Annotated in this window: 31 protein-coding genes; 16 read left to right on the top strand and 15 right to left on the bottom strand. The window is 73.0% G+C overall.

What is annotated here, in order from left to right:
• The first annotated feature begins 224 nt into the window (after positions 1-224).
• Entirely contained in the window at positions 225-2282 is a 2058-nt protein-coding gene (locus ACFWUQ_RS20500) for a primosomal protein N' (RefSeq protein ID WP_384539803.1), read from the top strand.
• Positions 2283-2483: 201 nt separating this feature from the next.
• Here ACFWUQ_RS20500 and ACFWUQ_RS20495 read toward each other — a convergent pair whose 3' ends face one another.
• The gene (locus ACFWUQ_RS20495; protein ID WP_384539789.1) at positions 2484-3008 is read right to left on the bottom strand and encodes a hypothetical protein; all 525 of its coding nucleotides are present in this window, start codon (positions 3006-3008) and stop codon (positions 2484-2486) included.
• 295 nt (positions 3009-3303) lie between these two features.
• Between ACFWUQ_RS20495 and fmt the strand changes: the two genes are divergently transcribed.
• The 8 genes from fmt to ACFWUQ_RS20455 all read left to right on the top strand — a co-directional run bounded on the left by fmt (position 3304) and on the right by ACFWUQ_RS20455 (position 10735).
• Positions 3304-4248 (top strand): methionyl-tRNA formyltransferase, encoded by a 945-nt coding sequence (gene fmt / locus ACFWUQ_RS20490; RefSeq protein ID WP_384539787.1) that lies wholly within the window; start codon positions 3304-3306, stop codon positions 4246-4248.
• Positions 4249-4387: 139 nt separating this feature from the next.
• Positions 4388-5866 (top strand): RsmB/NOP family class I SAM-dependent RNA methyltransferase, encoded by a 1479-nt coding sequence (locus ACFWUQ_RS20485; RefSeq protein WP_384539784.1) that lies wholly within the window; start codon positions 4388-4390, stop codon positions 5864-5866.
• Between the two features lie 169 nt (positions 5867-6035).
• Positions 6036-6722: a ribulose-phosphate 3-epimerase gene (gene rpe, locus ACFWUQ_RS20480; RefSeq protein ID WP_384539781.1), complete on the top strand. Its 687-nt coding sequence runs from the start codon at positions 6036-6038 to the stop codon at positions 6720-6722.
• Between the two features lie 91 nt (positions 6723-6813).
• Positions 6814-7860, top strand: coding sequence for a sugar-binding transcriptional regulator (locus ACFWUQ_RS20475; protein WP_384539779.1), 1047 nt, complete (start codon positions 6814-6816; stop codon positions 7858-7860).
• Positions 7861-7975: 115 nt separating this feature from the next.
• On the top strand, positions 7976-8197 hold the full coding sequence (locus ACFWUQ_RS20470; protein WP_384539777.1) for a CarD family transcriptional regulator: 222 nt from the start codon (positions 7976-7978) through the stop codon (positions 8195-8197).
• A gap of 50 nt (positions 8198-8247) precedes the next feature.
• Positions 8248-8733, top strand: coding sequence for a ribonuclease domain-containing protein (locus tag ACFWUQ_RS20465; RefSeq protein WP_384539774.1), 486 nt, complete (start codon positions 8248-8250; stop codon positions 8731-8733).
• Positions 8730-9146 carry a barstar family protein gene (locus tag ACFWUQ_RS20460; RefSeq protein WP_384539771.1) on the top strand — a complete coding sequence of 139 codons (417 nt, stop codon included), beginning with the start codon at positions 8730-8732 and terminating at the stop codon, positions 9144-9146. Before ACFWUQ_RS20465 ends, ACFWUQ_RS20460 begins: the two co-directional genes overlap by 4 nt.
• A 125-nt stretch (positions 9147-9271) precedes the next feature.
• Positions 9272-10735, top strand: a complete 1464-nt coding sequence (locus tag ACFWUQ_RS20455) for a GuaB1 family IMP dehydrogenase-related protein (RefSeq protein ID WP_384539801.1) — start codon at positions 9272-9274, stop codon at positions 10733-10735.
• Positions 10736-10848: 113 nt separating this feature from the next.
• Here the strand turns inward: ACFWUQ_RS20455 and ACFWUQ_RS20450 are convergent, their stop codons facing one another.
• From ACFWUQ_RS20450 to ACFWUQ_RS20425, 6 genes are all read right to left on the bottom strand, one after another.
• Positions 10849-12072: a sensor histidine kinase gene (locus tag ACFWUQ_RS20450; protein ID WP_384539798.1), complete on the bottom strand. Its 1224-nt coding sequence runs from the start codon at positions 12070-12072 to the stop codon at positions 10849-10851.
• 17 nt (positions 12073-12089) lie between these two features.
• The gene (locus tag ACFWUQ_RS20445) at positions 12090-13820 is read right to left on the bottom strand and encodes a cation acetate symporter (RefSeq protein WP_384539768.1); all 1731 of its coding nucleotides are present in this window, start codon (positions 13818-13820) and stop codon (positions 12090-12092) included.
• A gap of 157 nt (positions 13821-13977) precedes the next feature.
• Positions 13978-14253, bottom strand: a complete 276-nt coding sequence (locus ACFWUQ_RS20440) for a hypothetical protein (RefSeq protein WP_384539767.1) — start codon at positions 14251-14253, stop codon at positions 13978-13980.
• Between the two features lie 260 nt (positions 14254-14513).
• A complete protein-coding gene (locus tag ACFWUQ_RS20435) occupies positions 14514-15395 on the bottom strand; it encodes a LytTR family transcriptional regulator DNA-binding domain-containing protein (protein WP_384539764.1) in 882 nt (293 codons plus the stop codon).
• Positions 15396-15595: 200 nt separating this feature from the next.
• Positions 15596-16585 (bottom strand): SCO0930 family lipoprotein, encoded by a 990-nt coding sequence (locus ACFWUQ_RS20430; protein WP_384539795.1) that lies wholly within the window; start codon positions 16583-16585, stop codon positions 15596-15598.
• Positions 16586-16702: 117 nt separating this feature from the next.
• Entirely contained in the window at positions 16703-17713 is a 1011-nt protein-coding gene (locus tag ACFWUQ_RS20425; RefSeq protein ID WP_384539762.1) for a GDSL-type esterase/lipase family protein, read from the bottom strand.
• A gap of 434 nt (positions 17714-18147) precedes the next feature.
• Here ACFWUQ_RS20425 and ACFWUQ_RS20420 point away from each other — a divergent pair, with 434 nt between their 5' ends.
• Positions 18148-19632: an amino acid permease gene (locus ACFWUQ_RS20420; RefSeq protein WP_384539759.1), complete on the top strand. Its 1485-nt coding sequence runs from the start codon at positions 18148-18150 to the stop codon at positions 19630-19632.
• A gap of 16 nt (positions 19633-19648) precedes the next feature.
• On the top strand, positions 19649-20104 hold the full coding sequence (locus ACFWUQ_RS20415; protein WP_030027017.1) for an Lrp/AsnC family transcriptional regulator: 456 nt from the start codon (positions 19649-19651) through the stop codon (positions 20102-20104).
• Between the two features lie 69 nt (positions 20105-20173).
• On the opposite strand, the gene ACFWUQ_RS20410 is transcribed toward ACFWUQ_RS20415, so the two are convergent.
• Both ACFWUQ_RS20410 and ACFWUQ_RS20405 read right to left on the bottom strand, forming a co-directional pair.
• A complete protein-coding gene (locus ACFWUQ_RS20410; protein WP_384539756.1) occupies positions 20174-20473 on the bottom strand; it encodes a WhiB family transcriptional regulator in 300 nt (99 codons plus the stop codon).
• 135 nt (positions 20474-20608) lie between these two features.
• Positions 20609-21421, bottom strand: a complete 813-nt coding sequence (locus ACFWUQ_RS20405) for a GNAT family N-acetyltransferase (protein ID WP_384539754.1) — start codon at positions 21419-21421, stop codon at positions 20609-20611.
• Between the two features lie 337 nt (positions 21422-21758).
• Here ACFWUQ_RS20405 and ACFWUQ_RS20400 point away from each other — a divergent pair, with 337 nt between their 5' ends.
• The 3 genes from ACFWUQ_RS20400 (at position 21759) to ACFWUQ_RS20390 (ending at position 24948) form a co-directional block, all read left to right on the top strand.
• On the top strand, positions 21759-22151 hold the full coding sequence (locus ACFWUQ_RS20400) for a hypothetical protein (RefSeq protein WP_384539752.1): 393 nt from the start codon (positions 21759-21761) through the stop codon (positions 22149-22151).
• A gap of 234 nt (positions 22152-22385) precedes the next feature.
• Positions 22386-23186: a carbon-nitrogen hydrolase family protein gene (locus ACFWUQ_RS20395; protein WP_384539749.1), complete on the top strand. Its 801-nt coding sequence runs from the start codon at positions 22386-22388 to the stop codon at positions 23184-23186.
• 49 nt (positions 23187-23235) lie between these two features.
• A complete protein-coding gene (locus ACFWUQ_RS20390) occupies positions 23236-24948 on the top strand; it encodes a flavin monoamine oxidase family protein (protein ID WP_384539746.1) in 1713 nt (570 codons plus the stop codon).
• Positions 24949-25098: 150 nt separating this feature from the next.
• On the opposite strand, the gene ACFWUQ_RS20385 is transcribed toward ACFWUQ_RS20390, so the two are convergent.
• The 3 genes from ACFWUQ_RS20385 to ACFWUQ_RS20375 form a co-directional block, all read right to left on the bottom strand.
• Entirely contained in the window at positions 25099-25287 is a 189-nt protein-coding gene (locus tag ACFWUQ_RS20385) for a hypothetical protein (RefSeq protein ID WP_384539745.1), read from the bottom strand.
• Between the two features lie 125 nt (positions 25288-25412).
• Positions 25413-25829 carry a hypothetical protein gene (locus ACFWUQ_RS20380; RefSeq protein ID WP_384539743.1) on the bottom strand — a complete coding sequence of 139 codons (417 nt, stop codon included), beginning with the start codon at positions 25827-25829 and terminating at the stop codon, positions 25413-25415.
• A 164-nt stretch (positions 25830-25993) separates the two neighbouring features.
• On the bottom strand, positions 25994-32677 hold the full coding sequence (locus ACFWUQ_RS20375) for an RHS repeat-associated core domain-containing protein (protein ID WP_384539741.1): 6684 nt from the start codon (positions 32675-32677) through the stop codon (positions 25994-25996).
• A 553-nt stretch (positions 32678-33230) separates the two neighbouring features.
• Between ACFWUQ_RS20375 and ACFWUQ_RS20370 the strand changes: the two genes are divergently transcribed.
• Entirely contained in the window at positions 33231-36113 is a 2883-nt protein-coding gene (locus ACFWUQ_RS20370) for a DNRLRE domain-containing protein (RefSeq protein ID WP_384539792.1), read from the top strand.
• Positions 36114-36209: 96 nt separating this feature from the next.
• Here the strand turns inward: ACFWUQ_RS20370 and ACFWUQ_RS20365 are convergent, their stop codons facing one another.
• The 3 genes from ACFWUQ_RS20365 to ACFWUQ_RS20355 all read right to left on the bottom strand — a co-directional run bounded on the left by ACFWUQ_RS20365 (position 36210) and on the right by ACFWUQ_RS20355 (position 39713).
• Positions 36210-36926 (bottom strand): DUF5995 family protein, encoded by a 717-nt coding sequence (locus tag ACFWUQ_RS20365; RefSeq protein WP_384539739.1) that lies wholly within the window; start codon positions 36924-36926, stop codon positions 36210-36212.
• 76 nt (positions 36927-37002) lie between these two features.
• Positions 37003-38397, bottom strand: coding sequence for a uracil-xanthine permease family protein (locus ACFWUQ_RS20360; protein ID WP_384539736.1), 1395 nt, complete (start codon positions 38395-38397; stop codon positions 37003-37005).
• A 77-nt stretch (positions 38398-38474) separates the two neighbouring features.
• Entirely contained in the window at positions 38475-39713 is a 1239-nt protein-coding gene (locus ACFWUQ_RS20355; protein ID WP_384539734.1) for an MFS transporter, read from the bottom strand.
• 55 nt (positions 39714-39768) lie between these two features.
• Between ACFWUQ_RS20355 and ACFWUQ_RS20350 the strand changes: the two genes are divergently transcribed.
• On the top strand, positions 39769-40938 hold the full coding sequence (locus ACFWUQ_RS20350) for an ROK family transcriptional regulator (RefSeq protein ID WP_384539731.1): 1170 nt from the start codon (positions 39769-39771) through the stop codon (positions 40936-40938).
• Positions 40939-41196 lie beyond the last annotated feature (258 nt).

Below are 41196 nucleotides of genomic sequence, written 5' to 3'. Positions count from 1 at the left end.
CGCGCCCCCCCCGGGTGGCCGCGCTGGGCGCGGCCGCCGTTCTCTCAGCCCTCTCGCTGAGTGCGTCTTCGGGTGGTGTGTCGTGGACGGCCCCGCCCCCTGTGGTCCGGGGCCGTCCGCTGTCGGTGGGGTTTGGTAAGAATGCTGCTGTGAGCAGCACGAACGATTCCGGTGAGCGGGCCGCGGGCGAGAGCCCCGGCGGTCCGCCGGAGCAGCTCGCGCTGATGCGGGAGATGGTGGCCGAGGCGAAGGCCAAGGCACCCAAGGCGAAACCGCGCACCTGGCGCGGCGCCGCGCTGGCCGAGGAGCTGCCGGTCGCGCGGATCCTCGTCAACAAGGGCGTGCTCCACCTCGACCAGCTCTGGGACTACGCCGTCCCCGAGGAGCTCTCCGCGGCCGCGCAGCCGGGCGTCCGCGTCCGGGTCCGCTTCGGCGCGGGCTCCCACCAGGTGCACGGCGGCCGCCGCGAGGGCGGCGGGCTCATCGACGGCTTCATCGTGGAGCGCCGCGCCGAGTCGGACTACGACGGCGCCCTCGCCGCCCTCGCGCACGTCGTCTCGCCCGAGGTGGTCCTCGGCCCGGGCATGCTGGCCCTCGCCCGGGCCGTCGCCGACCGGTACGCCGGCAGCCTGGCCGACGTACTCCAGCTGGCCCTGCCGCCGCGCAACGCCCGTGCCGAGGCCAAGCCCTCGCCCGAGCCGCTGCCCCCGCCCCCCGCGCCGGAGCCGGCCGGCTGGGAGCAGTACGGCGCGGGGCCGGCCTTCCTGCGGGCCCTCGCCGCCGGCGGCGCCCCGCGGGCCGTGTGGACGGCATTGCCCGGCCCCGGCTGGGCCGACGAGCTCGCCCGGGCCATGGCCGCGACCCTCGCCTCCGGCCGGGGCGCCCTCGCCGTACTGCCCGACGGACGCACCGCCGCCCGGGTGGACGCCGCCCTGACCGCCCTGCTCGGCGAGGGCCGCCACGCGCTGCTGACCGCCGAGTCCGGGCCCGAGAAGCGCTACCGCCAGTGGCTCGCCGTCCACCGGGGCTCGGTGCGCGCCGTCATCGGCACCCGCGCCGCGATGTTCGCGCCCGTACGGGACCTCGGGCTGGTGGCGATCTGGGACGACGGCGACTCCAGCCACAGCGACGACCACGCGCCCTTCCCGCACGTGCGGGAGGTGCTGGAGCTGCGCGCCGTCACCGACGGCTGCGGATTCCTGGCGGGCAGTACGAGCTGCACGGTCGAGGCCGCCCAGCTGGTGGAGTCCGGCTGGGCCCGGCCGCTGGTCGCCGACCGCGCGACGGTACGGGCCAGGGCGCCCCGGATCCGGACGGTCGGGGACGAGCTGCTGGCCCGGGACGGCGCGGCGCGGGCCGCGCGGCTGCCCAGCCTGGCGTGGGAGACCGTCCGCGAGGGGCTGCGGACCGGGCCCGTCCTGGTCCAGGTGCCGCGCCGGGGCTACGTGCCCCGGCTGGCCTGCGAGCGGTGCCGGACACCGGCCCGTTGCACCGCCTGCGCGGGGCCCCTGGAGGCCCCGGACGAGCGGGACCTGCGGTGCGGCTGGTGCGGGCGGGCGGAGCCGTCCTGGCACTGCGAGGAGTGCGGCTCGTTCCGGCTGCGGGCCCAGGTGGTGGGGGCGCGGCGGACCGCCGAGGAACTGGGGCGCGCCTTCCCGGCCGTGCCCGTTCGGACCTCGGGGCGCGACCACGTGCTGGACGAGGTACCGGACGGGCCCGCGCTCGTGGTGAGCACCCCGGGGGCCGAGCCGGTCGCCGCCGGCGCCGGGTACGCGGCCGCGCTGCTGCTGGACGGCTGGGCGATGCTGACCCGGCCCGACCTGCGGGCCGGCGAGGACGCGCTGCGGCGGTGGATCGGAGCCGCCTCGCTGGTGCGGGGCGACGGGCAGGTGGTCGTGGTCGCGGAGCCGACCCTGCGGCCCGTGCAGGCGCTGGTGCGGTGGGATCCGGTCGGCCACGCCGTACGGGAGCTCGCGGAACGGGCCGAGCTCGGCTTCCCGCCCGTGTCCCGGATGGCGGCGGTGGCGGGCCGGGGGGAGGCCGTGGAGGCCTTCCTGGCCGCTGCCGGGCTGCCGCCGGACGCGGAGGTCCTGGGCCCCGTCCCGCTGCCCGGCCGGCGCGGGGAGCCGTCCCCGGGGGAGCGGGCGCTGGTCCGGGTCCCCCCGGGTAGCGGAGCGGCCCTGGCGGCCGCCCTCAAGGCGGCGCAGGCGGCCCGGCTGGCGCGCGGGGTCCCGGCGGCGGAGGCGGTGCGGGTCCGCATCGACCCGCTGGACATCGGCTGACGCCGGCGGAGCGCCCGCCGGCCGCCGGTGGGGGCGGGGCGCGAAGGTACGGGGCACGCAGTACGGCGGCGCAGGGGTGCGGACGCGGGGCGCCCCCGGCGGGGCGACCGTGGGGGTCGTCCCGACGGGGGCGGGTCGGTGCGGCGCGGGCGGGGCGGTCCGGGGCCGTCGGGGGTCGGCGACCCGGCGGCGACGGGCGGATCAGCCGTTGCGCGGTCCGGGGAAGGCCGACGCGCGGGCGGCGGCGCCCGCCACGGCCTGGGATTCCTCGCGCACCGGCTGCGGGGGCACCGAGCGGGCGGCCGGGACGGTGGGGAGGGGGCCCAGGGTGCGGGTGGTCGTGCCCTCGGCCGGCGGCTCGGCGGACTCGGCGGCCTGCGCCCGGCGGGCACCGTAGCGCCGGTGCACGGCCTGCTTGGTGACGCCGAGCGCCGAACCGACGGCGTCCCACGAGAAACCGAGCGAGCGGTCGAAGTCCACCGCCGCGGTGACCAGCGTCTCGACGCTGTCCCGCAGCTCCTGCGCGAGGCGGACGGTGGGCGCCGGCGCCCGGCCGTAGACGACGAAGCCCGTGGAGGGGCCGGAGCGGCGGGGGCGGTACACGTTGCCGAGCTGGGCGGTGAGCGTACGCAGAGCATCCACCTGACGGCGAACCCGCTCGATGTCCCGCACCAGCAGGTGCAGGCTGGCCCGGGCTTGGGCGTCGTGGGTGGCGTGGTCGGCCATGAAGAAGCCTCTCGAACCGGTTCTGAAGGGCGGATCGGGCCGCAGGCACCGTTCAACGGGCGGCCCGTCTTGGTCAATCTCCTTTGACCAACGCGCCACCTGGCGCCCAGGTCACGCTGTGGGGGCGTGTCGGCATATGCGAGAGGCGCGTGTGTGTGCGTACGCCCCCTCGGTCCGCTGGTGGGCGCGGTGACAGGGTGCCCGTCGGCCAGGCTGGAGCGACTCTGTGCCCCCCGGCGCGCACGCCCCATAGACTGGTGCGCTGCTGACAGCCGAGATAGCGAGGTAGGACCCAGTGAAGCTCGTCTTCGCAGGCACCCCCGAGGTCGCCGTGCCCGCCCTGGACGCCCTCATCGCCTCCGGGCGGCACGAGGTCGCGGCCGTCGTCACCCGGCCCGACGCCCCGGCCGGCCGGGGCCGCCGGCTCGTCGCGAGCCCGGTCGCCGAGCGCGCCGAGGAGGCCGGGATCGAGGTCCTCAAGCCCACCCGGCCGCGCGACCCCGACTTCCAGGCCCGGCTGCGGGAGATCGACCCGGACTGCTGCCCGGTCGTCGCCTACGGGGCGCTGATCCCCAAGAGCGCCATCGAGATCCCCCGGCACGGCTGGGTGAACCTGCACTTCTCGCTCCTGCCCGCGTGGCGCGGGGCCGCGCCCGTCCAGCACTCGATCATGGCGGGCGACGAGGTCACCGGCGCCTCCACCTTCCGGATCGAGGAGGGCCTGGACTCCGGGCCCGTCTTCGGCATCCTGACCGAGGAGATCCGGCCCACCGACACCAGTGGCGACCTGCTCACCAGGCTCGCCTTCGCCGGCGCCGGCCTGCTGTCCGCCACCATGGACGGCATCGAGGACGGCACGCTGCGCGCCGTGGAGCAGCCCGTCGACGGGATCTCGCTGGCCCCCAAGATCACCGTGGAGGACGCCCGGATCGACTGGGCGGCCCCCGCGATGCGCGTCGACCGCGTGGTGCGCGGCTGCACTCCCGCCCCGGGCGCGTGGACGGTCTTCCGCGGCGAGCGGCTCAAGCTGATCTCGGTGGGGGCGGTGCCCGACCGCACCGAGCTGGAGCCCGGCACACTCGCCCCGGCCAAGAACAACGTGTACGTCGGGACCGGCTCGCACGCCGTGGAGCTGCTGTGGGTGCAGCCGCAGGGCAAGAAGCCGATGCGCGGCGCCGACTGGGCGCGCGGCGTGCGCATCGCTCCGGGCGAGCGGCTCGGCGGCACCGACGTAGGCTGACCGTACGGTCGGGCGCGCCGCACGCCGCGCCCACCGGCGGCCGTCCCACCCGCCGCCCGCGCACCTCAGCACTCGCACCTCTCAGCACTCGCGCCACCCTCAGCACTCGCACCACTCGTAACCCCGGAGCACCTTTCACGTGAGCGAACAGCCCCGTCAGCCCCGCCGCGGTCCCGCCGCGGCCGGTGGCGGCAAGAACCGCCCGGCCAAGCCCTACCGCCGGCCCCAGAAGGATCCCGTGCGGATGCTGGCCTTCGAGGTGCTGCGGGCGGTGGACGAGCGCGACGCCTACGCGAACCTCGTGCTGCCCCCGCTGCTGCGCAAGGCCCGCCAGGACGAGAGCTTCCAGGCGCGGGACGCGGCGCTGGCCACGGAGCTGGTCTACGGGACGCTCCGCCGCCAGGGCACCTACGACGCGGTCATCAAGGCGTGCGTCGACCGCCCGCTGCGGGAGGTGGACCCGCCGGTGCTGGACGTGCTCTCGCTCGGCGCGCACCAGCTGCTCGGTACCCGCATCCCCACGCACGCGGCCGTGTCGGCGACCGTCGAGCTGGCCCGGGTGGTGCTCGGCGACGGGCGCGCCAAGTTCGTCAACGCCGTGCTGCGCAAGATCGCCGCGCACGACCTGGAGGGCTGGCTGGAGCGGGTCGCGCCGCCGTACGAGGACGACGCCGAGGCGCACCTGTCGATCTACCACTCGCACCCGCGCTGGGTCGTCAGCGCGCTGTGGGATTCCCTGGGCGGAGGCCGGGCCGGGATCGAGGACCTGCTGGAGGCCGACAACGAGAGGCCCGAGGTCACCCTGGTCGCGCGCCCCGGCCGCGCGACGACGCAGGAGCTCCTGGAAGCGGTCGGCGAGGACTCGGCGCTGCCGGGGCGCTGGTCGCCGTACGCCGTCCGGATGGCCGAGGGCGGCGAGCCCGGAGCACTGGAGGCGGTCCGCGAGGGCCGCGCCGGAGTGCAGGACGAGGGCAGCCAGCTGGTGGCCATGGCCCTGGCGGCCGCGCCGGTCGAGGGCCGCGACGAGCGCTGGCTCGACGGCTGCGCCGGACCCGGCGGCAAGGCGGCGCTGCTCGCCGCGCTCGCGGCGCAGCGCGGGGCGTTCCTGCTGGCCTCCGAGAAGCAGCCGCACCGGGCGCGGCTCGTGGCGAAGGCGCTGGCCGGCAACCCGGGCCCGTACCAGGTCATCGCGGCGGACGGCACCCGGCCGCCGTGGCTGCCGGGCTCCTTCGACCGCGTGCTGGTGGACGTCCCGTGCACCGGCCTCGGCGCGCTGCGCCGCCGCCCGGAAGCGCGCTGGCGCCGCCGTCCCGAGGACCTGGAGGGCTTCGGGCCGCTCCAGCGGGGGCTGCTGCGGGAGGCGCTGGCGGCCGTGCGGGTGGGCGGGGTCGTGGGCTACGCCACCTGTTCCCCGCACCTGGCGGAGACCCGCGTCGTGGTGGAGGACGTGCTCAAGGGCCGCGGCGCCGGCGCCGAGCCGGTCGCCGCCGAGCTGATCGACGCCCGGCCGTACCTGGGCGGCGTACCGGGCCTCGGCGACGGCCCCGACGTGCAGCTGTGGCCGCACCTGCACGGGACGGACGCGATGTACCTGGCGCTGCTGCGCCGCACGGCCTGACCGCCCCCGGCTCCCGCGCCCGCGCGGGAGCCGTGCGCGGGGCCGGGCGCGGACCCGCTCCGGTCGCGGACGGGCGGGCCGCCCCCGCGGATGTCCGAGCGCCGCTGTGAGTGCGGCCAGTTACGGGGTCGTGGCCGGAACCGGCCGGGGGCATGGCAGTCTTGGGTGCATGGCCGCTCAGATTTACCCCAGCATCCTGTCCGCCGACTTCGCCCGTCTCGCCGAGGAGGCGAAGGCCGTCGAGGGGGCCGACTGGCTGCACGTGGACGTGATGGACAACCACTTCGTCCCGAACCTCACCCTCGGCATGCCGATCGTGGAGTCGCTGAGCCGGGCCACGGACATTCCGCTGGACCTCCACCTGATGATCGAGGACCCGGACCGCTGGGCCCCGCAGTACGTGGAGGCCGGCGCCGGCTCCGTCACCTTCCACGCCGAGGCGGCGGCCGCGCCCGTGCGACTCGCGCGCGAGATCCGGGCCAAGGGCGCCCGCGCGTCGATGGCGCTCAAGCCCGCCACCCCGATCGAGCAGTACGAGGACATCCTCCCCGAGCTCGACATGGTGCTGATCATGACGGTCGAGCCGGGCTTCGGCGGCCAGCCCTTCCTCGACATCATGCTGCCCAAGATCCGCCGCACCCGCGAGCTGATCGCCAAGCACGGACTGGAGCTCTGGCTGCAGGTCGACGGCGGGGTCTCGGCCTCGACCATCGAGCGCTGCGCCGAGGCCGGCGCGGACGTCTTCGTGGCGGGCAGCGCCGTCTACGGAGCGGTCGAGCCGGCCGCCGCCGTACGCGCCCTGCGGGAACGGGCGGGCGCGGCGATCGCCGCCGCGCCGTGGGCCTGCGACCACTGAGCCGAGCGTTGGCGGACGGCTCGGTGAACGGGAGCTGTCCAGGCTGATCAACGGCCGCCGGATCTGACAGGATGAACGGCGAGTCGAGAGTGTGAACAGCAGTGAGGAGAACGCGGTGTCTGCAATGTCGGCGGGACGGTCAGCCCTGCGGATGGGACCCGCGGAGCTCGTGCAGGCGGCTGCCATGGCGCGCCGCTTCTACCTGGAGGGCAAGTCCAAGATCCAGATCGCCGAGGAGTTCGGCGTGAGCCGCTTCAAGGTGGCCCGGGTGTTGGAGACCGCTCTCGAACGCGACCTCGTACGTATCGAGATCCGGGTGCCCGCCGAGCTGGACGCGGAGCGCTCGGACGCGCTCCGGGCCCGGTACGGCCTGCGGCACGCGGTCGTCGTGGAGTCGCCCGCCGACGCCACCGAGGACGCCCCGGACCCGGAGAACCTCGGCGCCGTCGCCGCCGACCTGCTGGGCGAGCTGGTCAACGAGGGCGACGTACTGGGCCTGGCGTGGGGGCGCTCGACCATCCACATGGCGGCCTCCCTGCACCGGCTGCCGCCGTGCACCGTCGTGCAGCTGACCGGCGTGTACGACGCGGGGACCGCCGAGCGCGGCTCCGTGGAGGCCGTGCGGCGGGCCGCCCAGGTCTCCGGCGGGGACGCGCACCCCATCTACGCCCCGATGCTGCTGCCGGACCCGGCGACCGCGGCCGCGCTGCGCGGCCAGACCGGGATCGCGCGCGCTTTCGAGTACTTCGACAAGGTGACCGTCGCCGCCGTGTCCATCGGCTCGTGGGAGCCGGGCATCTCGACCGTCCACGACATGCTGACGGACGAGGAGCGGGCCCACTACGCCTCGCTCGGCGTCGCGGCCGAGATGTCCGCCCACCTGTTCGACTCCGAGGGGCGGCGGGTCGGCCGGGACCTCGGTGAGCGGTGCATCACGGTCGAGGCCGACCGGCTGCGCCGGATCCCCGAGGTCGTGGCGATCGCGGGCGGGCTGCGCAAGGCCTCGGCGATCGGGGCGGTGCTGCGGTCGGGCCTGGTCACCAGCCTGGTCACGGACACGGCGGTGGCCGACTACCTGCTCACCGAGTCGGCGCCGGGCCTGCGGCCCGCCCTGGACCGGGCCGACCCGGACGACTGACGGCCCCCGGACGGGGCCGGCGGAGGGGCCCGGAGCGCCGCTCACGCGGATGGTGCCGGAATTGAGATCCGAACGGCGGACCGCGGGGAGGCCCGCTGGGCGCATACTGGTTCCAATGACAAAGTCCGCAGTACCTCGCCGCCATCTGCCGTCCAGCCCGTTCAAGGCCCCCGTGGAACCGCCGCTCCGGCAGTTCAGCGTCGGCGACCGGGTTTCTCACGACGAGCACGGTCTGGGCCGTGTCGTCGGGATTGAGGAGGGAATCGCTGTTCTCGTCGACTTCGGGTCGGTCCAGAAACGAATCCTGAGCCCGTACACCAAGCTGGCCGCTCTCTGACGGCCATCTGACGATTCGCGAGCGAATCGGATATTTGGCACGATCGGTGCATGATCTTTCGGAACGTGCCCCGATCGTTGCTGTATGTGCTGGGGGCTCTGTTCCTGTGTGTCGCGCTGGTCGGTGCGGCGGGATGCGGCGGGGGGACCCCCGCGCCTTCCGCCGCCAGTACCGCCGCCGGCTCCGGTGACCCGCCGGGTGCCCCGCCGAGCCGCGGGCACAGCGCCGCGCCCAGCGCCGCCCCCGGGTGGGCGAGGGGGCTGGCCACCGTACGGGCCGAGGCGCTGCCTCCCCAGGCCCGGGACGTGCTCGCGCTCATCGACGCGGGCGGACCGTACCCGTACCGGCAGGACGGGACGGTCTTCGGGAACTTCGAGAAGGTCCTGCCCCCGCAGAAGCGCGGCTACTACCGCGAGTTCACCGTGCGCACGCCGGGGGAGCGGGACCGCGGGGCCCGGCGCATCGTGACCGGCCGGGGCGGGGAGTTCTTCTACACGGACGACCACTACGAGACCTTCAAGGCGGTCCTGCGATGACCCTGGAACCGCAGCCGCTCGCCCCCGCGCTCGACGCCGCCGAGAAGGCGGGCTGGACGACCGTGCGGCTGGACCTCGACGGCGTACGCGGCAAGGCAGAGCTGATGCGGGCGTGCGGGGACGCGCTGCGACTCCCGGAGTGGTTCGGCGGGAACTGGGACGCGCTGGCGGACGCGCTGCGGGACCTCTCGTGGCTGCCGGACGGGGGGCGGCTGGTCGCCGTGACCTCGTGGCGGGAGTTCGCCCGGGCGCGGCCCGGGGAGTGGGGGACGCTCGTCGAGATCCTGGAGGAGGCCGTCGACTTCTGGGCGGCCGCGCCGGACACCGCGCCGGACGCCGCGCCGCCGCTGGCGGTCGTACTGGCCGGCGCCGCGGGGCGCGGGCCCCGACGGCACGGCAGCGGGGTCCCGTAGGAAGCGACCAGGCGGCCCGGTATGTCCTGGACGATCGGCCGGGGCGGTGTGAACGCCCGCTCGTGGGAGAATGAAGTACGTGCGTTTCCTCGGCTGCCCTGTCAGCCATTCAGAAGGATCCTTCGATCGACTGGGATGTTCAGCACGTGCGTTTCCTCAATGACCTGAAGCCGCCGTACGACCTCACGTACGACGATGTGTTCATGGTGCCGAGCCGCTCAGCGGTCGGTTCCCGCCAGGCTGTGGACCTCTCCTCGCCCGACGGCACCGGCACCACCATTCCGCTCGTCGTGGCGAACATGACCGCCATCGCGGGCCGCCGGATGGCCGAGACGGTCGCCCGTCGCGGCGGGATCGTCGTCATTCCGCAGGACATCCCGATCGAGATCGTCACCGACGTGATCTCCTGGGTGAAGACCCGCCACCTCGTGCTCGACACCCCGATCACGCTGGCGCCCACCCAGACCGTCGCCGACGCCCTCTCCCTGCTGCCCAAGCGCGCCCACGGCGCCGGGGTGGTCGTCGACGGCGAGAACCGACCGGTCGGCGTCGTCACCGACCACGACCTCGCCGGCGTGGACCGCTTCACCCAGCTCTCCGAGGTCATGTCGAAGGAGCTGCTGCTCATCGACGCCGACATGGACCCCCGCGACGCCTTCAACCACCTCGACGCCGGCCACCGCAAGCTGGCCCCGGCCGTCGACAAGGACGGCAGGCTCGTCGGCATCCTCACCCGCAAGGGCGCGCTGCGCGCGACCCTGTACACCCCGGCCACCGACGCCGACGGCAAGCTGCGCATCGCGGCCGCCGTCGGCATCAACGGCGACTTCGCGGCCAAGGCCAAGCAGCTGCTCGACGCGGGCGTGGACACGCTCGTCATCGACACGGCGCACGGCCACCAGGAGTCGATGATCAACGCGATCAAGGCCGTCCGCGCGCTGGACCCGCAGGTCCCGATCGTGGCGGGCAACATCGTCGCCGCCGAGGGGGTCAAGGACCTCATCGAGGCCGGCGCGGACATCATCAAGGTCGGCGTGGGCCCCGGTGCCATGTGCACCACCCGCATGATGACCGGAGTGGGCCGCCCGCAGTTCTCCGCGGTCCTGGAGTGCGCGGCCGAGGCGAAGAAGTACGGCAAGCACGTGTGGGCCGACGGCGGCGTCCGCCACCCGCGCGACGTGGCCATGGCCCTCGCGGCCGGTGCGTCGAACGTGATGATCGGCTCCTGGTTCGCCGGTACCTACGAGTCCCCGGGCGACCTCCAGCAGTCGGCCGAGGGCCGCCTGTACAAGGAGTCCTTCGGGATGGCCTCGGCCCGCGCGGTACGCAACCGCACCTCCGAGGAGTCCGCCTACGACCGCGCCCGCAAGGGGCTGTTCGAAGAGGGCATCTCCACCTCGCGGATGTTCCTCGACCCGGCCCGCCCGGGCGTCGAGGACCTCATCGACTCCATCATCGCGGGCGTCAGGTCCTCCTGCACCTACGCCGGCGCGGGCTCCCTCGCGGAGTTCGAGGAGAAGTCCGTGGTGGGCATCCAGTCCGCCGCCGGCTACGCCGAGGGCAAGCCGCTGCACGCCAGCTGGAGCTAGGCCCCCTCGGATCCCGCCCTCCTTCCCGTGGCCCCGGCCCGCCCCCTCCGGGGGGCGTTCCCGGGGCCGCGGGCGTTCCCGGGGCCGCGCCCCGGACGCCGGGGGCGGCCCCGTCAGCGCCGGGGCCGGCGGTCGCCGGGTGTCGAACTGTGGACGCCCGCCCGGTACTTGGGGATGCGGACGGTGACCTTCATGCCCGCCCCGACCGCCGTCTCGATCACCGGCCCGTACGCGTCCCCGTACACCTGCCGGATCCGCTCGTCGACGTTGGGCAGCCCGATGCCCGAGGACGAGCCGGCCCGGTCCCCGGCCAGGATGCGGCGCAGCAGCGCCGGATCCATCCCGACGCCGTTGTCCTCCACGGTGATCACCGCCTCCGACCCGGCGTCGCGCGCGGTGATGGTGATCCGGCACTCCGCGGTGGAGTCCTCCAGCCCGTGCTTGACCGCGTTCTCCACCAGCGGCTGGAGGCACAGGAACGGCAGGGCCACCGGCAGCACCTCCGGCGCCACCCGCAGGGTCACCTTCAACCGGTCCCCGAACCGGGCCCCGGCCAACGCCAGGTACTGCTCGATCGAGCGCAACTCGTCGGCGAGGGTGGTGAAGTCGCCGTGCCGCCGGAAGGAGTACCGGGTGAAGTCCGCGAACTCCAGCAGCAGGTCCCTGGCCCGCTCCGGATCGGTCCGGACGAACGAGGCGATCGCGGCGAGGGAGTTGAAGATGAAGTGCGGGGAGATCTGCGCCCGCAGCGCCTTGATCTCCGCTTCCATCAACCGGGTCCGCGAGCGGTCCAGCTCGGACAGCTCCAACTGCACGGACACCCACCGCGCGACCTCCGTCGCGGCCCGCACCAGCACCGCCGACTCCCGCGACCCGTACGCCACGAGCGCGCCCAGCATCCCGTCCTCACCGGTGAGCGGCGCCACCACCGCCCACTTCAGCGGGCAGTCCGGCCGCTCGCACTCCGTCCGCGCGCTCTGACTGCGCCCCGAGTCCAGCATCAGGGCCACCCGGGCCATCGCCCGCCGCTCGTGGTGGTCGGCCCCCGGCCCGTCCCAGGCCAGGACCGCCTCCCGGTCGGTGAGGCACAGCGCCTCCGTGCCCAGCAGCGACCGCAACCGCCGGGCGGCCTTGCGGGCGGCGTCCTCGGTCAGCCCGGCGCGCAGCGGGGGAGCGGCCAGCGAGGCCGTGTGCAGGGTGTGGAAGGTGGCCCGTTCCACCGGTGTGCCGAGGTCCAGCCCGGCCGCCCGCTCGCCGCGCCGGGCGTGCCACCGGCCCGCCGCCCACCCCGCGGCCGGCAGCAGGACCGCGCCCGCCGCCACCAGTACGGCCTCCAGGCCCTGCGGCGGGGCGCTCACCGCGCACCCCCGGCCCGCTCGCGCGACACGCTCTCCGGCAGGTGCAGGCGCGCCAGGATCGCGGCCGTCCCCTCCGGGATCCGGCCGCGGGTCCCCAGCGACACCAGCACCATGGTCAGGAACCCGAGCGGCACCGACCACGCGGCCGGCCACGCCAGCAGCGTGTGCGTCCAGCCCCCCGGGGGCAGCCCGGCCCGCGTCACCAGCGCCGCGCCCAGCGCCGCCCCGCCGCCCGCGACCAGCCCGGCCACCGCGCCCGGCGGGGTCAGCCCGCGCCACCAGATGCCCAGCACCAGCAGCGGGCAGAACGACGAGGCCGACACCGCGAACGCCAGCCCCACCGCGTCCGCCACCGGCACGTCCCGGGCCGCCACGCTCCCGGCCAGCGGCACCGCGATCGCCAGCAGCACCGCCGGGCGGAAGCTGCGCAGCCCGCGCGTCGGCAGCACGTCCTGGTGCAGTACCCCCGCCACCGCCATCGTCAGTCCGGAGGCCGTCGACAGGAACGCGGCGAAGGCGCCCCCGGCCAGCAGCGCGCCCAGCAGGTCCCCGAGCAGCCCGCCCAGCATCCGCTCGGGCAGGACCAGCACCGCCGCGTCCGCGTCACCGGTGAGGGCCAGCTCGGGGGCGTAGATCCGGCCCAGCGCCCCGTACACCGGCGGCAGCAGGTAGAAGGCGCCGACCAGGCCGAGCACCACCAGCGTGGTGCGGCGCGCGGCCCGCCCGTCCGGGCTGGTGTAGAAGCGCACCGCGACGTGCGGGAGGCCCATCGTGCCGAGGAAGGTGGCCAGGATCAGCCCGTACGTCGCGTACAGCCGGTGCTCCGGCCGGTCCCCGGACAACGGCTCGGACCAGCCGGCCGCGCCCGGACCGGCCTCGGCCCTGCTGTGCGGGACGGGCGTGCCCGGAGCGAACTCCAGCCGCGTGCGGGCCCCGACGGAGTGCTCCCCGGCGGCGAGGGCCAGCGGCGCCGACACGTGGGCGCGTCCGTCCACCTGGCCGGTGACCGTCACGGTCAGCGGGGTGTCCAGGGACATCCGCACGTCCTCGGCGAGCGTCACCGAGGTGTGCTCGCGGAAGACGGCCGGTGCGTCGAAGCGGGCCCGCGGCGCGCCGTCCCCCGTCCAGGCCGCGACCAGGAAGAAGGCGGGCACCAGCAGGGCGGTGAGCTTCAACCAGTACTGGAACGCCTGCACGAAGGTGATGCTGCGCATCCCGCCGGCGGCGACGGCCGCGCCGACCACGGACGCGACGACGACCCCGCCCACCCAGCGCGGGGCCCCGGTCAGGATCTCCAGCGTCAGGCCCGCGCCCTGCAGTTGGGGCAGCAGGTACAGCCAGCCCACTCCGACCACGAACAGCACCGCGATCCGGCGCACCGCCTGCGACTGGAGCCGGGCCTCGGCGAAGTCGGGCAGCGTGTACGCGCCCGAGCGGCGCAGCGGGGCCGCCACCAGGACGAGCAGCACCAGGTAGCCGGCGGTGTAGCCCACCGGGTACCAGAGCATCTCGGGCCCCTGGAGCAGCACCAGCCCCGCCACCCCGAGGAAGGAGGCGGCGGAGAGGTACTCGCCGCTCACGGCCGCCGCGTTCAGCCGGGGCCCCACGGTGCGTGAGGCCACGTAGAAGTCGGAGGTGGTCCGGGATATGCGCAGGCCCAGCCCGCCCACCAGGACCGTGGCCAGGACGACGACGGTGACCGCGGTCAGCGCGTACGTCTGGTTCACCGGGCGGTCCTTCGGCAGGGGAGGCTGCCCGGAGTCTATGCACGCCCCCGAGCGGGCGACAGGGGGTGCTCGGCCCCGTACCGGGGCCGTGGCCGGGCGGCCGTCCGCCCGTGCGGACCGGGCCCGCCGGGCGGCCGCGGGGCGCGGGCGGGGCGGGTCAGAGCGCCGGGTCGCGGTGGTCGGCGCAGTCGCGCAGGGCGATCTCCAGCTCCACGTACGACTCCTCGGCGCGCCGGAAGGCCAGCGTCAGCGCCGCCTCCGCGCGCGGCGGCACCTGCTCGCGCACGTCCTCGCGGGCCTCGTAGAGGATGTCCGCCCAGCGGGCGGCCGCGCTGCGCAGCCGCGCCAGCATCTCCTCGGCCTCGGCGGGGCCGGCGGGCCGGTCGCGGGGCAGTCCGGTCAGGGCGTCGAGCAGTGCCTGGATCTCGGACATCTCGCTCCTCCCGCGCGGGAAGATCAACGATACGCGCGGGCGGGGACCGCTCCGGACCGTTCACCCCGCCGGTGCGGCCGACGGGCCCGGCGGATCGCCGTACGCCACGCCCCGCGCGACGAACGGCATCCGCTCACGCCGGACGGTCGGGCGGCGGATCGTGCGCGCAGGATGCGCGTGCGCGCCCGGGGCCCCGGGGGAGCGGCCGTGGAAGAGGCCGCGGGCCAACCCGGGACGCGGGCCGCGGATGCGCGCCGGGGTCAGCCCGTGGCCTGCCGCATCAGGAGGTCGCGCAGGTCGCGCGCGTGCCGGCGGCTCACCTGCAGTTCCGCGCTGCCCACCCGGACACTGGTGGTGCCCGCGTCCAGCCGGAGCTCGTCGATGCGGGCCAGCGCCACCAGGTGGCGGCGATGGATGCGGACGAAGCCGCGCGCGGCCCAGCGCTCCTCCAGGGTGGACAGGGGGATGCGCACGAGATGGCTGCCGTCGTCGGTGTGCAGCCGGGCGTAGTCGCCCTGGGCCTCGACGTAGGCGATGTCGGCGATCGCCACGAAGCGGACGACCCCGCCGAGTTCGACGGCGATCTGGTCCGGTCCGCGCTCGGCGGCGGCGGTCTCGGCGGTCGTGCGCGGCGCCTGCCGCGGCGCGGGCCGGGCGGCCCCGGGGCCGGGCGCGGCGGGGGTGTGCGGGGCGAGGGTGTACGGGGCGGGGGTGTACGGGGCCCCGCCGCCGGGCGGCGGTTCCGCGGCCCGGCCGAGCTGGGCGCAGGCCCGCCGGACCGCCTCGGCCAGCCGCTCGGGGCGGACGGGCTTGAGGACGTAGTCCACGGCCTTGAGGTCGAAGGCCTGTACGGCGAAGCCCTCGTGGGCGGTGACGAACACGATCAGCGGCGGCTGTGCGAACCCGGCCAGCAGCCGGGCGATGTCCAGCCCGGTCAGCCCGGCCATGTGGATGTCGAGGAAGACCACGTCGATGCCGTCCGCCCCGTCCGGGCCGGTCTCCAGCGCCCGCGTGATCCGGCGCAGCGCTTCGGTGGCGTCCGAGGCGCCCTCCGCGCTGCGCACGCGGGGGTCGGAGCGCAGGAGGTAGAGGAGTTCCTCCAGGAGCGGCTTCTCGTCGTCGACGGCCAGTACGCGCAGCATGTGGCGAGTTTAGTGCCGTGGACCCAGGGACCGGCCGGGTGGTGCGGAACGGGCCCGGCGGTACGGAACGGGCCCGGCGGTGCCGCCAACGGACCGGCGCACGGCCCCCGTGGGGGAGGTCGGGGGCCGCGCGGTCCGGAGGTGGGGGGCGGCCGGGACCGCCGCCGTCGGCGGCGGGGGTCCCGGCCGGGGGAGGAGGGCTACGCGGCGGTGATGAGCTTGCCGTCGGGCGCGACGGCGTACCAGGTGCCGCCGACGCCCTGCCCGTTGGTGTCGCCGGGATTCTTGTCGCCCGTGAAGGTGTAGACCGGCCAGCAGTCGACGGTCTGCTGCTTCGTGCCGTCGGGGCGGTCCAGGACGAGGTAGTTCCGCTCGGTGACGCCCTTGGTGTTCGCCTTGTCCACCGGCGCCACCGCGGGCCACTTGGCCAGGCAGTCGCCCGTGCACTTGGAGACCATCGGCCAGGCGGTGTCGGGCTTGAAGCGGTAGACGGTCATGCCCTTCCCGTCGACGATGTGCGCGCCGAGCTTCGGGTCCTGGACCACCGACAGGCCCGGCCGCGCCTCCTGCGCGGCGCCCGGGGTGTCCGGGGTGTCCGCGGCGCCCGCGCCGCCGGAGGCGCCGGCCGCCGGCTTCGCGGCCTTCTTGCCGTCGGGAGCGAAGGCGAACCACACGCCGCCGACGCCCTGCCCGTTGACGTCGCCCGCCCGGGTGTCCTTGGCGAAGCGGTACGCGGGCCAGCCCGCCACGGTCAGCTGCTTGCTTCCGTCGCTGCGGACCACCTCGCCCAGCAGCGCCGGGTCCATCCCGGCGGCGGCGGTCGCGTCGCCCGCCGCGACCACCGGCCAGGTCTTGGCGCAGTCCCCGTCGCAGTTCGACTTGGACGGGTCGGCCGTGTCCTTGTCGAAGCGGTACAGGGTCAGGCCCGCGCTGTCGGTGACGACGGGGCCCAGCTTCTCGTCGGCGGTGACCGCCAACCGGCCGGCGGACGCCGCTCCCGCGCCGTCCGCTCCCGCGCCGTCCACAGCCGCGCCGTCCGCCGCCGGAGCGCCGTAGCCGTCCTGGGCGGAGGCGGCGCCGGCCGGCTGGGCCGTGCCGGCGGCCTTGTCACCGGTCGGTCCGCAGGCGGTGGCCGCGAGGACGACGGCGACCGCGGCCGCGGCAAGGGTGGTCCCGCGCTTCATGCCCATCTTGATCTCTCCCACTGTGCTGTCTGTCGGGTCCGCCGCCTCGGCGCCGGCAACTGTGCTCAGGACACGCGGCGGTGGGAGGGACCTGTTCAGCCCGGCGGCTGTGGGCTGTCTCACTCACCGCGCGTCGAACCCGGCCCGCCTGAGGGCCGTGGCCACAGCGAGGCCGAGTACCCGGTGCCCGGTGTCGTTCGGGTGCAGCCCGTCCGCCAGGTGCTCGGGTCCGAGCAGGTCGAGCCCCGGGAGGACGGCCAGCCGGTCGTCGCCGGCCGCGATCCGGTCCCGGGCGGCACGCTCCATCGCGTCCCGCAGGGCGCCCAGGGTGGCGCCGAGCCGGTTCGGGGTGCGCTCGGCGTCGGGCCGCAGGACGGGGGAGACCAGCAGCAGCGGGGTGTGCGGGTGCCCCTGGCGCACCAGGTCCAGGAAGGCGCGCGTGGTCTCGTACAGCAGGGGCGCGGAGAAGGGCACCCGGGACCAGCAGTTGGTGCCGAAGGCGAGGGTGAGGACGTCGGCGGGCAGGCCCGCGAGCTGCTCCGCGGTGGCCAGCTCCCCGCGCGCGGCGCCCGCGTAGCCGAGGTTGACCGCGTCCCAGCCCAGAGCCCGTCCGGCGACCGACGGCCAGCCGTGGGCGGGGCGGGTGGACCACCATCCCTCGGTGATGGAGTCGCCGTGCACCACCCAGCGCGGGGCGGGCGGCGCGGGGGTGAGGGGCCCGCCGATGCCGCGCAGCCCCAGGATGACCGGGGCCTGGTTCTCGGGCGGGTGGACGGTGAAGGGGCCGCTTCCGCCGCGAAGCCCGATCCGCACCACCGCCTCCGGCGACGGCTCGGTGAACACCTCGCCGACCACCCCGTGCCGGTCCCACAGGGCGAACCCGTGCGCGAGGTCGCGCAGGGCGTCGGTGGGCCCGGGCACCGTCGCCCGGTAGCGGATCTCCACCGTGTGCGCCGTCCCGGCGGTGAACTCCAGCCGGACGCCGATCGGCAGGCCGGCCCGCTCCCCGGTGTCCCAGGGCAGCCGCATGGTGTCCGCGGGATCGGCGCGCACCGGGCGCCCCTGGTCCAGCCAGGCCACTCCCCGAAGGAAGGGTGCGGGGTCCTGCCACCGCTCGTCCGGGCCACGGCTCACTCTTTCGCCTCCGCTCGTCGGCTACGGGAACGCCTCGCCGCCCCGTCCTCCACCCTCCGCGTCTGCCCCGCGGAACCCGGGGGGAGCGGAGGGAGGCCGAGGAGTGCGAAACCGCACCGTGCGACACATCTGACGAGGTGTCAAGAACGGGTCGAAAGGGCCCCTGCGCAGCGATCGATCATCCGTACGCAACAAAGGACCATCCGGGACAGATCCGCGCAACGATCGTGCGCCAATGTGCAAGGATGGTGCATTACGGGCGGTATCCCTCAGCTCGTAGGCTCACTCGCTGTACGTGGAGTGGTGCGACTGCCTGCTCGGCGGTCCCCCCATGCTCAGGCCCCTCCCCCTTTCGGGCCCTGTCCTGCTCCGGACCGTCGCGGTCGATGCCTCGTCCCCGGCCTCCCCGATCCGCAGTGACAAGGAGTTTCCTCGTGCTCGACCACGGCCAGGCGCCACCGCTCGCTCCCGAGTCCCGCAAGCCCGCCCACCCGCTGCTGCGCCGCAAGCCGGTCGAGCAGCTGGTCGCCGAGGGCGGTCAGGGTGAGGGCGGCGCCCTCAAGCGCTCGCTCACCATGTGGCAGCTGACCATGCTCAGCATCGGAGCGACCCTGGGCACCGGCATCTTCGTCGTGCTCGGCGAGGCGACCCCGATCGCGGGCCCGGCCGTCTGGATAGCCTTCATCGTCGCCGGCCTGACCGCGCTGTTCTCGGCGCTGTCCTACGCCGAGCTGGCGGGCTCCATCCCGGTCTCGGGCTCCTCCTACTCCTACGCCTACGCCACGATGGGCGAGCTCGTCGCCTGGATCTGCGGCTGGTGCCTGGTGCTGGAGTACGGCGTCTCGGTCGCGGCCGTCGCCGTCGGCTGGGGCCAGTACCTCAACGAGCTGCTCGACGGCACCCTCGGCTTCACCATCCCCGAGGGCTTCTCCGCCCCGCTGGGCGAGGGCGGCTACATCAACATGCCGGCCCTGGTCGTCGTCCTGCTGTGCATGGTCTTCCTGATGCGCGGCGCCAAGGAGAGCGCCCGGATCAACTCGATCATGGTCGGCATCAAGATCGTCACGCTGGTGCTCTTCTGCGTCATCGGCTTCATGGGCATCAAGGCCGGCAACTACACCCCGCTGGCCCCGCTCGGCGTGACCGCGATCAGCACCGCCGCCGCCATGCTCTTCTTCTCGTACATCGGCTTCGACGCGGCCTCCACCGCAGGTGAGGAAGCCAAGAACCCGAAGAAGGACCTGCCCCGCGCGATCATGCTCTCGCTGCTGATCGTCACCGCCCTCTACTGCCTGGTCGCGCTGGTCGCCGTCGGCGCGATGCCGTGGCAGGACTTCGAGGGCAGCGAGGCCGCTCTGGCGCAGATCATGGAGAACGTCACCGGGCACTCCTTCTGGAGCGTCGTCCTCGCCGCCGGCGCGGTCGTCGCCATCGCCAGCGTCGTCTTCGCCGTGCTCTACGGACAGACCCGCATCCTCTTCGCCATGTCCCGCGACGGACTGATGCCGAAGGCCTTCGCGAAGGTCGACCCGAAGACCGGCACGCCGAAGGTCAACACGGTCATCGTCTGCCTCTTCTGCGGCCTCCTGGCCGCCTTCATCCCGCTCGGCGAGCTGGCCAACGCCACCAGCATCGGCACGCTCTTCGCCTTCGGGCTGGTCAACGTGGCCGTTGTCATCCTGCGCTTCACCCGCCCCGACATGAACCGCACCTTCAAGGTCGCGCTCTTCCCGGTCACCCCGATCCTGGGCTTCCTGTTCTGCGCGTACCTGATGACGGAGCTGCCCCTGGCGACGTGGATCGTCTTCGGTGGCTGGATGGCGGTCGGGCTCGTGATCTACTTCTTCTACGGCATGCGCCGCTCCAGCCTGGCCACTGTGGCCGTCGTGGCCGCCTCGGCCGCGGAGGCCGCTGAATAGAAGTGATTCACCCCCCGTGCGACTGAACGATCTCGACGAACGCATCGTGCACGCCCTCGCCGAGGACGCCCGCCGCTCCTACGCGGACATCGGCTCCGAGGTCGGGCTCTCCGCCCCCGCAGTGAAGCGGCGGGTCGACCGGCTGCGCGCCGAGGGCGCCATCACCGGCTTCACCGTCCGGGTCGACCCCGCCGCGATGGGCTGGGAGACCGAGGGCTTCATCGAGATCTACTGCCGCCACAACACCTCGCCGGACGACATCCGGCGGGGACTGGAGCGCTACCCCGAGGTGGTGTCCGCGTCGACCGTCACCGGCGACGCGGACGCCCTCGTCCAGATCTTCGCCTCCGACATGCGCCATTTCGAGCGGGTGCTGGAGCGGATCGCGGGGGAGCCCTTCGTGGAACGCACCAAGTCCGTCCTAGTGCTCTCCCCGCTGCTGCGCCGCTTCACCTCGGGCGCACCGGCCTGACCGTCCCGGGCGGTGGCCCGGAGGGCGGCCGGCCGCGGTACGGGGCCGCCGCGGGGGGAGATCCCGGGGTCAGGCGCTCGCGCGGGCGCCGGTGGCCAGCGGGGACAGCAGGGCGCGGCGCTCCTCCTCGGTGGTGCCGCCCCAGACGCCGAACGGCTCCCGGGTGCGCAGTGCGTGCTCCAGGCAGGCCGTGCGCACCGGGCAGGCGGCGCAGACCCGCTTCGCGGCGGCGTCCCGCTCCTCCCGGTCCCCGCCCCGCTCGCCGACGGGGTGGAAGAACCGGCCGGAACCCAGGTCCCGGCAGGCCGCGCGGGACTGCCACTGCCAGAACTCGTGCGTGGCACCGGGCAGGCGTGCGACATCGTTCATCGCGGTCTCCTCTCTAGGGTTTACCCCCGTGTGACCGCTGACCGTTGCCTGAAACCCGCGCGGCGGCGCCGGCCGGCCGCGCCGGCGGGGTCGGCGGGGTCCGTGCCGGCGGGGCCCGGCGCCGTGCGGGCGGGGTCAGCCGGCCGCCGGCGGGGTGCGCAGGCCGAGGAAGAGCGGGCGGCGGCGCAGCGTGAACCCCATCGCCGCGTACAGCCGGAGCGCCCCGGTGTTGTCCGCCGCCGCGTGCAGGAACGGGCTGTCCCCGCGCTCGCGCACCGCCGCCGCGACCGCGCCGACCAGCCGTGCGGCCAGCCCCCGGCCCCGGTACTCCGGGTGCGTGCACACCGCGCTGATCTCCGACCAGCCCGTCGGCCGCATCCGCTCACCCGCCATCGCCACCAGCCGGCCCCCGTGGCGTACGCCGAGGTACGTGCCCAGTTCGACCGTCCGGTCCAGGAACGGCCCCGGCCGGGTCAGCCCGACCAGCTCCAGCATCTGCGGTACGTCGGCCGCTCCCAGCAGCACCGCCTCCGGCGCCGCCTCGGCCCGTACCGCCCGGCCGTCCAGCTGTACGCCCGGGATGGTCAGCACGGTCTCCCACCCCGGCGGGGGAGTCAGCAGCCCCGTGACGAAGACCCCCTCCCCGGGCCCGGCCAGCGCGGCCAGATCCGCCCAGGCGCGGGGATCCGCCGGGTCGGCGAGCGCCGCGAAAGGGGTCGTGTCGGCGCGGTAGCGGGCGGCCAGGCCGGCGGGACCGTACTCGGCGACACCGCGGTGCGGGCCCGTGAGCGCCGCCCACACGGGGTTGTCGAGCACCTCGGCGTCGGGATCGGGGCCGGTCTCGGCGGTGCGGCCGGTCTCGGGGTGGGGGCCGGTCTCGGCGGTGCGGCCGGTCTCGGGGCCGGTTCCGGAGCCGATGCCCGCGGCCGCGCCGGTCGGGAGGGCCATGTGCGGGGCTCCTTCGGTCGGTGCGACGGCGCCGTCGCCGGCGACCGCGTCCTTGACGGTCCCGGGCGCCGCCGCGAGACTGCGGGGTACCGTCGGCGGGACGGCGTCCCCCAGGGGAAGCGTAACGACCGCCGGGCGGGCCGCGGAGGACGGGACGAGGGGCGGGCGAGGGTGCACACGGCCACGACGTCGGACGCGAGGGCGCACAGCCTCCGCCGCTGGTGGCTGACCCGGCGCCTGCACATCGACCTGCTGCGGGTGTGCAGCGCATACGGCGCGCGCGGCTGAACCTCCGCCGCTCCCTGCCCCCGCCCCTCCGCCACCGCCCTGGAGAGTCATGTCGCGCTCCGTCCTGCCCCGCACCGGTCCCGCCCCCGCCCCGCGCGGCCGCATCGGCACCGGCTTCTCCCCGGTCCCGCACCGCTACCGCCTCTACCTCCGCTCCGGCTGTCCCCGCTCGGACGCGGTCCGCGGCGCCCTGGCCCTCCTGGGGCTGGAGGGCTCCGTCGCCACCACCGTCCTCGGCGAGGCCCCCGACGCCCTCGACACCCCCGGGTACGCGGCCCTGCGCCGGGCCTACGAGGCCGCCGGGCACCACTTCGAGGGGACGCTGACGGTCCCCGCCCTCTGCGACACGTGGAGCGGCCGGATCGTCACCCACCACACCCCCGACATCCTCGAAGACCTCCGCGTCCTGGGCGCGGACCCGGCCTTCCGCGCGGGCCCGTAGGAGACCGGCCGCAAGGGGCGCGCACGGCTCTCGGCGGGGCACCGCCGAGAGCCTCCCGCAGCCCGCGGAGGAGGCCGCCGGGGACTCACCGGGGGGCAGCGCAACGAATCGCCGCCCCGGCCGCGCAACACGCAACGAATCGATGCGCCGAGCGCAACGGTCACGGCTTGTCGGGGTCGAACGCGCGAACGTACCGTCTAAGGACCCCACCCCTCCTGCCCCAGAGGTACGCCCATGCCCCCGCTGCGCACCGCCCTCCTCCAGAGCTCCGGACGGCTCGGCGACACCGCCGAGAACCTCAAGGCGCTCGACGAGGCCGCTGCGCGCGCCGCACACAGCGGGGCCGGGCTGCTCGTGACCTCCGAGATGTTCCTCACCGGATACGCCCTGCCGGTCGAGGACATCGCCGCGCTCGCCGAGACGGCCGACGGCGCCAGCGCCCGCGCCATCGGCGAGATCGCCCGGCGCCACGGCGTCGCCGTCCTGTACGGCTACCCGGAGCGCGCAGGGGACGTCGTCCACAACTCGGCCCAGCTGATCGGCCCCGACGGGACGGCGCGCGCGAACTACCGCAAGACCCACCTCTTCGGCTGCTTCGAGCAGGAGGCCTTCACCCCCGGCGACACCCCCGTCGTCCAGGCGGACCTCGGCGGCCTCCGCATCGGCATCATGATCTGCTACGACGTGGAGTTCCCCGAGAACGTACGGGCCCACGCCCTCGCCGGCACCGACCTCCTGCTGGTGCCGACCGCGCAGATGCACCCGTTCCAGTTCGTCGCCGAGCAGGTCGTCCCCGTACGGGCCTTCGAGAACCAGATGTACATCGCGTACGTCAACCGCACCGGCCCGGAAGGCGAGTTCGAGTTCGTCGGACTCAGCTGCCTGGCGAGCCCCGACGGGGCCACCCGCACCCGGGCCGGGCGCGGCGAGGAGCTGGTGTTCGGCGAGGCCGACCCCGAGCTGCTGTCCGCCTCCCGCGAGAACAACCCCTACCTCCGCGACCGGCGCCCCGGGCTCTACGCCTCCCTCGTCTAACCCCCTCCCCCCGCTCTTCACCAGCTCAGCCGCAAGGAGACGTACCCCCATGACGTCCACGGTGCCCACCACCGCCGTCCCGCACAGCGACGGACAGCCGCCGATCACCATGTTCGGCCCGGACTTCCCGTACGCGTACGACGACTTCCTCGCCCACCCGGCCGGCCTGGGCCAGATACCGGCCACCGAGCACGGCACCGAGGTCGCGGTCATCGGCGGCGGGCTGTCCGGCATCATCTCCGCGTACGAGCTGATGAAGATGGGCCTCAAGCCCGTCGTCTACGAGGCCGACCAGATCGGCGGCCGGCTGCGCACCGTCGGCTTCGAGGGCGCCGGCACCGAGGAGCTGACCGCGGAGATGGGCGCCATGCGCTTCCCGCCCTCCTCCACGGCCCTGCAGCACTACATCGACCTCGTCGGCCTGGTCACCGAGCCCTTCCCGAACCCGCTGTCCGAGGCGACCCCCTCGACCGTCGTGGACCTCAAGGGCGAGTCGCACTACGCCGAGACCATCGCCGACCTCCCGCAGGTCTACCGCGACGTCGCCGAGGCGTGGAACGCCTGCCTCGACGAGGGCGCCGACTTCTCCGACATGAACACCGCGATGCGCGAGCGGGACGTCCCGCGCATCCGGGAGATCTGGGCCAAGCTCGTCGAGAAGCTCGACGACGAGACCTTCTACGGCTTCCTCTGCAAGTCCGAGGCCTTCCAGTCCTTCCGCAAGCGGGAGATCTTCGGCCAGGTCGGCTTCGGCACGGGCGGCTGGGACACCGACTTCCCGAACTCCATCCTGGAGATCCTGCGCGTCGTCTACACCGAGGCCGACGACCACCACCGCGGCATCGTGGGCGGCTCGCAGCAGCTCCCGCTGCGCCTGTGGGAGCGCGAGCCCGGGAAGATCATCCACTGGGCACAGGGCACCTCGCTCTCCTCCCTGCACGACGGGACCCCGCGTCCGGCGGTCACCCGGCTGCACCGCACCGCCGGCAACCGGATCACGGTCACCGACGCGAACGGCGACATCCGCACGTACCGCGCCGCGATCTTCACGGCCCAGTCCTGGATGCTGCTCTCGAAGATCGAGTGCGACGACACCCTCTTCCCGATCGACCACTGGACGGCGATCGAGCGCACCCACTACATGGAGTCGAGCAAGCTGTTCGTCCCGGTCGACCGGCCGTTCTGGCTGGACAAGGCCGTCGACGACGCGGGCAACCCGACGGGCCGCGACGTCATGTCGATGACCCTGACGGACCGCATGACCCGCGGCACGTACCTGCTGGACAACGGCCCGGACAAGCCCGCCGTCATCTGCCTCTCGTACACCTGGTGCGACGACAGCCTGAAGTGGCTGCCGCTGTCCGCGAACGAGCGGATGGAGGTCATGCTGAAGTCCCTCGGCGAGATCTACCCGAAGGTCGACATCCGCCGCCACATCATCGGCAACCCGGTAACCGTGTCCTGGGAGAACGAGCCCTACTTCATGGGCGCGTTCAAGGCCAACCTGCCGGGGCACTACCGCTACCAGCGCCGCCTGTTCACCCACTTCATGCAGGACCGCCTCCCCGAGGACAAGCGCGGCATCTTCCTCGCGGGCGACGACATCTCCTGGACGGCCGGCTGGGCCGAGGGCGCCGTCCAGACCGCCCTCAACGCGGTCTGGGGCGTCATGCACCACCTCGGCGGCTCCACGGACGCCACCAACCCCGGCCCGGGCGACCGCTACGACGACATCGCCCCGGTGGAACTCCCCGAGGACTGACCCCTCGGGCCCCCAGAACCACGGGCCGTCCCCGCGCGAGCAGCGCGGGGCCGGCCCGTTCCCATACCCCGCCGCCGCCCTCCGTCGACGCGAAACGGAAGAAGCCCTGCCGGAGCATCCGGCAGGGCTTCTTCCGCGGACGGAGACCCGTCAGCCTTCCATGAGGTACGCCTTGTCCCAGTCGTCTGCGATAAGCGCGGTCATCGACGGAAGGAACCCGTGGCCGACCCCGATGCCGCCGAAGAAGACGTCGCCGTCATACGACAGCAGGACGGTGGTGTCGCCGAAAGCCGGCCCGACGGGCTTCGCGGTACCCGTCGCAGATCGTCTCGACGTCAAGGTCCCCGTACTCCACGGCCGTCGCCCGGGGAAGGGCTTCCACCACCTCATCCAGGTTCGGACGCTCGATCGGCCGGCCGCCTCCGACGCCCCGCACGGATTCCCCGGGGATCACGGTTCGGCCCTCATCCACGTGCGGGCGGTCGGCCCGCTGTGACCTCCCCCTCCATGGTGTACTCGATCAGCAGGTCCTGCGCCGGAACAAAAAACCAGAGCTCCGCCGCGACTTCCAGAATTCTGGCCAGGTTGCGCCGGGCCGCGGTTGCCGGAAGTATGATCGAAGGGATGCCCAGACTTCCCCAGAGGATAACGCATTCGGGATCTCCGGCGCTTTCCCCGGGAATTACTTCGAGCAGTACATCGAGAGCCTCGGCGTCATCGTCCACGAGCTCCTGTCGGATGATTTCCGCACCGCTCCAGTCGATCGCCATCTGGGATGCGAGTGGAAACCTGCTGATGCTCGCCGCAGCGTACGCCGCGTCTTCCGCATCGGTCAGCGTCCGAATCCACGCCCGCTCTGCCGACGGCAAGTCCGCGAGCATGCTGTCGAGTGGACGCTTATGCGATCCGTAGCCTGAACTCACAACCGGACTCCCTTGAATCTGCATGGGCTGACGTTGATTATAGACTGCGGTTCAGGTCAAGCAAATGCGCCGCGAGAAGAGGCCCGTAGGTTCTTCTCGCGGCGCTTATTCGCTATCTCCGGCTATGTATTTCTGCGTTGGTATTTCACGTCGTCACCCTTTGCGCCCTTCCACTTCACCGCATGCCGTGCGCCACCGGCACCACGGCCGATCATGACGTTGAAGTGCGGTCCCTTGACGTCGTCGTAGTCAAGCCGGAACATCTTGAAAACGCCCCGGACCCTGGTCGTGAATCCGACCTTCTTACCGAACAGCGCGGAGGCCTCAAGGCGTCCCTTGTAGGGCTCCCGGGTGGATTCGTCCACCTCACCCAGGATCTCCAGCGCCTTGTTGCGGGCCTGCTCGAAGCTGTCGTACGGACCGTGCTCGATCTCCGGAGCGCGCTTTGGCTTCGAGCCGCCGTCGCCGTCACAGTTGTGGACGAGGAGGTCCGCGGACCCGGCCCCGACGTGGTAGCTGTGGACCGTTTCGACACCGAGGTCGTGCGTGCGCTGCTGCTGGCGGAAGTCCCGGACCGCGACCAGCGTGACGTACCGCCCCTCGGCGGTCCGCAACTCCATACCGGGAGCCAGGTCGCCGGCCTCGACCCAGGCCTTCTGCTGCTCCACCCAGAACGGGTGGGTGGTCGTCGAGATGAGAGACGAGTCGCCGGCAGGGGTTTGGACCGTCAGGTCCACGAAGTCCTTGTCGTCCTCCGTGACGATGGTCTCAAGCACCGTCCGGGCCGTGGTCTCCCCGGTCTCCGGGTCGGTCGCCACCACCGAGTCGCCGACCTCGACGTCCTCGATCCTCTTCCGGTCCCCGTCGGCCATCAGGACCGTGGTGCCGGGGAGGAAGCTGTGACACTTCTCCGGCGCGTTGGGCGACTCGGCGTCGGGTGAGCGGTCGGCCTTCTTCTGCGTCTGCTTGGCGGGCTGTTGTCTTTGCGGGGTCTTCTTCGCCGCCGCCGTCTGCTTGGGCGCCGCCTTGGGCGCGGGCTTCTTGGCCGCTTGCTTGGCTGCCTGCCTCTTGGCCGCCTGCTGCGCCGCCTGCTTGGCTGCCTGCTTCTTGGCGACTTCTGCCGCCACCTTCTTGGCAGCCTCGGCAGCCGCCTTCTTTGCGGCTTCTTCCGCTGCCTTCTTGGCGGCTTCGGCAGCCGCCTTCTTGGCGGCCTCCTGGGCCAGGCGTTTGGCCAGTTCGGCCGCCGCCCGCTTGGCCGCCTCGATCGCGGCGCGGCGGGCGATCTCCATGGCGATGCGCTGGGCGATCAACCGCGCGGCTATGCCGACGAGGATGGGGATGATCTTGCCGTCGGGGTCCGAGATGGAGACCGGGTTGTTGTTGCCGTACGCGTACCCGTTCATCTGCTGCGGGTCGTTGACGTCGATCAACGGGTCCACGGACAGGAAGCGCCCGGCGGCCGGGTCGTAGGAGCGCACCCCGAGCTGGGTCAGGCCGGTGGAGGCGTCGACGGTGCCGCCGACGAAGCCCTTCTGGTCCGCCCATGCCTGGGGCGCGGTGCCCCGGGTCTCGCCGTAGGGGGTCACGTCCCGCCGGGTGGCGGTCATGGAGCCCGCGGCGTCCACCGCGATGGTCGCGGTGTTGTGGTGGTCCGCGGACAGGTAGGAAAGCTTTCCGTCCGAGGACCGGACGGCAACGCTCGACTCGCCGAACGCGTAGCCTCGGGTGGCCTTGGTGGTGCCGTCCGTACCCAGGGACACCTCGGTGCTGCCCAGGTAGAGCGTGGTTCCCGAAGGGTCCTTGCGCAGCAGGCGGTTGCCCTCGGCGTCGTAGACGTACTCGGTGACCTTGGTGCCTTCAGTGACCTTGGTCAGCTGTCCTTCGGCATCCCATTCGAGCCGTTGCTCGGAGTTGCCGATCTTGCGGACGGTGGTGTTGCCAGTGGCGTCGTACGCGTAGGAATCCTTGCGGGTACCGGTCGGCTCGACGGTGTCGACGCTGTTGAGGGCATGCGGCTGCGTGCCTTTGGCCGCCGGGAAGGTAAAGGTACGCCGCGTCTCGCCACTGCCGACGTCGTGCTTGACCTCGCTGGTGCGGTTCCCCGTCGTGTCGAAGGTGTAGGAGTGCCAGTAGGGCGAGACTCCACCGACGGTGGCCGCGGAGGGGCCGCCCGCGCAGCTGTCCCTGGCCGTCCAGCCCTCCGTCATACGGCGCAGGTGGTCGTAGCGGAAGCACTGGGTGTCCCGGGTCGTCTTCTCCCGCAGTTCGCTGAGCGAGGTGATGTTGCCCGCGGGGTCGTAGGTGTAGTCGACCTCGGACAGTTCGAACGGGGCGACCTCGCGGTCCGCGAAGGACTTGGTGACGCGGCGGGTGGAATCGTCCAGGTAGTTGGTGTGGATCATCCGCTTGCCCTTGGCGCCCTGCATGTACTGCATGAGCTCGCCGAAGGGCGTGTACCTGGTGTTGCTGATGTACTCCGCCGCACCCTTGAGGGTGCTGGGCAGACCGGCGGCGTTGTAGCTGAAGTCGACCTTCTCGGCGGGAAGACCGCCCGCTGCCGGAAGGTGCAGCGAGGCCGTGTCGCCGGTGCTGTTGTAGTCGACCGTGGACTCGTAGCTTCCGGAGAGTTTGCCCAGCCCCTCGGGGATCGTGGTCCTGGACCCGGTCGCTGCTCCGGTGCCGTCATAGCCCAGAACGGACGTGGTGTAAGGCTTCCCGTCGGTGTAACGGGTGGAGGAGGTCAGCCGGCCTTTGGAGAGGGTGTCGTATGCCCACTCGGCACGCTTCGGTCCTGTGGGCCCTTCTTCGCGCTGTTCGGACGGCCTGCCGAGCTTGTCGTAGGAGAGGTGGAGGCCCTTGCCTCGGGCGTCGTTGGTCGAGACGGGCCGGTCGCCGTCGTCGAAGGTGTAGACGGTGGTGCCGCGGTCGGGATCGTGATCCTTGGTCTTGCGGCCGCGCATGTCGTACTCGTAGGTCCAGGTGTTGCCGACGTGGTCGACGACCTGGGTCAGTTCGCCACCGGGACCGTAGCTGTAGCGCGTGCTCTCGAACGTGCCGGCGGCCTGACGGCCCTTGTACTGGCGCAGTTCGACGGCATTGCCCCGGGCGTCACTGATCGTGGTGGTGACGGTGGAGCCCTCGGGCGGGATGACGTGTTGACGGTCACCCTCGTAGAGGGTGGTGGTCCGCCACTTCTCGGCGCCGAGGCTGTAGAACAGGTCCGCGGTCTTGCGTCCGGCACCGTCGTAGAGGTAGCCGTTCTGGCGGATGATCTGGTTGTCCGGGACGGATACCAGGGTCGTGCTCGGGTTGCTCTTCTCCAGGTAGGGCCCGGACTCCTTGACCTGCAGGCCACGAGAGTCGTACACCGTGTCGGTGACGACCCTGCCCGTTCGCGCCTCGGTGTTCTGGTTGAGGTCCGCGCGGGTGGCCTGGGTCTGGCGCGGCCGCATCAGGCCGTCGTACAGCTCGTGGTTGACGGTGTACGTGTCGTCGGCGAGGCGGGTGCGGGTGGTGACGGCGGAGGGGCCGTCCTTGCGGACCAGGTAGGCGATTTCGACATCGGGCAGCTGGGCCCGTGTCCGCCCGGCCTTCCAGCCCTTCGTCAGGCGGCCGAGGGCGTCGTACTCGGACTCGTCCCGCCGACCGTCGCCGTCGATCTCGGTCAGGGTCAGACCGCGGGTCGGGTCGATGATGTCGGTCTCGGTGTGGCCGAGTGGGTTGGTGGTGACGACCTGGTGCGGCATCTCGCCGGTAGCCGGGGTGTACGCGGTCTTGGAGGTGTTGCCCAGGGCGTCGGCGGTCTCGACGGAGCGGCCGTACTGGTCGAACTTCTCCGTACCGGCGGTCACATAGCGTGGCTGGCCAGCGACGTACTCGGCCAGCTCTTCGGCCCGGGTGGCGTCGCCCTTGACGGGGGTCTCACCGAAACCCTTGCCGTCGTAGTGGGTGCGGTCATCGGAGATGACGTGTGAAGGTCGCTGGACAGCGACATTGCAGGCAACGGACACGGTCTCCTGACGGGAGACCAGGTCGAGCAGGTGCTTGCCGGTGTCTCGGGCGTACTCGGTGCGGGTGCACTGGTCGTCGCCGCCTGCCGAGGTGTCTCCAAGGTCGTTGACCTTGGTGATCAGCCCGTACTCGTCGTACGTCTTCTCCACCGCCGTGCGCCGGAAACTGCCCCCGACGGCCGTACGGGTACGCTCGGCGCCGTTGTTGAACCGGTGCGCGGTGAGCGGCGTCGTGCCGGTGCGGTTGCGCGTCGCGGTCGGAGCGCTGATGAAGGGCTCGTACGCGGTCGCGCCGATCAGGGCGCCGCCGTCCCCGTTGTAGGTGAGGGTCTCCCGGGTACCACCGGCCTGCGAGAGGTGGTCGGTGATCTGGTTGCCCTCGGAGTCGGCGACCTTGACGCCGCGCGTGCCTCCGGAGGCGGTGCGGTCGCCGTCCAGGCCCCGGAAGTACACGTTCTCCGAGCGGGTGCGCTGGTCGGCGCCGTCGCCGGTGCGGGTGATGACCTTGCCGTAGCCGCGCCACTGGTTCCAGGTCCGCTCGGTGTCGCGGAGGAACTCTGAGGTGTCGTAGGCCCAGGCCGGAGCGCCGGAGTACTCGTACCGGGTGACGGTCGAGGGGGATCCGCCGACGAGGTCGTTCTCGACGATCTGGGTGGCGACGTACTTGTGGAAGTAGTCCTTGTACGGCTTCGGGCGCCCGTCCGTGCCGATGGGCTGCCCGGGTGCGGACCAGTTGACCGGGTAGCAGCGCAGGGTGTTGTCGGCGTCGGAGGCCGGCAGTACGCCGTCGCGGTTGCACTCGGGAGCGGAGTACGTCACGCCGATCAGGCCGCCGGACTCGGTGCTGATGGCGTTGATGCGGTACCGGATGAAGGGCGGCAGGCCCTCCAGACCGTCGACTCGGTTGGCGAGCTGCTGGCCGGAGAAGGTGATCTCCGGGGTGCTGAGGTCGCCGTTCGTCTTACCGGTGTGCTTGACCGAGGCCAGCCACAGGCCGTTGCTGGTCCCGTCGCCGGTCTGGGGGAAGGAGTGGGTCAGGTCCCAGCGGTCGACGTCCTTGTACGCGCCGCGGGTGAGCACCTGGGTGGTGACGGCGGAGAACCGCTTGCGGGTCCAGAAGGTGGGGGAGTGCTGGTTCTTGCACTCGGTGCCGGGGGCGCAGTACTGGTCGACGGGGACGTCGGGCCAGTTCTTGGCGTTCACCTTGGTGAAGTTGGCGTCCGAGCAGTCCGCACCGGGCAGGCAGCGCTCGGCGGTGGTCATCAGGACCTTGGCCGGTGCCTTGGTCCCGTATTCGGCACCGGTCCGCAGGCCGTACTCGACGCGGCTGAGGTGGCCGCCGCGGGTGTACTCGACGCCCTGGAGCTTCTTGTCCGCGCCGTAGCGGTTGGTCTCCTTGGCGTAGTAGTAGACCATCGCGTTCCCGCTCACGTCGGAGACGTGGTCGAGGTTGTACCGCCAGGCGCGCTGCTTGCCGCCGTCCTTGCCGTACAGCGGCACCGTGAAGGCGGAGTTGGTCTCCTGGTCACCGGCCTTCCAGTTGCCCGGCCGGTTGAGACCGAAGGTGAAGACCGTGCCGGATACGGTGGTCAGACGGAAGTAGCCGCCCTCTGCGTCCCCGTTGGCCGCACCGGTGAAGTACTCGATCTTCGAGCCGTCGTCCTTGACACCCTTCCAGGTGCCGGTGGCGTCATCCCTGACGAGCTCGGTGCCCGAGCCGTTCAGCGACAGCATGGCGTTCTCGGAGGCGAAGCACAGGTCGCCCTTGCCGTCCTTGAAGCTCACTCCTGAGCCGGGGACGTCCGAGCAGGGCTGGAAGCGCCGCTCGATGAAACCGCCGGAGGTGATCTCGAAGCCGTCACCGACCTGCGAGGGCTGGGTGTTGCTCGCGGCCATGCGGCCGTCCACGCTCTGGGCGGAGTAGTTCAGCCCGAGCTCGGGAGAGAGGTCGCCCGGAGCCTCCGGGGTGGACATGGGGTAGGTCCAGTTGAAGTCACCGGATGCCCCGCCGGCCTGCCAGCTCGATGTGGGGGCGAGCGGGGTCGCCTTGAAGTCTCCGCCGGTGCCGGAGTCGCCGCCCTCGGCGGCCAGGACCATCGGAGCCGCGGCGGCCGCGCTTCGCGCGGAGAGCTGCTGCGGTGCCTTCCCGCCGGTGGTCGTGCCGGTGCTCGTACCGGCGCCGGTGTCGGTCAGGGCGATTCGGGCGGTCAGCGTCTTGTTCTTGACGTCATTTCCGCTGTCGACCGGGGTACCGGTCTGGCACTCGGTCTTTTCCGGAGTGGTCAGCACACACGCCGGATACTGCACCACGCGCATGCGGCCCGCGAAGTTCGCACCGAAGGCCCCGGCGAACGCCGAGTAGTCCACAGCGAGTTCGACCTTGCCTGGAGTGGGCGCACCCGCGCCCGGCTCCACGCTCATCAGCACACCGTTGACGCCGGCCTTCTCGGCGTGCGCCTGGTTCTTGACGGAAACCTTCACGTTGGCCGGTGCGGCCGGTGCGGCCGCCGCCCCCGCCCGGGTGAACGGGACCGCCGTGGAACGGATCCCGACCGGCAGACCGCCAACGTCACTGCGGCCGGCAGGGGCCTCCGCGCGTGCGGCCGCGGTGGTACCGGGCTTCACCAGGGCTTCGCCGCCCTTGGGCCAGGAGACCTTGGGAGCCTTCTTCTGGGCGTTCTGCGCCGCTTCGTTCTTCGGCGGGACCTGCACCGGGACTCCGGCGCCGACGAGTACCGGCTCGGTCTGGGTGCCCCGTACCTTGAACGGCTCGGCTGCCGCCGCCGCGGCGCTCACGCCGGCCGAGACCAGCAGGGCGGAGCTGACCGTGACGGCGATGGTCTGTGCGGAACGGCGAATGTACTTGGGCCAGTTCCATACATTGTCGGAGATCCAATGTGGCTCGGATCTCCGGGGTATCTGTGACGGACTCACACGGTTCCTCTGTGCAGAACGAGGTGCACCGATGATCGGTGCACCTATCACGCACACAGTAAACGATCAATCATGTGAAGGTCATATATGCCTCAAGAATCTGAGGATCCGGGCCCGGCTCGATGGCGAGACTCGCGGCAGGAATGGGCGAATTAGTGCCGGTTGAGTTTCAAACCCCGGAGAAGGTCAAGTCTGAGTATAAGTATGATCTAGTTCCGTAAGGTTCTGGGTGTGATCTTCGGCTCGCCTCCGGTCACCCACCCGCTAGGACGCGGAACCCCCGAACTATCGCCGCGCGCCGCCGACCAGGCGGCCGCCGTTCCGATCGCAGTCACCCTTGGATGGTTTCGCCATGCACTCCGCCCCTCCCTTGAGGAGCCCACGCAGACCACAGGCCTGGCTCCAGGCCTTGTCCGTGGTCGCGCTCACCGGCCTGTGCGTCACCCTGACGCCCGCCCACGCCAGTCCCACGCCCGCGGTTCTTGTGGCCGCGGCCGCTCAGGGTCTGACGCCGGAGCAGAAGGCGCAGGACAGCGCACGTTCCAGCGGGCAGCCGGTGGAGATCCTGGAGAAGCGGACGGAGGACACCCGCACCCTCGCCAACCCCTCCGGCACTTTCACCCTGGAGCGCCACACGAGCCCCAAGTGGGTCAAGAAGGGCGGGAAGTGGGCCGACCTCGACGCCTCCCTCCAGGTCTCGGCGAAGGGAGTACTGACGCCCAAGGCCTCGCTCCTTCCTCTCTCGCTGTCCGGTGGCGGCACGGGCCCCCTGGTGAGCCTGACCGACGGGGACAAGGAGATATCCCTGACCTGGCCCCAGGCTCTGCCCAAGCCGCGGATCAGCGGAGACACGGCGACCTACCCCGAGGTGCTTCCGGGGGTGGACCTGAAGGTCCGCGCCGGTATCGAGGGCTTCTCCCAGGTGCTTGAGGTGAAGTCGGCCGAGGCGGCCGCGCATCCGAAGCTGGCGGAGATCGGCTTCGGCCTCAGGACCAAGAACCTGACCGTGGCCGCAGACGGGCAGGGGAACCTGACCGCGAAGGACGCGGCCGGACAGATCGTCTTCGGCGGGCCGACCCCGACCATGTGGGAGTCGACGCCGACCGCCGGGCAGCAGAAGGTCGCCTCGGCGGCCCGGAGCGTCCTCTCCGCGCCGAGCGCCGGCGCTCCTGCCGCCCCCGCCGCCCCCGCCGCCCAGGACGGCAGCGCCTCCACGGCGTGGGAGCCGGGCCTGAACGCGAAGCAGGCCGCGATGGCCACCAAGGTCGACGGCTCCACCCTGAAGGTGGTCCCGGACCAGAAGCTGCTCAAGGGCAGGGAGACCGTCTACCCGGTCTTCATCGACCCTTGGATGAGCGGCGGCCGGGTCAACTGGACGCGTGTGTACAAGAAGTTCCCGGGCACGGCGTTCTGGAACAAGAACGAGCTGGCACGCGTCGGTTACGAGAACGAGAGCAACGGGCTCTCCCGGTCGATCTACCAGATGGACACGTCGGGCTTCGCGGGCAAGAACGTCATCCGCGGCACGTTCTCCACCCGGCTCGAATGGTCCTGGTCCTGCGACGCCCGACCGGTACAGCTCTGGTTCACCGGCGCGATCAGCGCCAACACCACGTGGAACGCGCAGCCGGGCTGGAACCAGCACCTGGCCACGGTGAACACGTCCAAGGGCTGGGGTCCCAACTGCCCGGCCGGCGGTGTCGAGTTCGACGTCACCGGCAAGATGAGGGAGGCGGCCGCGGGCGGCTGGCGCGACGTCACGCTGGGCTTGAAGGCGGAGAACGAGTCCGACACCTACGGTTGGAAGAAGTTCCTCAACAGCGCCACCCTCTCCATCGAGTACAACCAGACGCCGAACACCCCCGGTGAGCTGCACATGACTCCGCAGCCGACTGCCCAGGGCTACATCGGCAAGAACAATCTCGCCGACGGTGTGCATCTGCGCGCGCGGATCTCGGACCCCGACAGCGGAAACGTGACGGCCCGGTTCCGCGTGCACTACGTCGACCGTGGTGGCTGGTTCAACGAGGGCACAGTCAGCGTTCCCAGCGGTGGTCTCGCAGACTTCCGCCTTCCCGACGGGTGGCTGCCCTGGGACGAGTCGTACGCCTGGGAGGTCCAGGCCGACGACGGCACCAGCGCGTCCCGCTGGGAAGGCGGCGGCCGGTTCACCGTGAAGCGGACCGCCCCGCCCGCACCGAAGGTCGACATCGACCCGGAGAGGGGCATCGCCACCTTCACCGCCGAAGGCGCCGAGGGCGGGGACCACGTCCAGGCCTACCGGTTCGGCATCAACACGGACCAACCCACGCGTCGGGTCGAGGCCTGGAACGGCAAGGCGGCGGTGCTCCTGCCGAAGATGGGTGAGGGCCGCTACGAGATCAAGGCCTACGCCACCGACAAGGCGGGCAACGACTCCCTGGCCACGCTGAACAGCGGTATCCAGTGGGACGACAACAACACAGCCACCTCGCTGGCCGACGCCACCACCACCCAGGGCAGCCACATGGTCGCCGTCGCCGGCGGGCGCGTGTGGCACGGGTTCACCGGGGGCAGCGTCCAGGACACCACGCCGGAAATCGGCGAACTCGCGAACGTCGAGCAGGTGGCCACCATCGGCGCCGACAGCCAGCTCCACGTCCTGGCGCTGACCGGCGGGAAGATCCACCACGCCGTACGCCTCCCCACCGCCTGGCAGCCCTGGGGCGACGCCACCGCGGCCGCCGGGGGCCTGGCCGGTGTGACTCAGATCGCCGCGGCCCAGGACGGCTGGAACATGGTCGTCGCCGCGGTCGCGGACGGCAAGGTCTACCTGACGACCCGCTACCCCGATCGCTGGGACCCCTGGCGGCTCGTCCCGGGTACCCCCGCGCAGCTCGACCAGGTCACCCTCGCCGCAGTGAACGGCCAGCCGCACATGGCGATCCTCTCGGGGGGCCTCGCGCACCACTCCGCCCAGATCGCTCCCGGCAACTGGCACCCCTTCGCCCAGCTGCCCATCGCGACTCCGCTGGCCTCGATCGAGGCCTCGGCCAGCACGGGTACCGGCGCCGAGTTCCAGCTCGCCGCCGCTGCCGAGGGCCGCGTCTACCACACCACCCGCCGCGTGGACGGCACCTGGAGTGTGTGGGGGGACGTGACGGCGTCCGTGGGCAACCCCGGCTACATCCGCAAGCTCCTGGGCACTCCGGCCGGGGACGGCTTCCGGCTGACCGCCATCGCCAACGGCACCATCAGCCAGACCACCCGCGCGTCCAACGGCCACTGGAGCGCCTGGAAGGACATCTACCAGCCGTAACAGCCGTATCCGCCGTACCCGGCAGATTCCGAAGGAGCGGGGTCGACTCCGCCACGATGTCGTGGCGGGGCCGGCCCCGCGCCGCGTCCCGGCACGTTACGAGGCCCGGTCGTGGGGTGCGAAGAGTGCCGGGCAGGGGCTTCGGGTGGGGAGGGGGGCCGGGAGGGGGGTCAGGAGGCAGCGGCTCACCAGGCCGACGCCCGCGTCGAGGGATTCGGTGAACTCCTGTGCCAGGTCGGGGGAGCGGCGCAGGGTCCACAGCAGGCGGGCCGCCGCCCACGCGCCCGAGCGGGCGCGGTCCAGGCTCCACGAACCGAGCAGGTGGGTCAGCGGGTCGGCGATCTCCAGCAGGTCCGGACCCGGCATCAGGTCCTCGCGGATGCGTTCCTCCAGCGTGACCAGGGTGTCGCCGACCCGGTCGAAGTCGGCTTCCAGTGCCGCCGGCGCGCAGTCCAGGGCTCGGCAGGTGGAGACCACCGCGAGGGCCAGGTCGTGGCCGATGTGCGCGTTGATGCCGGCCAGGGCGTGCTGGAGCGGGCGTACGCCGGGGTGGCGCCGGTACTGGAACAGCGGACGCCAGCACGCCGGGACCGCCCGGTGCCCGTCGGCCGCCGACTCCACCGCCGCCAGGTACCGCTCCGCGAAGCGGACGCCGAGGGTCCGCGCGGCCCTCGGCGCGGGGAAGCCCCCGCGCTCGATACGCCGGTGCAGGGTCTGTGTCACCGTCAGGTAGACCCCGTTGAAGACGGCGACACCGTCCTGCGGCGGGAGCCGCTCGTCCAGGGCGCGCATCCGCGCCAGCACCGCTTCCATGGGAGGCAGGGTCGCAGGCGCCGGCGCGGATCCGGGGAACTTGGCCGTACACTTCGCCGGTTCGGGCGAAACCGCGTCAACGACGCGTGTCCCCGCCGTCCGGATCGTCGTACGCGGAGGTGCCCGCGTCCAGCAGCGGCTCCTGCCCCTTGAGGTGCGCCGGGGCGAAGAAGCGCAGCGCGTGGTAGCCCGTGATCACCACGATGGTGCCCAGCGCGATGCCGCCGAGCTCGAAGCTGTCGGTGATCCGCAGCGTGACCCCGCCGACGCCGATGATGATGCCCGCCGCGGCCGGCACCAGGTTCAGCGGATTGCGCAGGTCCACCCCGCCGTTGATCCAGATCTGGGCGCCGAGCAGGCCGATCATGCCGTACAGGATGACCGTGATGCCGCCGAGCACCCCGCCCGGGATCGCCGCCACGACCGCGCCGAACTTGGGGCACAGGCCGAACAGCAGCGCGAAGCCCGCCGCCGCCCAGTACGCGGCCGTGGAGTAGACGCGGGTGGCCGCCATCACGCCGATGTTCTCGGAGTAGGTGGTGTTCGGCGGGCCGCCCACCGCGGTGGAGAGCATGGACGCGGCGCCGTCGGCGGCGATCGCCGTACCGAGCTTGTCGTCGAGAGGGTCGCCCGTCATCTCCCCGACCGCCTTGATGTGGCCGGCGTTCTCGGCGATCAGAGCGATCACCACGGGCAGGGCGATCAGGATGGCCGACCACTGGAAGGCCGGGGCGTGGAAGGCGGGCAGCCCGATCCAGTCGGCCTTGCCGACGCCGGACAGGTCCAGCCGCCAGTGGTCCACGGCCTCCGGCCCGCCCACGGTCGAGTGGATCTTGCCGAAGACCAGGTCGAACACCCAGGAGATCCCGTACCCGAACAGCAGCCCGAGGAAGATCGCGATGCGCGACCAGAAGCCGGGCAGGCACACCACCGCGAGCCCCGTGAACAGCATGACCAGCAGGGCCGTCCACTGGTCCTGCGGCCAGTACGTCGACGCCGTCACCGGCGCCAGGTTGAAGCCGATCAGCATGACGACCGCGCCGGTCACCACCGGCGGCATCGCCGCGTGGATGATCCGCGCGCCGAAGCGCTGCACGGCGAGTCCGGCCAGGAAGAGCGCCGCGCCGACGACGAGGACGGCGCCCGTGACGACCGCGCTGTTCCCGCCCGACGCCCGGATCGCCGCCGCCACGCCGACGAAGGAGAGCGAGCAGCCCAGGTACGACGGCACCCGGCCGCGCGTGGCCAGGAGGAAGATCGCGGTGGCGACACCGGACATCATGATGGCGAGGTTCGGGTCCAGGCCCATCAGGACCGGAGCGACGAAACTCGCGCCGAACATCGCCACGACGTGCTGGGCGCCGAGCCCCGCGGTCCGCGGCCACGACAGCCGCTCGTCCGGCCGCACCACCGCGCCGGGGGCGGGGGTCCGCCCGTCTCCGTGCAGGGTCCAGCGCACGCCGAGGCCCATGTTCCGCTCCGTTTCTCCGGCCGATCACACGTCGAGGCCGCGGCGGAGCGCGTCGCGCTGCCGCGGCCCGCCGTATGTTACGGCCGGGTTCTGGCGGGTTCGTCCTGATGGGGCGGTCCCGCCTCCTCCGAGGTCCGCGCCCCACCCTGCCCCACGGCCGGCTTCTGCCGCAGCACCGCGGCCCCCACGACCAGCGCGAAGGCCAGCAGCGTGACCAGCCCGAAGGACACGACCAGCGAGGTGGCGTCGGCCACCGCGCCGATGGCGGACGGCGCGATCAGGCCCGAGGTGTACGTGATCGTCGCGACCCCGGCGATGGCCTGCGCGGGAGCCGGCCCGCTGCGCGCCGCGGCCGCGAAGGCCAGCGGGACCACGACGGCGATGCCGAGCCCGATCAGCCCGAAGCCCGCCATGGCCGCCACCGGATGCCGCACCCCGACCACGAGCAGCCCGCCGCAGGTCGCCAGTACTCCGCCCACGCGGACCGTGGGCACCGCCCCGAACCGGTCCACCACGCGGTCCCCGACGAGCCGGGCGACCGCCATGGTGAGTGCGAAGGCGGTGGTGGAGGCCGCCGCGAGACCGGCGTCCGTGTGCAGTACGTCCCGGAGGTAGACCGCCGACCAGTCCAGGCTGGCGCCCTCCGCGAAGACCGCGCAGAACCCGATGGCGCCGATCATCAGCGCGGAGCGCGGAGGCAGCGCGAAGTGCGGCGGAGCCTGGTCCCCCTGACCGCTCCTCAGGTCCAGCACCCCGCGTACGGCGACCAGCGCGGCGGCGGTCAGCGCGAACGCCGCCACCAGGTGGTGCAGCCGCGCGTCGGTCCCCAGGTGCGCGGCGACCGTGCCGGCGGCCGAGCCGACCAGCGCGCCCACACTCCACATGCCGTGCAGCGAGGACATGATCGAGCGGCCGAGCCGGTTCTCCGTCTCCACGCCGAGGGCGTTCATGGCCACGTCCGACATGCCGGAGGTGGCCCCGTAGACGAACAGGGCGACGCACAGCACCGGCAGGTTGGGCGCGAGACTCGGCAGGACGAGGGACAGGGTCCACAGCGCCAGCAGCGCGCGCAGTGCGGCGCGGGCGCCGAAGCGGTGGTTGATCCGGCCGGCCAGCGGCATCGCGAGCGCCGCCCCGAGGGCGGGGAAGGCCAGCGCCAGGCCCAGGGTGCCGGCGCTGAGCTGGGCGTGGTCCTGGATCCAGGGGATGCGGGTGGCGAAGGAGCCGGTCACGGCGCCGTGGGCGCAGAATACGGCCGCGATCGCGAAACGGGCATGGCGCAGGCGCGCCGGGCTGAGGTCGGTTTCCCCGGTCATGGGCAGTAAACTATCAGGGACCCTGCCTGATAGTTAGTGGCCCGATCTCCCTAGGATGGGCGCCGTGACTCCTGCCCAGGCCCTCCCGACCCCCGCCGGCCCGCCCCCGTCCCCCGCCTCGCCCAGTACGGCCCGCGCCCTCAACGACCGCCTCGCCCTGCGCCTCCTGCAGGAGGCGGGGCCGCTGACGGCCACCCAGCTGAAGACCAGGACCGGCCTCTCCCGCCCCTCGGTCGCCGACCTCGTCGAACGGCTCATCGACGCCGGACTCGTCGAGGTCGCCGGCGAGTCCGGCGCGGAGCGCCGCGGACCCAACGCCAAGCTCTACGGGATCGTCGCCCACCGGGCCCACCTGGCTGCCCTGGACGTGCGTACGGACAGTGTCACCGCCGTGGTCACCGACCTCCTCGGCCGCTCCCTGGCCGAGGCGGCGCTGCCCGTGGGTGCCCCCGCCGACGCGGTGGAGGCCCTGCTGCGCACCGCCCGCGAGGCGGGGGCCGAGGCCCTGCACACCGTCGTCGTCGGCGCCCCCGGCCTGGTCGCCCCGGCCACCGGAGAGCTCCGCGACACCACGGGGCTGCCGGCCTGGCACCGCGGCCTGGTGTCGGCCCTCCAGCGGAGCCTGCCCGCCGTGGTGGTGGTCGAGAACGAGACCAACCTGGCGGCCCTCGCCGAGCAGCGGCTGGGTGTCGCACACGACGTGGACTCCTTCGTCCTGCTGTGGCTCGGCGCCGGGGTGGGCGCCGCCGTGGTCCTGGACGGCCGACTGCGCCGGGGCGCGTCCGGCGGGGCCGGCGAGATCGGCTTCCTGCCGGTGCCGGGCACGGGCGGGCTGCCCTCGGCCACCGGCTGCGCGGGCGGGTTCCACGCCCTGGCCGGCCGGGACGCCGTGACCGCCCTGGCCGCCGCCCACGGGTTCCGCGGCACGGCCGAGGAGGCCGTCGCCGGGGCCGCGGGGGAGCCGTTCCTCGACGTCCTGGCCGAGCGCCTGGCCCTGGGGGCGGCGGCCGTCGCGGCCGTCCTGGACCCCGGCTGCGTGGTCCTCGCCGGCGAGCTCGGCCGCGCCGGCGGCCCCGCCCTCGCGGACCGGGTCGCCGCGCGGCTGTCGACCCTCACCCCGCTCCCCACCCAGGTCCGCGCCACGAGCCTGGGCGGCCCCGCCGTCCTGGCAGGGGCCCGCCTGGCAGCGCGCGAGGCAGCCCAGGACGCCCTGTTCGGCGGCTGACCCGCCTCGGGGACTGACCCCGCCTCCGCGGACCCGGCCCGGGGGCTGACCCGCCTCGGCGAACCCGGCCCGGCGGCGGCAGGCTCGGAGAGCGACGGCCCGGGCGGCCCCCGGCCCCGCGCACGCGCTTGGCCGGCGTCCCCGGGCCCCGGACGCGGGTGGGCCCGCGGGGGGGCGGGGCGCCCCGGGCGAACCCGGCAGACACGGCCGGGGCAGACGCCGCGGCCCCCGGAGGGCAAGAAAGCCAAAACACCCGGC

The sequence above is a fragment of the Streptomyces sp. NPDC058662 genome (assembly GCF_042716255.1).
In the GTDB taxonomy this organism is placed as follows: domain Bacteria; phylum Actinomycetota; class Actinomycetes; order Streptomycetales; family Streptomycetaceae; genus Streptomyces.
The sequence above is the reverse complement of the archived record's forward strand: the minus strand, read 5'-3'. Positions and strand labels throughout refer to the sequence as shown.

Excerpts from the sequence above, each read along its gene's own strand:
- ACFWUQ_RS20360 (WP_384539736.1), bottom strand. The coding sequence starts at position 38,397 with ATGGGCCTCGGCGTGCGCTGGACCCTGCACGGAGACGGGCGGACCCCC.
- ACFWUQ_RS20470 (WP_384539777.1), top strand. The coding sequence starts at position 7,976 with ATGACAAAGTCCGCAGTACCTCGCCGCCATCTGCCGTCCAGCCCGTTC.
- ACFWUQ_RS20495 (WP_384539789.1), bottom strand. The coding sequence starts at position 3,008 with ATGGCCGACCACGCCACCCACGACGCCCAAGCCCGGGCCAGCCTGCAC.
- ACFWUQ_RS20395 (WP_384539749.1), top strand. The coding sequence starts at position 22,386 with ATGCCCCCGCTGCGCACCGCCCTCCTCCAGAGCTCCGGACGGCTCGGC.
- ACFWUQ_RS20500 (WP_384539803.1), top strand. The coding sequence starts at position 225 with ATGCGGGAGATGGTGGCCGAGGCGAAGGCCAAGGCACCCAAGGCGAAA.
- ACFWUQ_RS20390 (WP_384539746.1), top strand. The coding sequence starts at position 23,236 with ATGACGTCCACGGTGCCCACCACCGCCGTCCCGCACAGCGACGGACAG.
- ACFWUQ_RS20435 (WP_384539764.1), bottom strand. The coding sequence starts at position 15,395 with ATGCTGCGCGTACTGGCCGTCGACGACGAGAAGCCGCTCCTGGAGGAA.
- ACFWUQ_RS20465 (WP_384539774.1), top strand. The coding sequence starts at position 8,248 with ATGATCTTTCGGAACGTGCCCCGATCGTTGCTGTATGTGCTGGGGGCT.
- ACFWUQ_RS20430 (WP_384539795.1), bottom strand. The coding sequence starts at position 16,585 with ATGGGCATGAAGCGCGGGACCACCCTTGCCGCGGCCGCGGTCGCCGTC.
- ACFWUQ_RS20380 (WP_384539743.1), bottom strand. The coding sequence starts at position 25,829 with ATGCTCGCGGACTTGCCGTCGGCAGAGCGGGCGTGGATTCGGACGCTG.
- ACFWUQ_RS20410 (WP_384539756.1), bottom strand. The coding sequence starts at position 20,473 with ATGAACGATGTCGCACGCCTGCCCGGTGCCACGCACGAGTTCTGGCAG.
- rpe (WP_384539781.1), top strand. The coding sequence starts at position 6,036 with ATGGCCGCTCAGATTTACCCCAGCATCCTGTCCGCCGACTTCGCCCGT.
- ACFWUQ_RS20365 (WP_384539739.1), bottom strand. The coding sequence starts at position 36,926 with ATGGAAGCGGTGCTGGCGCGGATGCGCGCCCTGGACGAGCGGCTCCCG.
- ACFWUQ_RS20355 (WP_384539734.1), bottom strand. The coding sequence starts at position 39,713 with ATGACCGGGGAAACCGACCTCAGCCCGGCGCGCCTGCGCCATGCCCGT.
- ACFWUQ_RS20405 (WP_384539754.1), bottom strand. The coding sequence starts at position 21,421 with ATGGCCCTCCCGACCGGCGCGGCCGCGGGCATCGGCTCCGGAACCGGC.
- ACFWUQ_RS20400 (WP_384539752.1), top strand. The coding sequence starts at position 21,759 with ATGTCGCGCTCCGTCCTGCCCCGCACCGGTCCCGCCCCCGCCCCGCGC.
- ACFWUQ_RS20440 (WP_384539767.1), bottom strand. The coding sequence starts at position 14,253 with ATGTCCGAGATCCAGGCACTGCTCGACGCCCTGACCGGACTGCCCCGC.
- ACFWUQ_RS20460 (WP_384539771.1), top strand. The coding sequence starts at position 8,730 with ATGACCCTGGAACCGCAGCCGCTCGCCCCCGCGCTCGACGCCGCCGAG.
- ACFWUQ_RS20350 (WP_384539731.1), top strand. The coding sequence starts at position 39,769 with ATGGGCGCCGTGACTCCTGCCCAGGCCCTCCCGACCCCCGCCGGCCCG.